The organism is Sphingomonas sp. (genome assembly GCF_965227385.1).
In the GTDB taxonomy this organism is placed as follows: Bacteria; Pseudomonadota; Alphaproteobacteria; order Sphingomonadales; family Sphingomonadaceae; genus Sphingomonas.
On record NZ_OZ245750.1, the window covers coordinates 2,257,097 to 2,310,299 of the forward strand.

At 66.2% G+C, this 53,203-nt stretch carries 61 protein-coding genes and 1 other RNA gene (1 of these 62 only partly in view); 44 read left to right on the forward strand and 18 right to left on the reverse strand.

The window, feature by feature from the left end; all coding sequences use genetic code 11:
• The 13 genes from rplN to ACO05N_RS11020 all read left to right on the forward strand — a co-directional run.
• Positions 1 to 295, forward strand: partial view of a 50S ribosomal protein L14 gene (gene rplN / locus ACO05N_RS10960; RefSeq protein ID WP_066574426.1) — the 3' portion only. 74 nt of this gene lie to the left of the window's left edge; the window shows 295 of its 369 coding nt (coding positions 75–369); its start codon lies beyond the left edge, outside the window; its stop codon occupies positions 293 to 295.
• On the forward strand, positions 295 to 606 hold the full coding sequence (rplX, locus tag ACO05N_RS10965) for a 50S ribosomal protein L24 (protein WP_294019494.1): 312 nt from the start codon (positions 295 to 297) through the stop codon (positions 604 to 606). Before rplN ends, rplX begins: the two co-directional genes overlap by 1 nt.
• Positions 606 to 1,190 carry a 50S ribosomal protein L5 gene (rplE, locus tag ACO05N_RS10970; RefSeq protein ID WP_422057125.1) on the forward strand — a complete coding sequence of 195 codons (585 nt, stop codon included), beginning with the start codon at positions 606 to 608 and terminating at the stop codon, positions 1,188 to 1,190. The genes rplX and rplE overlap by 1 nt, the downstream gene beginning before the upstream one ends.
• Before the next feature lie 19 nt (positions 1,191 to 1,209).
• On the forward strand, positions 1,210 to 1,515 hold the full coding sequence (gene rpsN, locus ACO05N_RS10975) for a 30S ribosomal protein S14 (RefSeq protein ID WP_066664428.1): 306 nt from the start codon (positions 1,210 to 1,212) through the stop codon (positions 1,513 to 1,515).
• An 11-nt stretch (positions 1,516 to 1,526) separates the two neighbouring features.
• Positions 1,527 to 1,922 carry a 30S ribosomal protein S8 gene (rpsH, locus tag ACO05N_RS10980; RefSeq protein WP_422057126.1) on the forward strand — a complete coding sequence of 132 codons (396 nt, stop codon included), beginning with the start codon at positions 1,527 to 1,529 and terminating at the stop codon, positions 1,920 to 1,922.
• Positions 1,922 to 2,455: a 50S ribosomal protein L6 gene (gene rplF, locus ACO05N_RS10985; RefSeq protein WP_422057127.1), complete on the forward strand. Its 534-nt coding sequence runs from the start codon at positions 1,922 to 1,924 to the stop codon at positions 2,453 to 2,455. Before rpsH ends, rplF begins: the two co-directional genes overlap by 1 nt.
• On the forward strand, positions 2,455 to 2,811 hold the full coding sequence (gene rplR / locus ACO05N_RS10990) for a 50S ribosomal protein L18 (protein ID WP_422057128.1): 357 nt from the start codon (positions 2,455 to 2,457) through the stop codon (positions 2,809 to 2,811). Before rplF ends, rplR begins: the two co-directional genes overlap by 1 nt.
• 1 nt (position 2,812) lies before the next feature.
• Positions 2,813 to 3,505, forward strand: a complete 693-nt coding sequence (rpsE, locus tag ACO05N_RS10995) for a 30S ribosomal protein S5 (protein ID WP_066664440.1) — start codon at positions 2,813 to 2,815, stop codon at positions 3,503 to 3,505.
• 5 nt (positions 3,506 to 3,510) lie between these two features.
• Positions 3,511 to 3,690 (forward strand): 50S ribosomal protein L30, encoded by a 180-nt coding sequence (rpmD, locus tag ACO05N_RS11000; protein WP_422057129.1) that lies wholly within the window; start codon positions 3,511 to 3,513, stop codon positions 3,688 to 3,690.
• A gap of 119 nt (positions 3,691 to 3,809) precedes the next feature.
• Entirely contained in the window at positions 3,810 to 4,346 is a 537-nt protein-coding gene (rplO, locus tag ACO05N_RS11005; protein ID WP_422057130.1) for a 50S ribosomal protein L15, read from the forward strand.
• A gap of 117 nt (positions 4,347 to 4,463) precedes the next feature.
• The gene (gene secY / locus ACO05N_RS11010; protein WP_422057131.1) at positions 4,464 to 5,828 is read left to right on the forward strand and encodes a preprotein translocase subunit SecY; all 1,365 of its coding nucleotides are present in this window, start codon (positions 4,464 to 4,466) and stop codon (positions 5,826 to 5,828) included.
• Between the two features lie 25 nt (positions 5,829 to 5,853).
• Positions 5,854 to 6,504 carry an adenylate kinase gene (locus ACO05N_RS11015; RefSeq protein WP_422057132.1) on the forward strand — a complete coding sequence of 217 codons (651 nt, stop codon included), beginning with the start codon at positions 5,854 to 5,856 and terminating at the stop codon, positions 6,502 to 6,504.
• A gap of 156 nt (positions 6,505 to 6,660) precedes the next feature.
• Positions 6,661 to 7,029, forward strand: a complete 369-nt coding sequence (locus ACO05N_RS11020) for a DUF6481 family protein (RefSeq protein ID WP_422057133.1) — start codon at positions 6,661 to 6,663, stop codon at positions 7,027 to 7,029.
• Positions 7,030 to 7,083: 54 nt separating this feature from the next.
• On the opposite strand, the gene ACO05N_RS11025 is transcribed toward ACO05N_RS11020, so the two are convergent.
• Complete coding sequence (locus ACO05N_RS11025; protein ID WP_422057134.1) at positions 7,084 to 8,298, reverse strand: type III PLP-dependent enzyme; 1,215 nt, start codon at positions 8,296 to 8,298, stop codon at positions 7,084 to 7,086.
• 180 nt (positions 8,299 to 8,478) lie between these two features.
• Between ACO05N_RS11025 and ACO05N_RS11030 the strand changes: the two genes are divergently transcribed.
• Complete coding sequence (locus ACO05N_RS11030; protein ID WP_422057135.1) at positions 8,479 to 9,414, forward strand: threonine ammonia-lyase; 936 nt, start codon at positions 8,479 to 8,481, stop codon at positions 9,412 to 9,414.
• Between the two features lie 436 nt (positions 9,415 to 9,850).
• Here ACO05N_RS11030 and ACO05N_RS11035 read toward each other — a convergent pair whose 3' ends face one another.
• The 3 genes from ACO05N_RS11035 to ACO05N_RS11045 all read right to left on the reverse strand — a co-directional run bounded on the left by ACO05N_RS11035 (position 9,851) and on the right by ACO05N_RS11045 (position 13,950).
• Positions 9,851 to 11,536, reverse strand: coding sequence for a putative bifunctional diguanylate cyclase/phosphodiesterase (locus tag ACO05N_RS11035; protein ID WP_422057136.1), 1,686 nt, complete (start codon positions 11,534 to 11,536; stop codon positions 9,851 to 9,853).
• 278 nt (positions 11,537 to 11,814) lie between these two features.
• Positions 11,815 to 13,029, reverse strand: a complete 1,215-nt coding sequence (locus ACO05N_RS11040; RefSeq protein ID WP_422057137.1) for a Gfo/Idh/MocA family protein — start codon at positions 13,027 to 13,029, stop codon at positions 11,815 to 11,817.
• 108 nt (positions 13,030 to 13,137) lie between these two features.
• Positions 13,138 to 13,950: a ferredoxin--NADP reductase gene (locus ACO05N_RS11045; RefSeq protein ID WP_422057138.1), complete on the reverse strand. Its 813-nt coding sequence runs from the start codon at positions 13,948 to 13,950 to the stop codon at positions 13,138 to 13,140.
• A 163-nt stretch (positions 13,951 to 14,113) separates the two neighbouring features.
• Between ACO05N_RS11045 and ACO05N_RS11050 the strand changes: the two genes are divergently transcribed.
• Positions 14,114 to 14,305 (forward strand): hypothetical protein, encoded by a 192-nt coding sequence (locus tag ACO05N_RS11050; RefSeq protein ID WP_422057139.1) that lies wholly within the window; start codon positions 14,114 to 14,116, stop codon positions 14,303 to 14,305.
• A gap of 3 nt (positions 14,306 to 14,308) precedes the next feature.
• Here ACO05N_RS11050 and ACO05N_RS11055 read toward each other — a convergent pair whose 3' ends face one another.
• Both ACO05N_RS11055 and ACO05N_RS11060 read right to left on the reverse strand, forming a co-directional pair.
• The gene (locus ACO05N_RS11055; RefSeq protein WP_422057140.1) at positions 14,309 to 14,869 is read right to left on the reverse strand and encodes a lipocalin family protein; all 561 of its coding nucleotides are present in this window, start codon (positions 14,867 to 14,869) and stop codon (positions 14,309 to 14,311) included.
• A 109-nt stretch (positions 14,870 to 14,978) separates the two neighbouring features.
• A complete protein-coding gene (locus tag ACO05N_RS11060; protein WP_422057141.1) occupies positions 14,979 to 15,635 on the reverse strand; it encodes an alpha/beta hydrolase in 657 nt (218 codons plus the stop codon).
• Positions 15,636 to 15,728: 93 nt separating this feature from the next.
• Here ACO05N_RS11060 and ACO05N_RS11065 point away from each other — a divergent pair, with 93 nt between their 5' ends.
• From ACO05N_RS11065 to ffs, 5 genes are all read left to right on the forward strand, one after another.
• Positions 15,729 to 16,790, forward strand: a complete 1,062-nt coding sequence (locus ACO05N_RS11065) for a cysteine desulfurase family protein (protein ID WP_422058740.1) — start codon at positions 15,729 to 15,731, stop codon at positions 16,788 to 16,790.
• Positions 16,787 to 17,881 carry a cysteine desulfurase family protein gene (locus tag ACO05N_RS11070; protein WP_422057142.1) on the forward strand — a complete coding sequence of 365 codons (1,095 nt, stop codon included), beginning with the start codon at positions 16,787 to 16,789 and terminating at the stop codon, positions 17,879 to 17,881. The genes ACO05N_RS11065 and ACO05N_RS11070 overlap by 4 nt, the downstream gene beginning before the upstream one ends.
• Positions 17,878 to 18,213, forward strand: coding sequence for a 2Fe-2S iron-sulfur cluster-binding protein (locus ACO05N_RS11075; RefSeq protein ID WP_422057143.1), 336 nt, complete (start codon positions 17,878 to 17,880; stop codon positions 18,211 to 18,213). Before ACO05N_RS11070 ends, ACO05N_RS11075 begins: the two co-directional genes overlap by 4 nt.
• Positions 18,213 to 19,067: a class A beta-lactamase gene (bla, locus tag ACO05N_RS11080; RefSeq protein WP_422057144.1), complete on the forward strand. Its 855-nt coding sequence runs from the start codon at positions 18,213 to 18,215 to the stop codon at positions 19,065 to 19,067. The genes ACO05N_RS11075 and bla overlap by 1 nt, the downstream gene beginning before the upstream one ends.
• Before the next feature lie 34 nt (positions 19,068 to 19,101).
• Positions 19,102 to 19,200: signal recognition particle sRNA small type (gene ffs / locus ACO05N_RS11085), an RNA gene on the forward strand.
• On the opposite strand, the gene ACO05N_RS11090 is transcribed toward ffs, so the two are convergent.
• The gene (locus ACO05N_RS11090; RefSeq protein WP_422057145.1) at positions 19,199 to 20,185 is read right to left on the reverse strand and encodes a hypothetical protein; all 987 of its coding nucleotides are present in this window, start codon (positions 20,183 to 20,185) and stop codon (positions 19,199 to 19,201) included. The genes ffs and ACO05N_RS11090 overlap by 2 nt on opposite strands.
• A gap of 73 nt (positions 20,186 to 20,258) precedes the next feature.
• Here ACO05N_RS11090 and ACO05N_RS11095 point away from each other — a divergent pair, with 73 nt between their 5' ends.
• From ACO05N_RS11095 to ACO05N_RS11105, 3 genes are all read left to right on the forward strand, one after another.
• A complete protein-coding gene (locus ACO05N_RS11095) occupies positions 20,259 to 21,881 on the forward strand; it encodes a DNA polymerase III subunit gamma/tau (RefSeq protein WP_422057146.1) in 1,623 nt (540 codons plus the stop codon).
• Positions 21,878 to 22,201 carry a YbaB/EbfC family nucleoid-associated protein gene (locus ACO05N_RS11100; protein WP_224920576.1) on the forward strand — a complete coding sequence of 108 codons (324 nt, stop codon included), beginning with the start codon at positions 21,878 to 21,880 and terminating at the stop codon, positions 22,199 to 22,201. Before ACO05N_RS11095 ends, ACO05N_RS11100 begins: the two co-directional genes overlap by 4 nt.
• Positions 22,202 to 22,281: 80 nt before the next feature.
• The gene (locus ACO05N_RS11105; RefSeq protein ID WP_422057147.1) at positions 22,282 to 22,572 is read left to right on the forward strand and encodes a hypothetical protein; all 291 of its coding nucleotides are present in this window, start codon (positions 22,282 to 22,284) and stop codon (positions 22,570 to 22,572) included.
• 96 nt (positions 22,573 to 22,668) lie between these two features.
• Here ACO05N_RS11105 and mtgA read toward each other — a convergent pair whose 3' ends face one another.
• The 3 genes from mtgA to ACO05N_RS11120 form a co-directional block, all read right to left on the reverse strand.
• Entirely contained in the window at positions 22,669 to 23,337 is a 669-nt protein-coding gene (gene mtgA, locus ACO05N_RS11110) for a monofunctional biosynthetic peptidoglycan transglycosylase (RefSeq protein WP_422058741.1), read from the reverse strand.
• 178 nt (positions 23,338 to 23,515) lie between these two features.
• Complete coding sequence (rpoH, locus tag ACO05N_RS11115) at positions 23,516 to 24,421, reverse strand: RNA polymerase sigma factor RpoH (RefSeq protein WP_066660419.1); 906 nt, start codon at positions 24,419 to 24,421, stop codon at positions 23,516 to 23,518.
• 81 nt (positions 24,422 to 24,502) lie between these two features.
• On the reverse strand, positions 24,503 to 25,450 hold the full coding sequence (locus tag ACO05N_RS11120) for an RluA family pseudouridine synthase (RefSeq protein WP_422057148.1): 948 nt from the start codon (positions 25,448 to 25,450) through the stop codon (positions 24,503 to 24,505).
• Between the two features lie 18 nt (positions 25,451 to 25,468).
• On the opposite strand from ACO05N_RS11120, the gene ACO05N_RS11125 reads away from it, so the two are divergent.
• Positions 25,469 to 25,861 (forward strand): Mov34/MPN/PAD-1 family protein, encoded by a 393-nt coding sequence (locus tag ACO05N_RS11125; protein ID WP_422057149.1) that lies wholly within the window; start codon positions 25,469 to 25,471, stop codon positions 25,859 to 25,861.
• Positions 25,862 to 25,907: 46 nt separating this feature from the next.
• Here the strand turns inward: ACO05N_RS11125 and ACO05N_RS11130 are convergent, their stop codons facing one another.
• Positions 25,908 to 26,669, reverse strand: coding sequence for an SDR family oxidoreductase (locus ACO05N_RS11130; RefSeq protein ID WP_422057150.1), 762 nt, complete (start codon positions 26,667 to 26,669; stop codon positions 25,908 to 25,910).
• Between the two features lie 102 nt (positions 26,670 to 26,771).
• Between ACO05N_RS11130 and ACO05N_RS11135 the strand changes: the two genes are divergently transcribed.
• Entirely contained in the window at positions 26,772 to 27,143 is a 372-nt protein-coding gene (locus tag ACO05N_RS11135) for a winged helix-turn-helix transcriptional regulator (protein ID WP_422057151.1), read from the forward strand.
• A gap of 33 nt (positions 27,144 to 27,176) precedes the next feature.
• On the opposite strand, the gene ACO05N_RS11140 is transcribed toward ACO05N_RS11135, so the two are convergent.
• The gene (locus ACO05N_RS11140) at positions 27,177 to 28,439 is read right to left on the reverse strand and encodes a serine hydrolase domain-containing protein (protein WP_422057152.1); all 1,263 of its coding nucleotides are present in this window, start codon (positions 28,437 to 28,439) and stop codon (positions 27,177 to 27,179) included.
• Between the two features lie 114 nt (positions 28,440 to 28,553).
• On the opposite strand from ACO05N_RS11140, the gene ACO05N_RS11145 reads away from it, so the two are divergent.
• From ACO05N_RS11145 to ACO05N_RS11160, 4 genes are all read left to right on the forward strand, one after another.
• Entirely contained in the window at positions 28,554 to 29,198 is a 645-nt protein-coding gene (locus tag ACO05N_RS11145) for a histidine phosphotransferase family protein (protein WP_066655533.1), read from the forward strand.
• Positions 29,198 to 30,142, forward strand: coding sequence for a rhodanese-related sulfurtransferase (locus ACO05N_RS11150; RefSeq protein ID WP_422057153.1), 945 nt, complete (start codon positions 29,198 to 29,200; stop codon positions 30,140 to 30,142). The genes ACO05N_RS11145 and ACO05N_RS11150 overlap by 1 nt, the downstream gene beginning before the upstream one ends.
• The gene (locus tag ACO05N_RS11155) at positions 30,105 to 30,746 is read left to right on the forward strand and encodes a glutathione S-transferase (protein ID WP_422057154.1); all 642 of its coding nucleotides are present in this window, start codon (positions 30,105 to 30,107) and stop codon (positions 30,744 to 30,746) included. Before ACO05N_RS11150 ends, ACO05N_RS11155 begins: the two co-directional genes overlap by 38 nt.
• A gap of 173 nt (positions 30,747 to 30,919) precedes the next feature.
• Positions 30,920 to 31,258 carry a helix-turn-helix domain-containing protein gene (locus ACO05N_RS11160; RefSeq protein WP_422057155.1) on the forward strand — a complete coding sequence of 113 codons (339 nt, stop codon included), beginning with the start codon at positions 30,920 to 30,922 and terminating at the stop codon, positions 31,256 to 31,258.
• Positions 31,259 to 31,278: 20 nt separating this feature from the next.
• On the opposite strand, the gene ACO05N_RS11165 is transcribed toward ACO05N_RS11160, so the two are convergent.
• Complete coding sequence (locus tag ACO05N_RS11165; protein WP_422057156.1) at positions 31,279 to 32,241, reverse strand: helix-turn-helix transcriptional regulator; 963 nt, start codon at positions 32,239 to 32,241, stop codon at positions 31,279 to 31,281.
• 259 nt (positions 32,242 to 32,500) lie between these two features.
• On the opposite strand from ACO05N_RS11165, the gene ACO05N_RS11170 reads away from it, so the two are divergent.
• The 8 genes from ACO05N_RS11170 to ACO05N_RS11205 all read left to right on the forward strand — a co-directional run bounded on the left by ACO05N_RS11170 (position 32,501) and on the right by ACO05N_RS11205 (position 40,990).
• Entirely contained in the window at positions 32,501 to 34,810 is a 2,310-nt protein-coding gene (locus tag ACO05N_RS11170; protein WP_422057157.1) for a chemotaxis protein CheA, read from the forward strand.
• Positions 34,807 to 35,241: a chemotaxis protein CheW gene (locus ACO05N_RS11175; protein ID WP_422057158.1), complete on the forward strand. Its 435-nt coding sequence runs from the start codon at positions 34,807 to 34,809 to the stop codon at positions 35,239 to 35,241. The genes ACO05N_RS11170 and ACO05N_RS11175 overlap by 4 nt, the downstream gene beginning before the upstream one ends.
• A gap of 74 nt (positions 35,242 to 35,315) precedes the next feature.
• Positions 35,316 to 35,684 (forward strand): response regulator, encoded by a 369-nt coding sequence (locus ACO05N_RS11180; protein ID WP_422057159.1) that lies wholly within the window; start codon positions 35,316 to 35,318, stop codon positions 35,682 to 35,684.
• 11 nt (positions 35,685 to 35,695) lie between these two features.
• Positions 35,696 to 36,754 (forward strand): chemotaxis protein CheB, encoded by a 1,059-nt coding sequence (locus tag ACO05N_RS11185; protein ID WP_422057160.1) that lies wholly within the window; start codon positions 35,696 to 35,698, stop codon positions 36,752 to 36,754.
• On the forward strand, positions 36,754 to 37,614 hold the full coding sequence (locus ACO05N_RS11190) for a CheR family methyltransferase (RefSeq protein WP_422057161.1): 861 nt from the start codon (positions 36,754 to 36,756) through the stop codon (positions 37,612 to 37,614). The genes ACO05N_RS11185 and ACO05N_RS11190 overlap by 1 nt, the downstream gene beginning before the upstream one ends.
• 54 nt (positions 37,615 to 37,668) lie before the next feature.
• Complete coding sequence (locus ACO05N_RS11195; protein WP_422057162.1) at positions 37,669 to 38,376, forward strand: N-acetylmuramoyl-L-alanine amidase; 708 nt, start codon at positions 37,669 to 37,671, stop codon at positions 38,374 to 38,376.
• Positions 38,376 to 39,797, forward strand: a complete 1,422-nt coding sequence (locus ACO05N_RS11200; RefSeq protein ID WP_422057163.1) for an NAD(P)H-hydrate dehydratase — start codon at positions 38,376 to 38,378, stop codon at positions 39,795 to 39,797. The genes ACO05N_RS11195 and ACO05N_RS11200 overlap by 1 nt, the downstream gene beginning before the upstream one ends.
• Positions 39,794 to 40,990 carry a class I SAM-dependent RNA methyltransferase gene (locus ACO05N_RS11205; RefSeq protein WP_422057164.1) on the forward strand — a complete coding sequence of 399 codons (1,197 nt, stop codon included), beginning with the start codon at positions 39,794 to 39,796 and terminating at the stop codon, positions 40,988 to 40,990. Before ACO05N_RS11200 ends, ACO05N_RS11205 begins: the two co-directional genes overlap by 4 nt.
• Here ACO05N_RS11205 and truA read toward each other — a convergent pair.
• Together truA and fmt are read right to left on the reverse strand one after the other, a co-directional pair.
• Positions 40,987 to 41,727 (reverse strand): tRNA pseudouridine(38-40) synthase TruA, encoded by a 741-nt coding sequence (gene truA / locus ACO05N_RS11210; RefSeq protein WP_422057165.1) that lies wholly within the window; start codon positions 41,725 to 41,727, stop codon positions 40,987 to 40,989. The two genes, ACO05N_RS11205 and truA, sit on opposite strands and share 4 nt — an antisense overlap.
• A complete protein-coding gene (gene fmt, locus ACO05N_RS11215) occupies positions 41,724 to 42,635 on the reverse strand; it encodes a methionyl-tRNA formyltransferase (RefSeq protein ID WP_422057166.1) in 912 nt (303 codons plus the stop codon). Before fmt ends, truA begins: the two co-directional genes overlap by 4 nt.
• 115 nt (positions 42,636 to 42,750) lie before the next feature.
• Here fmt and recR point away from each other — a divergent pair, with 115 nt between their 5' ends.
• Both recR and def read left to right on the forward strand, forming a co-directional pair.
• Positions 42,751 to 43,347, forward strand: coding sequence for a recombination mediator RecR (gene recR / locus ACO05N_RS11220; RefSeq protein ID WP_422057167.1), 597 nt, complete (start codon positions 42,751 to 42,753; stop codon positions 43,345 to 43,347).
• A gap of 69 nt (positions 43,348 to 43,416) precedes the next feature.
• Entirely contained in the window at positions 43,417 to 43,944 is a 528-nt protein-coding gene (def, locus tag ACO05N_RS11225) for a peptide deformylase (RefSeq protein WP_422057168.1), read from the forward strand.
• A 146-nt stretch (positions 43,945 to 44,090) separates the two neighbouring features.
• On the opposite strand, the gene ACO05N_RS11230 is transcribed toward def, so the two are convergent.
• On the reverse strand, positions 44,091 to 45,074 hold the full coding sequence (locus ACO05N_RS11230) for an NAD(P)H-dependent flavin oxidoreductase (protein ID WP_422057169.1): 984 nt from the start codon (positions 45,072 to 45,074) through the stop codon (positions 44,091 to 44,093).
• 90 nt (positions 45,075 to 45,164) lie between these two features.
• Positions 45,165 to 45,689, reverse strand: a complete 525-nt coding sequence (locus ACO05N_RS11235; RefSeq protein WP_422057170.1) for a gamma carbonic anhydrase family protein — start codon at positions 45,687 to 45,689, stop codon at positions 45,165 to 45,167.
• 107 nt (positions 45,690 to 45,796) lie between these two features.
• Here ACO05N_RS11235 and ACO05N_RS11240 point away from each other — a divergent pair, with 107 nt between their 5' ends.
• Positions 45,797 to 46,069 (forward strand): GlsB/YeaQ/YmgE family stress response membrane protein, encoded by a 273-nt coding sequence (locus tag ACO05N_RS11240; RefSeq protein WP_422057171.1) that lies wholly within the window; start codon positions 45,797 to 45,799, stop codon positions 46,067 to 46,069.
• 62 nt (positions 46,070 to 46,131) lie between these two features.
• Here ACO05N_RS11240 and ACO05N_RS11245 read toward each other — a convergent pair whose 3' ends face one another.
• Positions 46,132 to 46,353 (reverse strand): hypothetical protein, encoded by a 222-nt coding sequence (locus ACO05N_RS11245; RefSeq protein ID WP_422057172.1) that lies wholly within the window; start codon positions 46,351 to 46,353, stop codon positions 46,132 to 46,134.
• A 361-nt stretch (positions 46,354 to 46,714) separates the two neighbouring features.
• Here ACO05N_RS11245 and ACO05N_RS11250 point away from each other — a divergent pair, with 361 nt between their 5' ends.
• Genes ACO05N_RS11250 through ACO05N_RS11265 form a run of 4 tightly spaced genes read left to right on the forward strand, consistent with a single transcriptional unit; the run spans position 46,715 to position 53,200 of the window.
• A complete protein-coding gene (locus ACO05N_RS11250) occupies positions 46,715 to 50,140 on the forward strand; it encodes a response regulator (RefSeq protein ID WP_422057173.1) in 3,426 nt (1,141 codons plus the stop codon).
• Complete coding sequence (locus tag ACO05N_RS11255) at positions 50,125 to 50,973, forward strand: CheR family methyltransferase (protein WP_422057174.1); 849 nt, start codon at positions 50,125 to 50,127, stop codon at positions 50,971 to 50,973. The genes ACO05N_RS11250 and ACO05N_RS11255 overlap by 16 nt, the downstream gene beginning before the upstream one ends.
• Complete coding sequence (locus ACO05N_RS11260; RefSeq protein WP_422057175.1) at positions 50,970 to 51,542, forward strand: chemotaxis protein CheB; 573 nt, start codon at positions 50,970 to 50,972, stop codon at positions 51,540 to 51,542. Before ACO05N_RS11255 ends, ACO05N_RS11260 begins: the two co-directional genes overlap by 4 nt.
• On the forward strand, positions 51,539 to 53,200 hold the full coding sequence (locus ACO05N_RS11265) for a response regulator (protein ID WP_422057176.1): 1,662 nt from the start codon (positions 51,539 to 51,541) through the stop codon (positions 53,198 to 53,200). The genes ACO05N_RS11260 and ACO05N_RS11265 overlap by 4 nt, the downstream gene beginning before the upstream one ends.
• The last annotated feature ends 3 nt before the right edge of the window (positions 53,201 to 53,203 follow it).

Here is a 53,203-nt window from a genome sequence, read left to right on the forward strand (position 1 = left end):
GGGCGGGTCGAAGCGTCGCTTCGCCGGCGTCGGCGACGTCATCGTCGTCAGCATCAAGGAAGCACAGCCCCGCGGCAAGGTGAAGAAGGGTGACGTGCACCGTGCCGTCATCGTCCGCACCGCCAAGGACGTTCGCCGCGCCGATGGCTCGGTCATTCGCTTCGACGGCAATGCCGCCGTCCTGGTCAACAAGAACGAGGAGCCGATCGGCACCCGTATTTTTGGCCCGGTGGTCCGCGAGCTTCGCTCGAAGGGCTTCATGAAGATCATTTCGCTCGCCCCCGAGGTGCTGTGATGGCTGCTGCCAAGATCAAGAAGGGCGACCAGGTCATCGTCCTGTCCGGCAAGGACAAGGGCAAGACCGGTGAAGTCGTCAAGTCGATGCCGAAGGCCGACAAGGTCGTCGTGTCGGGCGTGAACATCGCCGTGCGTCACACCAAGCCGAGCCAGGGCGACCCGCAGGGTGGCCTGAAGCGCGCCGAGGCGCCGCTGCACGTGTCGAAGGTCGCGCATGTGACCAAGGACGGCAAAGCGACCCGCGTCCGTTTCGAAGAGCGTGACGGCAAGAAGGTCCGCGTTGCGGTCAAGACCGGGGATGTCATCTGATGGCTGATACTTATACCCCCCGCATGAAGTCGAAGTACGACGCGGAAATCGCCAAGGCGATGACCGACAAGTTCGGCTACAAGAATGCGATGGAAGTGCCGAAGATCTCGAAGATCGTGCTCAACATGGGCGTCGGCGAAGCGACCCAGGACAAGAAGAAGGTCGAGCAGGCAGCTTCCGAAATGGAGCTGATCGCTGGCCAGAAGCCTGTTGTGACCAAGGCCAAGAAGTCGATTGCGCAGTTCAAGCTGCGTGAAGGCATGGCGATCGGTTGCAAGGTAACGCTGCGTCGCGAGCGCATGTACGAGTTCCTGGACCGCTTCATCACCATCGCGCTGCCGCGCGTGCGTGACTTCCGCGGCCTTTCGGACAAGTCGTTCGACGGCCGTGGCAACTATGCCTGCGGCATCAAGGAACAGATCGTGTTCCCCGAGATCAACTATGACCGCATCGACAAGGTGCGCGGCATGGACGTGATCGTGACCACCACCGCCAAGACCGACGAAGAAGCCCGTGAGCTTCTCCGTCTCTTCGGTTTCCCGTTCCCCATCGAGGCGGACGGCGAAGCGAAGCAGGCAGCGTAAGGGAAAGAGAACTTAAGTCATGGCGAAACTGAGTTCCGTGCTCAAGAACGAGCGTCGCAAGAAGCTAGTGAAGAAATATGCCGGCCGCTATGCGAAGCTGAAGGCGATTGCGAACGATAAGTCGCTCGATGAGACCGAGCGTCTGATCGCGCGTCTGAAGATGGCCGAGGTGCCCCGCAACGGGAACCCGACCCGCATCCGCAACCGGTGCGAGCTGACCGGTCGTCCGCGCGGTTACTACCGCAAGTTCCGTCTCGCACGTGTCATGCTGCGCGATCTGGCCAACAAGGGCCTGATCCCGGGTGTCACGAAGTCGAGCTGGTAAGGATCACGAAGATGGCATTGACCGATCCTCTGGGTGATATGCTCACCCGCATCCGCAACGGCCAGCGCGCCCGCAAGGACTCTGTCCTGACGCCGGCAAGCAAGCTGCGTACGCGTGTCCTCGACGTGCTCCAGCGCGAGGGTTATATCCGTGGCTACAGCGAAGAGCAGATGGGCCCCGCGGCCGGCATCCGCATCGAGCTGAAGTATTTCGAGGGCCAGCCCGCGATCAAGTCGATCGCGCGCGTCTCGAAGCCTGGCCGCCGCGTCTATTCGGGTTCGAAGGAACTGCCGAAGGTGCGCAACGGCCTGGGCATCACCATCGTTTCGACGCCGCGTGGCGTTCTGTCGGACGCCGAAGCGCGCGAGCAGAATGTCGGTGGCGAAGTGCTTGCGGAGGTGTTCTGATGAGCCGCACCGGTAAGAAGCCGATCTCCGTCCCCGCCGGCGTCACCGCCAGCGTCGAAGGCGGCAAGATCAGCGTCAAGGGTCCGAAGGGCACCCTGACGATGCCGACCGCCGACGACATCTCGTACGAGGTGGGCGATGGCACGATCACGGTAAAGCCTGCGAACGACACCAAGCGCGCCAAGGCGTTCTGGGGCATGCAGCGTACGCTCGTCCAGAACCTGGTGACCGGCGTGACCGAGGGCTTCACCAAGAAGCTGCTCATCACCGGCGTCGGTTATCGTGCGAACGCACAGGGTCGCAAGCTGAAGCTGCAGCTGGGCTATTCGCATGACGTCGATCTTGACGTGCCGGAAGGTGTGGAGGTGAAGACCCCCGACCAGACGACCGTCGAAATCTCGGGCAACGACAAGCAGGCTGTTGGCCAGTTTGCCGCGGAAATCCGTCGCTGGCGTAAGCCTGAACCCTATAAGGGCAAGGGCATCAAGTACGACGGCGAGTTCATCTTCCGCAAGGAAGGGAAGAAGAAGTAATGAGCAAGGGTCTCTCTCTCTTCGAGAAGCGGCGTCGCCGCAACCGCACCGCGCTCCGCGCGCGTTCGGGCGGCCGTCCGCGGCTGTCGGTGCATCGCTCGGGCAAGCACATCTATGTGCAGGTAATCGACGACGCCCAGGGCAAGACCCTGGCCGCCGCCTCGACGCTGGACAAGGATGTCCGCGGCACGAACGGCGGCAACGTCGAAGCGGCCAAGGCAGTCGGTGCGCGCATCGCGGAAGTCGCGAAGCAGGCCGGCGTGACGCAGGTCGTGTTCGACCGTGGCGGTTTCCTGTTCCACGGACGCGTCAAGGCGCTGGCGGATGCCGCGCGTGAAGGCGGATTGGAGTTCTAAGATGGCTGACGAACAGAACCAGACGCCCGTCGAGGGCGCAGCAGCCGAAGCCGGCACCGAGAACCGCCGTGGCCGTGGCGGCCGTGGTGGCGACAATCGTGGTGGTGGGCGTGGCCGTGACGGCCGTGGCCGTCGCGACGATCGCACCCCGCGCGACGAGCAGGGCGAAGAGCTGATCGAAAAGCTGGTCCATATCAACCGCGTCAGCAAGACCGTGAAGGGCGGCAAGCGCTTCGGCTTTGCAGCTCTGGTCGTTGTCGGCGACGGCAAGGGCCGGGTCGGTTTCGGTCATGGCAAGGCGCGCGAAGTGCCGGAAGCCATCAGCAAGGCGACCGCCGCTGCCAAGAAGAAGATGGTCCGCGTGCCGCTGCGCGAAGGCCGGACGCTGCATCACGACGGCAAGGGCCATTTTGGCGCTGGCCAGGTGACCGTCCGCTCGGCGCCTGCCGGTACCGGCATCATCGCCGGCGGTCCGATGCGCGCCGTGTTCGAGAGCCTGGGCGTTGCCGACGTGGTGACCAAGTCGGTCGGCACTTCGAATCCCTACAACATGATCCGCGCGACCTTCGAGGCGCTGGGCGACCAGTATTCCCCGAAGGCAGTGGCCCAGCGTCGTGGCAAGAAGATTGCCGACCTGCTCGGCCGTGGCGGTTCGCAGACCGCCGAGGCTGATGCCGCGGCGATCGTGGAGTAAGCGACATGGCAACGATCAAGGTAAAGCAGGTCGGTTCGCCGATCCGTCGGACCAAGGACCAGCGCGCGACGCTGATCGGCCTGGGCCTCAACAAGATGCACCGGGTCAGCGAACTGGAGGACACTCCCGAAGTTCGCGGCATGATCCGCAAGCTGCCCCATCTGGTGGAGATCGTCGAGGCGTAAGCCCCGGCATCTTTTCCAGGTGACAAGATGAGGGGAGGGGGCTATCGGCCCCCTTTCCGATTTTCCCGACCCGTGCGGGAATTTTACCAGCGCGACTAAAGCGAAAGCGAGTGCACGATATGAATCTCAACGATATCCGCGATAATGATGGTGCCCGTAAGGGTCGGATGCGCGTCGGACGCGGCATCGGTTCGGGCAAGGGCAAGACCGCCGGCCGCGGCCAGAAGGGTGCGAAGGCACGTTCGGGCGTCGCGATCAACGGTTTCGAGGGCGGTCAGATGCCGCTCCACATGCGCATCCCTAAGCGCGGCTTCAACGTTCCCAATCCGAAGGATTACGCCGAGGTCAATCTGGGCATGATCCAGAAGTTGATCGATGCCGGCAAGCTGACCGCAACCGAGATCGACCACGACGCGCTCAAGGCCGTTGGCCTCGCCCGTGGTGGCAAGAACGGCGTGCGCCTGCTCGGCAAGGGCGAACTGACGGCGAAGCTGTCGTTCACCGTTTCCGGCGCGTCGAAGGGCGCGATCGAGGCGGTCGAGAAGGCGGGTGGCAGCGTCACCATCCCGACGATCGTCCCCGCTGCTGACAAGCATGCTGCCAAGCATCGCGTGAAGCAGAAGGAAATCGCCGCGAAGAAGGCCGGCAAGGCCTGACTTTAGCTGTGGACGGGGCGATGGATGTGCATTGCCCTGATCCGACAGTAACCTATATGGGCGGCGGGGGAGCGGCAAACGCTTCTCCGCCGCTTTGGTTTCCGGGATAGAATTTCAATGGCATCCGCAGCCGATTCAATGGCATCCGGCCTCAACCTGTCCAAGTTCGGACAGGCCACCGAACTCAAGAAGCGCCTGTGGTTCACGCTCGGTGCGTTGATCATCTTCCGGATGCTCAGCTTCGTGCCGCTGCCCGGCGTCGATCCGACGCAATTGGGCCTGCTGGCCGACCGCACCCAGGGCGGCGTGCTCGATTTCTTCAACACCTTCTCGGGCGGCGCGCTGGAGCGCATGTCGGTCATCGCGCTCGGCGTGATGCCCTATATCACCGCGTCGATCGTGGTTCAGCTCGCGACTTCGCTGTCGCCGCAGCTGGCGGCGATCAAGAAGGAAGGTGAGAGCGGGCGCAAGAAGCTCAACCAATATACCCGCTACGGCACGGTCGCGCTGACTGCGATCCAGGGCTATTTCATCGCCGTTGGCCTCGAGACGCTGGGCGCGAGCCAGGGGCTGGCCCCGGTCGTGGAGCCGGGCATGCTGTTCCGGATCGCGGCGGTCATTTCGCTCATCGGCGGCACCATGTTCCTGATGTGGCTGGGCGAGCAGATCACCAGCCGCGGTGTCGGCAACGGCATCTCGCTGATCATCATGGCGGGCATCGTCGCGCATCTGCCCACGACGCTGGTGCAGCTGTTCGAGGGCGGCCGTTCGGGGACGATGAACCCGGTCACGCTGTTCGCGATCCTGGGCGCGGTTGCCGGCCTTATCCTGTTCATCTGCTTCATGGAGCGCGCGCAGCGCCGGATCCTGATCCAGTACCCGAAGCGTCAGACGCAGCGTGGCGTGCAGAGCGAGCGCAGCCACCTTCCGCTCAAGATCAACACGGCGGGCGTGATCCCGCCGATCTTCGCCAGCTCGCTGTTGCTGATGCCGCTGACGATCAGCCAGTTTGCCGGCCAGGCGCAGAGCGGCGAGAGCTGGGGCGGTGACCTGATCATCACGCTCAACCAGTATCTGCAGCATGGCAGCCTGGTGTACATGCTGCTCTACGGCGCCGGCATCATCTTCTTCTCGTTCTTCTACACCGCGGTTGTGTTCAACCCGGAGGAGACGGCGGAGAATCTCAAGAAGTATGGCGGCTTCATCCCCGGCATCCGCCCGGGCAAGAACACCGAAGCCTATTTCGATTACGTCCTCACGCGCATCACCGTGATCGGTGCGGCGTACCTGACCGTCATCTGCCTGTTGCCGGAATATCTTGTGTCGGCGCTCGCGATCCCCTTCTATCTGGGCGGGACCAGCCTGCTCATCGTCGTTAACGTGACGATGGACACCGTCACGCAGATCCAGTCGCACCTGCTGGCGCACCAGTATGGCGATCTGATCAAGAAGGCGAAGCTGAAAGGCGGCCGCCTGCGTTAAGCAGGGGCATGGAAGGGGAAGCCAGTTGAACATCATCCTGTTGGGGCCTCCGGGCGCAGGCAAGGGGACCCAGGCGTCGCGTCTGGAAAGCGAACGCGGCATGGTGCAGCTGTCGACCGGCGACATGCTGCGCGCGGCGGTCAAGGCGGGCACGCCGGTCGGGCTGCAGGCGAAGGCGGTGATGGAGGCAGGTGAGCTCGTTTCAGACGCGATCGTCAGCGGCATCATCGGCGAGAGCCTGGACGCGCTGGGTAACAAGGGCGCGATCTTCGACGGCTATCCACGCACCGCAGCGCAGGCCGAGTCGCTGGACGGCCTGCTCGCCGAGCGCGGTCGCAGCCTCGACCATGTGATCGAGCTGGTCGTCGATGAAGACGCGCTGGTCGCGCGCATCACGGGCCGCTTCACCTGTGCCAATTGTGGCGCAGGCTATCACGACAGCTTCAAGCAGCCGGCGGTTGCGGGCGTGTGCGATGTATGCGGCGGGACCGAGTTCAAGCGGCGCCCGGACGATAATGAAGAGACCGTGCGTACGCGCATGGCCGAATACCGCGCCAAGACTGCACCGATCCTGCCGATCTATGAGGCCCGCGGGCTGGTGCAGCGGGTCGACGGCATGGCCGATATCGCCGAAGTGACCGCAGCGATCGAGGCGATCCTCGACAAGCGGAACTGAGCGGTCAGGCGCGACGGAACGTCGCCCGCGCTGATCCATTGATTGCGGAGCGCGCCGGGCGCGTTTCCGCGGCCTGGCGTCAACATTGAGGGTTCAGTGCACGACGCGACCGATCGGTCGCGTCCGGCGCGCTTGCCGAACGGATTGGAATTGAACATGCCATCATATCGCGAACCATCATTTCAGGATCGCACCGCGGCCGCCGCGCAGGCGAAGCAGAAGGCGCTTGAGCGGCTGCGCGCCAAGCCGGCGGCGGACCCGGCGGAGCTGGAGGCGCGGCGTGCGGCGCGGGAAGCGCGCGAGCAGGTGCTCGCAGCGGAGCGCGCGGCAAAGGCCGAAGCGCTGGCCGCTGCCAAGGCCGAGAAGCTGGCCCGAAAGCAGGCTGAGGCCGAGCAGAGGGCTGCGGAGCGGGCGGAGGCTGAGGCTGCTGCGGCACTCAAGGAAGCGCGGCTGCGGCCGCCGAGTGCGGCCGAGATGAAGGCGGCGCGGGATGCGCGCTATGCGGCGCGGAAAGCGCGGAAATAGCCCCAAAGAAAATGGGCCGCCATCCTTCCGGACGGCGGCCCTTTTTGCGTCGGTTCAGCGGCGCGCGCGGCGCTTGAACTGTTCGAGGCTGACGACGTTGGTCGGGCGCTCGATCGCGATACCCGAATAGAGAGTCGCCATCGGTTCGTCGGTGACGACATGCACGCTCTCTTCGCCGAACCCGTTGAACGCGGTGCGCATCGCCGAGCCATAGGCGCCGAGCATGCCCACTTCGATATAGTCCCCGGCCAGAATGTCCGCCGGCAGCTCGAACGGACCGGCCATGTGATCGAGATCGTCACAGGTCGGGCCATAGAAGCTGTATTCGGTCATCTCGGACGCTTCATCGGCATCGTCGCGCAGGACGCGGACCGGGAAACGCCATCCGACATGCGCCGCATCGAACAGCGCGCCATAGGCACCGTCGTTGATGTACAACTCGTCCCCGCGGCGCTTTTCGACACGGACGATCAGCGAGCTGTATTCGGCGCACAGCGCGCGGCCCGGCTCGCACCACAATTCAGCGCTGTACGAGATCGGCAGATTCTCGAACGCGTTGTGGATCACACCGAAATAGGTCTCGAGCGGAGGCGGTTCCATGCCGGGATAGCTGGACGGGAAGCCGCCGCCGACATCGACGATGTCGACCGTGACCGACGAGGCGACGATCGCCGCGCGGACGCGCTCCATCGCTTCGGCATAGGCGGTGGGGGTCATCGCCTGCGATCCGACATGGAAGCAGATGCCCAGAGCATCGGCCGCCTGACGGGTCGCGACCAGCAGGTCGGCGACATCCTCCGGCTCCGCACCGAACTTCGCCGCGAGGCTCAGCTTCGAATGATCGGACGACACGCGGATGCGAACGCACAGGTTCAAATCCTGCGCACCACGGGTGGCACGCACGATCTTTTCCAGTTCATCCATCGTGTCGAGGCTGAACGTGCGAACGCCGTGAACGAAATAGGCTTCCTCGATCGCTTCCTCGGCCTTGACCGGGTGCATGAAGCATAGGGTCGCCTTGGGCAGGGCGCGGCGCGCCATGCGCACCTCGCCGATCGACGCGACGTCGTAATGCGTCACACCGCTGTCCCAGAGGATCTGGAGCAATTCGGGGGAGGGGTTCGCCTTGACGGCATAGAGCACCGTTCCCGGAAACTTCTCGACAAAGAAGCGGGCGGCGCGCTTTGCGGCGTGCGGACGAACGAGCGTTACCGGCTCGACGGGACGAAGGGCTTTCGCTAGCCCGAGCGCGCTATGATGCTTGTGCAACTCAAGGGACCTCCAAGTGGCTTGCGCCGTACGGTTAAAGCTGCCTTGCGGTTGGAAGTCCCATGGGGCAGCGGAAGGGGGCATTTAGGGTCGGGGGTCCCCCCTGTAAAGTAGTTTTGGACCCATTTGAGCGTGGTGGGGTGAGATGTGACGATATTGCGACAGCCTACCCGGGCCGGCGTGCGGGACGCAGCGGCAAAGATTGCGGCGATCCTGCCGCCAACTCCCTTGTTCGTGGCGGAAATCCGCGGCGTGCCGGTGATGTTCAAGGCCGAATCGCTGCAGCCGATCGGCGCCTTCAAAATTCGCGGCGCGTGGCATAGGCTGACCGCGATCGACGCGGACGTCCGTGCCAAGGGTGTGGTCGGGTTTTCGTCGGGCAATCATGCGCAGGGCGTTGCCTGGGCGGCGAAGCGACTCGGCGTGCCGGCGGTGATCGTGATGCCGAGCGACGCCCCGGCGCTGAAGCGCGAGGCGACGCTGGCGCTGGGGGCGGAGGTGGTCAGCTATGACCGGATGACCGAGAATCGCGACAAGATCGCCGCCCACCTCGCCCATGCCCGTGGCGCCACGCTGGTCCCGCCGTTCGACGATCCGTGGGTGATCGAGGGGCAGGGGAGCCTGGGGATCGAGGTGCTGACGCAGACGGCGGAGATGAAGCTGCCCGATCCGGCGCAGGTCGTCCTGCCATGCGGCGGCGGTGGGCTGGCCGCCGGGGTTGCGCTGGCGCTGCCCGATGCACAGGTCACGGTGGTCGAGCCCGAGGGCTGGGACGATATGTGCCGCAGCCTGGAGGCGGGGTGGATCGAGCCGGTCGGCGACAACCCGCCGCCGACGGCCTGCGATTCGCTCCAGACTCTGCGCGTCTCCCCGCTGACGTTCGACGTGCTGTCGCGGCGCGGAGCTACGGGGGTGCGGGTGAGCGAGGCCGAGGTGCGGGCGGCACAGCGCTGGGCGGCGCGGCGGCTGCGTCTGGTGATCGAACCGGGCGGATCGGTGGCGCTGGCGGCGCTGCTGGCCGGCAAGGTTGAGGCGCGGCCCGACCTGCTGGTGGTGCTGAGCGGCGGCAATGCCGACCCGGCGGCCTATGCCCGGGTGCTGAGCGGGGACGATTGACGGCGGAGCGGGGGTGTCCGTACGAAGCTGACGAAAAATGCGGGGTTTCGGGCTGAGTGGCCGGGTTTGCGACCGGCTGACACCTGCGACGCGACTGTGACGCGACAGGTGGGCGACTTTGGGGCGACTGGTGCGCGACGGCGACGCGTCACCTGCGCGACGGGTGTCAGGCGCGGGGGTTTTGGGAAGGGATTGAGGCGGGTTGGGGTTCACCGATCAGTTTAGATCAGGGAATTTCCAACATTGGAAGGGGGCTGGTTGGCGGTTCAGTATTGTGTCCCCGGAAATCCCGTCCCGAAATTCTATTGGGAATACCGTCGCCGTAATTTCCCAGAACCGATCGATCGCGGCAATAGGATGCTCCCGGAATGCATCAGATACGACGCGTCCGCGGAATTCATCAGGTCATCTGTCCTGGGACTTGCTGATCGGCAGATCAGGCCGCCCATAGCGCCCTTGGATTGAGCGACGGGACCACGAATCGCGTTGCCTCCGTATCTCGCATCGGCTTCGCAATGAGGTAGCCCTGAATTTGGTCGCATCCATAGCTGCTGAGCGCTTCGAGTTGATCATTCCGCTCGACACCCTCTGCGATGACCCGAATTCCCAACCCATGCGCCAAGTCAATCAGGCTGCGGACAATCACTTGATCAGGGCCAAGGTTTCCCATCCTCGCCACGAATGAGCGGTCAATTTTCACGATGTCGAGGGGCAGGTCGCGAAGGTGCGAGAGCGACGCAAAGCCGGTGCCGAAGTCGTCAAAGGCAAGCTTAACGCCCAACTCGCGCAGTCTGGTGGCTGCTCTCCTGATCATCTTGGCACTACGATCTATGACCATGCTCTCGGTAATCTCGATGCATAGCTGTTGCGGCCGGATCCGCCCGGTGCCGACGGCGTCGGCAATCGCGTTGACAAAGGCCGGATCGCGAAAGTCGCCGAGCGTCGCGTTGACCGAGACGAAATCGATCTCATGTTCCGCAGCGTTCCAGCGTTCGATCTGCTCGATCACGCGGGAGAGCACGAACAAACCAATTTCCGCCGCAGTTCGTTCGTCCTCGAACACCGATGCGAACGCGCTCGGGCGTTCGACCACGCCATCGGTGCCTTGCCAGCGCAGCAATGCCTCAAAAGCCGGGATGCCCGGGGCGTCGAATGACAGGATGGGTTGGTAAACGACGAAGAGCCTGTCGTCGCTCAACGCCTGCTGGACTGCGATGTGCAGGCTCGCCCGCCGTTCCGCGGCTTCGCGATCTGCCTTGCGAAAGACGTGCGCGCGCCCGCGTCCGCCGTCTTTTGCCACGTACAGCGCAATATCCGCGTTCTTGAGCAAGTCGCTTTCGCTGGTTCCGTGTGCTGGGTAACGCGCCGCCCCCATGCTGGCGTTAATGCGCCAACCGAAGGTTTCCGACAGCGGGTGTGCGCGAACGGTTTGGACAAGGCGGGCCAATTTCCGGCTTAGCGCGCGCTCGTCCCGATGGTCCGAAAGGATGAGCGCAAATTCATCGCCACCGAGCCGGCCGATGACCTCGTCCGCGTCGATCGCGGCACGCAGATCCGCCGCAACTTCGGTCAGCAATCGGTCCCCAATGTCATGTCCCGCCGTATCATTGATGTCCTTGAAATGATCAAGATCGAGGATTGCGACGGCAAACGGCTCCGCTCGCGCCACCTTGGCCGCAAGCAGTTCGATGAGACGGCGTCGGTTCGGAAGGTTTGTCAGCGGATCGAGGTTGGCCTGGTTCCACAATTGCTGTTCCGCTTCCTTTAGCGGCGTAACGTCGAACCGGATCGCGGTGAATCCAGATCCGTCACCATTTGGGACAATGGTGGTATCGACCCAATATAGGCGACCGCACTTCGCACGATTGCAAATTACCCCGCGCCAAATGTTGTCGCTTAGAATTGTCCGGTATAGTTCGCTGAAGAAGGCGCGATCATGGAGACCGGAGTTGACGATGGCATGAGTCGACCCGATTAGCTCATCTTCTGAATAACCACTCAGATCGCAGAATTTTTGATTGACGGACGTAATCCGCCCATTTCGATCGGTGACTGCGACAATCGCGGCGGCGTCAAGTGCAGTTCGGCGGAATTCTGCAATCTGCTCGACAACTTGCAACATGTGTCGCCGCCCCGCAGAGGAGGGGGAAGCGACCGCACCGGGATAAAGCTTAGCGCACAGCTTGATCGGATCGGAGTATGGCATGACGAATGCTCGAAGTTGATGACATGCTTTAGCGCTGCGCCTGGTTACCGAAGGCTAAACTACTGTATTCATACAGGGGGGCGCTTGAAAACGGCGCATGCCGAGCGCGCAAGTCGGTGTTCAATGCGCTCGATCCCGCCCAGATGTGATTGCGCAGATGGTTGCTCCGGGGGTGGCCGGGCCTCCCGCGACTCTTACCCCCGCATCCGCCCATCCGGCGCCAGCTTCACCGTCCGCCCCTCCCGCGCCGAGGCATAGATCGCCTCGATCAGGCGGATGTCGCGCAGGCCCATCTCGCCGCCGGTCAGGATCGGCGTGTCGTCGCGAATGGCGTTTGCGAAGTGGTTGAGCTGGGCGGCGAACTGCGTGGTGGGGTCGCCGGGGGTGAAGTCACGGGCGTCGCGGCCTTCGATCCGCATCCGGTGCCCGGCATAGCCGGTGGCGGGGTCTATGATGAGGGTGCCGTCGGTACCGCGCACCTGCGCGAGATTGGCTCCGGCCGCGTCGTAGGACGTGGCGAGCTGGGCGACCGCGCCCGAGGGGAAGGTCAGCTGCGTCGCGACATGCGCGAAGATTTCGGCGAAGCGCGGGTCGCCCTTTGGCTGGAAGGTCGCGGCGCTGATGCTCTCGGGCATCTCGCCGCTGAGATAGAGGGCGGATTGCAGGCCGTAGATGCCGTAATCCTCGAGCGGGCCGCCGCCGGCGAGGGCGCGGTTGAAGCGCCAGTTTTGCGCCGGGGTGGTGGGGCCGGCGCGGTAGGACTGGTCGGTGCGGATCAGGCGGATGGTGCCGACTGCCTTCTCGCGCATCAGGCGCATCGCTTCGACATTGTACGGCTCGAAATGGCAGCGATAGGCGATCATCAGCTTGCGGTTGGCACGGCGGCCGGCGGCGATCATCGCTTCGCATTCGGTGCTGGATAGCGCCATCGGCTTTTCGCACAGCACATGCTTGCCCGCGGCAAACGCGCGGATCGTGAAGTCGGCGTGAAAGGCGGTGGGGAGGATGACGTAGACCGCCTGGATGCGGTCATCGGCGACGATCCTGTCGAAGTCTGCGTAGGAATAGCGCGCGTCGGTGGGCACGCCATAGGCGTCGCCGACCTGAGCCAGCTTGGCCGGGTTGCCGGAGACGAGCGCGGCGATGTGCATGCGCTCGGCATGATCGATGCGCGGCATGATCTGGTTGAGGGCATAGCCGCCCAGGCCGATGATCGCGATGCCGACGCTGTCGTCGCGCTTGCGGCGCGGTGGGGTTGCGGGAAGGCGGACGCCGCCCGGGAGGGGCTGACCCTTGAGCTGGGCGGCGGTGGATTGGACGGGCGACGTCGCGCTCGCGGTGGTGGTCAGCGTGGCGGCCAGGGCGCCGGTGGCTTCGATGAAGCTGCGTCGCGAGATGGTGTGGGGCATCGCCGTCCTCTCCGATGGTGTGTCGGCGGGGATGATAGCGTTACCACGGTGCAGTGGGCAATCGGGCAAGCCAATAATCCTCCCCCTGACGGGGGAGGATTGTGACGGTCAGCCGACGAAGGCGCGTTCGATGACGTAATGGCCGGGCTTGCTGTTGGAGCCTTCCTCGAAGCCCATGCCGTCGAGCATCGCCGAGAGATCCTTGATCATCTCCATGCTGCCGCACAGCATGATGCGGTCGGTTTCGGGGTCGAGGCGCTTTTCGCCCGCCATGTTGGGGCCCGTGAACAGCGCGCCGTTTTCGATCAGTGTGCCGATGCGCTGGTTTGTCGGGAACGGCTCACGCGTGACGGTGGGCAGGTAGCTGAACTGGACCAGCGCCTGATCCTGTACCAGCGGGTCGCCGGCGAGCTGTGCCTCCAGCTCCTCACGGAAGGCGAGGTCGCTGACGCGGCGGACCGAGTGGACCAGCTGGACCTGGTCGAACATCTCATAGACGTCGGGATCGCGCGCCAGGCTGAGGAACGGCGCGAGGCCGGTGCCGGTCGAGAGGAAGAACAGGCGCTTGCCGGGCAGCAGCGCGTCGGTGACGAGCGTGCCGGTCGGCTTGCGGCCGAGGAACAGCTGGTCGCCCGGCTGGATCAGCTGAAGCTTCGACGTCAGCGGGCCGTCGGGCACCTTGATCGAGAGGAATTCCAGTTCCTCGGCCCAGGCGGGGCTGGCGATCGAATAGGCGCGCAGCAGCGGGCGCGCTTCGCCGGGCAGGCCCAGCATCACGAATTCGCCCGAGCGGAACCGGAAGCTTTGCGGACGCGTGATGGTGAAGCTGAACAGATGCTCGTTCCAGTGACGGACGCTGAGCACGGTCTCCACGGTCAGCGCGGCGGACGGGGCGAGGGGGATGGCGTTACGGTCAGACATTGCGGGCTCGGCTAGATGCCAGCGGTGCGCGGCGCAACCTTTTCTGGCTAGGGCGGTGGAAGGCTAAACTTTCAGCAGCCCTTGGCAGGCGGCGTGTTGCGAGTCAATCGCATTAACCACGCGGCGACTCGACGGCTGCGGGAAAGCGCGGCAGGAGGGCAGCATGCGCCCCGAACTGTCGACCGCCGCCAACATGACCCTCTCGCTGCTGCTGATCGCGGCGGTGGTGCTGGTGTGGGGCGGGGTGACGATGATCCGCAAGGGTGACGGCGCGGGCGGCAACCGGACCAAGGGGTTGCTGATGATCGTGTGCGCGGTGGTGCTGGTCGGGAATGTGCTGATCTGGACGGTGTGACGATCACCCCTGCTGCGTGATGCGCAGCGCCCAGCGGTCATAGCCCAGTTCTTCGACGCGCGTGAGGAGCCGCTGGAGCAAAGCGGGATCGGGGTGGGGATCGCGGGCGAGGAGCCAGAGATAGCGACCCGACGGCTCGCCGACGATCGACCAGTCGTAATCGTCGCCATGGTCGAGCACCCAGTAATCGCCGGTGTAGAGCGGGCCGAAGAAGGAGACCTTGAGCTTGGCGTTGGTGCCCTCGTCGACGACGATCGCGGTGCCTTCGCTGACATCGCGTTCGGTTTCGCCGGCGCGGATGCCGCTGTTGACGATGCTGACCTTGCCGTTCGGTTCTAGGCCATAGTCGGCGGTGACCGAGTCCATGCCCTTCTGGAAGCGATTCTCGTGCCGGGCGAGTTCGTACCAGGTGCCGACGTAGCGGGTCAGGTCGACCGGCTTGGCGGGCTCCGGCGCCTTCGGGTTGATCACCGGCGGGCGCGTCGCGCGGGAGTAGAGAAACAGGCCGCCAATGGTGGCAGCGGCGACGCCGGCGGCGATCTTGATCGCGGTGGATTGCTTCATGGGGCGATCATGCTTCGGGCTATGGCCTGTAAGCAAGCAGGAAGAAGCAGAAGAAGACCCTCCCCAACCCCTCCCGCAAGCGGGAGGGGCCTGAGAAGGAGTTGGTGCCTCACCGGATCGGCGAATTGGGGTCGAGGCGCATGTCGAGATAACTGTCCACGCTGCGCATCAGCTGGTCCATTTCATGTTCGAAGAAATGGTTGGCGTGGGGAATCGTGTCGTGGTGGATGGTGATGTGCTTTTGCGTGCGCAGCTTGTCGACCAGCTTTTGCACCGCGTTGGGCGTCACCACTTCGTCGCCCTCACCCTGGATGATGATGCCCGAGCTGGGGCAGGGGGCGAGGAAGGTGAAGTCGTACATGTTGGCGGGCGGCGCGACCGAGATGAAGCCGCGGATTTCCGGGCGGCGCATCAGCAGCTGCATGCCGATCCAAGCCCCGAAGCTGACGCCGGCGATCCAGGTGGTCGAGGCTTCGGGGTGGAAGCTCTGCACCCAGTCGAGCGCGGACGCGGCGTCGCTCAGCTCGCCGATGCCGTTGTCGAACGTCCCCTGGCTCTTGCCGACGCCGCGAAAGTTGAAGCGCAGTGTCGCGAAGCCGCGGCGCTGGAACGTCTTGTACAGCTCCTGCACGATGCGGTTGTTCATCGTGCCGCCCGCATTGGGATGCGGATGCAGGATCATCGCGACCGGTGCGCGGGGGCGGGGGGCGGGGGCGAAACGCCCTTCGAGGCGGCCTTCGGGACCGGGGATGATGACTTCGGGCAAAGTGGACCTGCTCTATGATGGGCGCGCGGTAGCGCGGAAACGGGTGCAGGCTATATAGACTTCACGCCCCGACAAGCAATTGGAACGATTCTCCTGACCGACCGCATCTATCTGGACCATGCCGCGACCACGCCGATGCTGCCCGAGGCGCAGGCTGCGGTGACTGAAGGCATGGCGTATTGGGCCAATCCGTCCTCACCCCATGCCGAGGGGCGCGCGGCGCGCGCGGCGCTGGAAGGTGCGCGGCGCGCGGTGGCGGGCGCCTATGGCTGGCCGCATGAGCTGATCTTTACCAGTGGGGCGAGCGAGGCGCTGCACATCGCGCTGCGGCGGAGCATGGCGCGCACGACGCTGATCACGGCGGTCGAGCATGATGCGGTACTGCGGCTGGCGGAGGGCGCGCGGACGCTGCCGGTGGATACGAACGGCATCATCGACCGCGACGCGCTGAAGGCGGCGGTGGGGCCGGATACGGCGTTGTGCGTGCAATGGGCGAACAGTGAGACCGGGGTGCGCCAGCCGATTGCTGAGATCGCGGAGATCGTCCATGCGGCGGGCGGCACGTTGATCGTCGATGCGGCGCAGATGCCGGCCGGGGCCGATCCTGCGATCAAGCAGGCCGATCTGGTGGTCGTATCGGCGCACAAGCGTGGCGGGCCGCCGGGCGTGGGTGCGCTGCTGGTGCGGGACTTCGGCAAGCTGATCCCGACCGGGGGGCAGGAAAAGGGCTATCGCGCGGGGACGGAGAACCTGCCGGGCGCTTTGGGCTATGCCGCCGCGCTGGCGGTGCCGGAGGATTTGGGCGCGATGACGCGGCTGCGCGCGCGGCTGGAGGCGGCGTTGCCGGGTGTCGAGGTGGTCGGGGCGGCCAGTCCGCGCAGCCCGCTGATCGGTGCGTATCGCATGCCGGGCGTGTCGTCGGCGGCGCAGCTGATCCGGTTCGATCTGGCCGGGATTTCGGTGTCGGCGGGGAGCGCGTGCGCTTCGGGCAGCCTGCGGCCGAGCCATGTGCTGACCGCGATGGGATGGGACGAGCCGGCGCTGCGTGAGGTGGTGCGGGTGAGTTTGGGGCGGACGACGACCGAAGCAGAGGTCGATGCGTTCGCGGCACTGTGGCGCACGATCGCCGAAGAAGCGCGGGTGCGGGCGGCATGATCTATCTCGACTATCAGGCGACGACGCCGCTCGCGCCCGAGGCGCGCGATGCGATGCTGCCGTGGCTGGGCGACGACTTTGCCAATCCGCATTCGGCGCATGCGCCCGGGCGCAAGGCCAAGGCAGCGGTCGAGGTGGCGCGGGAACAGGTCGCGGGCCTGATGCCCGCTGGCGGGACGGTGAGTTTTACGAGCGGCGCGACCGAGGCGCTCAACTGGGCGATCAAGGGCACGACCGGCGGGATCGTGACGATCGCGACCGAACATGCCGCCGTGCTGGACACGGTGGCGGCGGAGGCGCGGCGCGGGCGCGCGGTGACGGTGCTGCCGGTCGGGCCGGAGGGGCTGGTCGACCTCAACGCCGCGCGCGACGCGATCGGGCCGGGGACCGGGCTGGTCGCGGCGATGCTGGTCAATAACGAGGTCGGGGTGATCCAGCCGGTCGATGCGCTGGCGGAGCTGGCCAGGGCGGCGGGCGCGCTGATGCTGACCGATGCCGTGCAGGGATTCGGTCGCGTCGCGATCCCGGATGGGGTCGATCTGGTCGCGGTGTCGGCGCACAAGATTCACGGGCCGAAGGGCGTCGGCGCGCTGTGGGTGCGCGACGGTGTAACGTTGGAGCCTTTGCTGCACGGTGGCGGGCAGGAGCCGGGCGGGCGGTCCGGGACGCTATCGCCGGCGTTGTGCGCGGGGTTTGGTGCGGCGGCGGCGCTGGCCAAGCAGCGGTTCGGCGCGGATCGCGCGCATGCGGCGCAGCTGTTCCGCGCGGGGTTTCAGGCGCTGGGCAGCGCAGGCTGGACGCTCAACGGGTCCAAGGATGAGCGCTATCCCGGCAATCTCAACCTGCACTATCCGGGGCTGGACGTCGCGCGGCTGATGTCCGAGCTGCGCGACATCGCGTTTTCGGCCGGGTCGGCCTGTGCCAGCGGATCGGGTCGACCGAGCCATGTGTTGCAGGCATTGGGCCTGAGCGAGGCCGAGGCGCGGTCGAGCATCCGGCTGGGCTTTGGTCGCTATACCACTGAGGAGGATCTGTTGGACGCCATCCAGCGCATCGACGCCGCCGCCCGCGCGCAGAGGATTGCGGCATGATCAAGGTGCGGTTCCTGACCCCCGATGGGGCGCTTGCCGTCGAAGCCGAGGCGGCAGCGGGCGACCGGCTGCTCGAGGTCGGCCAGGCGCGCGGCATGCCGCTGGAGGGGACGTGCGAGGGGCAGATGGCCTGCTCCACCTGTCACGTGATCGTCGCGGCGGAGGATTTCGCCCGGCTGCCGCAGGCGAGCGAGGAGGAAGAGGATATGCTCGACCTTGCCGTCGGGGCGACGCGGACCAGCCGCCTGTCGTGCCAGATCGTGCTGACGCCGGAGCTGGACGGGCTGACGGTCAGCCTGCCTTCAGAACATCGTGATATGCAGGGACGATGATGATGACGACTCGCCGCACCGTGATTGCGGGCGCCGCCGCGCTCGCCGCCGTTCCCGCGTTTGCGCAGAGGGTGGGGCCGTTCGACCGCATCCGCGCCGAGACTGGTGGGCGGCTGGGGGTTGCCGTCTATGACAGCGGCACCGGGCGGCGCTTTTCGGACGGGGCAGAGGCGCGTTTTGCGATGTGCTCGACCTTCAAGGTGCCGCTGGTCGCCGCTGTGCTGGCGCGCGTGGATCGCGGCGAGCTCGATCTGGCGCGCGAGATTCGGTTCGGTGAGGCGGACCTTCTCGACTATGCGCCGGTCGTGAAGGCGAACCTCGCCAAGGGGGCGCTGTCGATCGACGCGCTGTGCGAAGCGGCGGTGGTGATGAGCGACAACAGCGCCGCCAACCTGTTGTTCGGGCAGATTTCGGGACCGCGCGGTCTGACCAAGTTCATCCGCGACGCGGGCGACCGGCTGACCCGATCGGACCGCGACGAACCGTCGCTCAACAATGTCCGCAATGGCGAGGTGCGCGATACGACCACGCCCGAGGCGATGCTGTGGCTGATGAATCGGTTGCTGCTGGGCGATGTGTTGTCGCCAGCGTCGCGCGCGAAGCTCATCGGCTGGATGGAAGCGTCGCCGACCGGCAAGGACCGGTTGCGCGCCGGGCTGCCCAAGAGCTGGCGCGTCGGCGACAAGACCGGGACCAGCGGCGAAGGCTATTTCAACACGATCGCAATCGCGACCCCGCCGGGGCGCAAGCCGATCCTGATCGCCTGCTACCTCGATGCGCCGGGTCTGGATGCGGCCAAGGCGAATGCGGCGCATGCGAAGGTGGGGGAGCTGGTCGGGGCGTTGTTCGCCTGATCTTGCGTCCGGCAATCGTTTCCCCCATATGCGCCGCGGGAGTCGGGCGGACGATGCCGTCGCCAACCCGGTCAGGTCCGGAAGGAAGCAGCCGTAACGATTTTCGTGTCGGGTCGTCCCGGCTCCCACCTTCACTCCAGCGTTACACCGAGCCGCGCCGCCTCCAGCGCGTAGGCTTCGTGTACAATTTTCCACTGGACTTCGACGGTCTTCACGATTGCAACCATTTGCGCGACGACCTGAACCGCAGTGCGGCATTGGCCGGTTGCGTCGCCACGCTGTTGCGCGTCGCCCATCTTGGTCAGCGTTTCCAGCATCGCGGTCAGACCGTCCATACTTTTGCCGACGGACGCGGCGAATTTCGGGTCTTCGAGGAATTTGAGCCAGAATTCCGTCCGGCGCTGTTCGGTCCACACGCCCCGCTTGACCAGCTGTTGGCCTTTCCACTCCGACAGCAGCTCGGCATGTTTCAGCAGCGGATCCGCGAAATTCATGACCGCTTCCAGCTGTAGCGTCGGATCGGCCAGGATCGCATCGCGCTTGGCGGCAATGGCGCAGTCGGCTTCGACGGGGAGCACGGGGAAGATCGGAAGCCGCGGGCGTTCGGGGCGCTGGGTCAGTGCAGGCGCTGGGCCGAATGCTTCCTTATAGGCCAGTGCCTCGCCGGCGCGATCGGTGCAGTCGAGCCACACCCCTGCCCCAAACAGCGAGATCGAAAACTTGACCCCCGACTTGCCCGAAGGGTCGGACACGAACTCCACTGTTTCGCCGTCTGTCGTGCGCGCCCATCCCAGCGCGGCGACCGCATCGACGACCGCGGTATAGGCGGCACGTGCGGTGGCCTTGTCCGCATATTCGGCCACTGCGCCGACCCGGAAGATCGCCCGGCCCCACCGCGTGACGCCCGCATCATAGGTGGTATAAGGTGCGACCGGAGAGATGGGGTCGAAGGTAATCCGGTTACCCGCCGTGCTGCGCACGCGCCCGGCGAATTCGGTGCTGCCGAAACTCTCGCCGAACCCGCCGGCGGGGGTGCACTGGGCAGCTATGGTCGGTTCCTGTGCTGCGGCGATGTCGACCTGCAGCATCATCGCGGCGAACAACAGCAGCCAGCGCATTTTCAAATCCCCCGTCGTGTCCAGCCCCTTCTAGCTTCGACATCGCGCGCGTGCATGTCTAGATAGCTCCGCAATGTCCGACTCATTCCTTGGCCTCGACGAACCACCGCAGCCGCGCGACAGCGTGTATCGCGTGCTTGCGCGCAAATACCGGCCGCAGACTTTTGCCGAGCTGATCGGGCAGGATGCGATGGTGCAGACGCTGGGGAACGCGATCCGGCGCGACCGGCTGGCGCATGCGTTTTTGCTGACCGGGGTGCGCGGGGTCGGCAAGACGTCGACCGCGCGGCTGATCGCCAAGGCGCTCAACTGCATCGGCCCGGACGGGCAGGGCGGGCCGACGATCGATCCGTGCGGGGTGTGCGAGCCGTGCCGCGCGATTGCCGAAGGGCGGCATATCGACGTGATCGAGATGGATGCCGCCAGCCATACCGGCGTCGACGATGTGCGCGAGATCATCGATGCATCGCGCTATTCGGCGGTTTCGGCGCGGTACAAGATCTACATCATCGACGAAGTGCACATGCTGTCGAAGAACGCGTTCAACGCGCTTCTGAAGACGCTGGAAGAGCCGCCGGGGCATGTGAAATTCCTGTTCGCGACGACCGAGGTGCAGAAGGTGCCGGTGACGGTGCTGTCGCGGTGCCAGCGGTTCGACCTTCGGCGGATTCCGGCGGAAAAGCTCGCGGCGCATTTCGGCGAGGTGGTCGAGAAGGAAGGCGCGCAGGCAGAGCCCGAGGCGCTGGCGATGATCGCGCGCGCGGCGGAAGGATCGGCGCGCGACGGCCTCTCGATCCTCGACCAGGCGATTGCCCATGCCGGGATGGAGGGCGGGGCAGTCACGGCCGACGCAGTGCGCGACATGCTGGGCCTGTCCGACCGCAATGCGATCCGCGACTTGTTCGCTCTGGTGATCGCGGGCGATGCCGCGGGCGCGCTGGCGGCGCTGCGCGGGCAATATGATCTGGGCGTCGATCCGCAGGCGGTGCTGAAATCGCTGCTCGAGATGGTGCATCGCGTGACGCTGGCGAAGCTCGGCAATGCGGTGATCCCGGGACAGGCGACGGAGGAAAGCGCGGCGCTGGCCGAATGGGCGGGGAAGCTCGGCTTCCCGGCGCTCCACCGGCTGTGGCAGCTGCTGCTCAAGGGGCATGACGAGGTGATCCGCGCGGCGCTGCCGATCGAGGCGTGCGAAATGGCGCTGTTGCGCGTGATCCACGCATCGACCCTGCCCGATCCGGGCGAGCTGGCGCGCAAGATTGCCGAGGGGGCGCCGATGGGCGGCCCGGCTCCTGCCGCGACGCCATCGGCCCCCGCTGAAGCGCCCGCGCCGCGCAACATGGCCGAACTGGTCGAGCGACTGGCGGCGGCGCATGAGGAGCATCTTGCTGCGCGCGTGCGGAACCTTGTCCGCCCGATCCGGTTGGAAGAACCGGTGGTCGAGGTCAGCAGCCACGGGCTGCCCGCCGACCTGGTCCATGATTTCGAAAGCGTGCTGCGGCGCGTGCTGGGCAAGCGCTGGTCGCTGCGGGTCACCGATGCGCCGGGCCAGAAGACGTTGAACGAAGAGCGCGCGGAGCGCGAGGCGGCGGAGCGCGATGCCGTGCTGGCTTCGCCCGTGGTTGCCGCGGCGCTTGAAGCCTTTCCCGATGCCGAGCTGATCGGCTGGACCCGCGAAAACAGGAGGTTTGGGTGAAGAGTATCGAAGACATCATGGCGATGGCGCAGAACGTCCAGAACGAGCTGACCAAGGCGCAGGCCAACCTCGACGGGATCGAGGTCGAGGGCGCGTCGGGCGGCGGGCTGGTCAAGGTCAAGGCGAGCGCCAAGGGCCGGATCATCGGCGTCGATATCGACGAATCGCTGCTCGCGCCGTCGGAAAAGCAGATGCTGGAGGACCTGGTCGCGGCCGCGCTCAACGATGCACGGGCCAAGGCGGATGCGGCGGCGTCGGCGGAAATGTCGAAGCTTTCCAGCGGGATCCCTCTGCCCCCCGGATTCAAGCTGCCGTTCTGAAACACCTGAACATTTCACAACGGGAACAATGGCTTGGTCCGCCGCGTTGGCCCGCCAATGTTCCTGTTGGGAGATGAGACATGGCTGAAGAACGGATTGTCGAGCGGACCGACGGCGTGACCGCCGAACGCGTGACCGAGCGCAACGCAGGTGGCGGCACCACGGTGATTGAGCGGCGCGGTGGTGGGGGCGGGCTGATCCTTGGGATCATCGCACTGGTGATCGTCGTGGTTGGCGCCTTCTACTTCCTCGGCAATAATTCCGAGAGCCGCAAGGATGCGGCAATCACCGAGGCCGCGCAGGCCGTCGGCGATACGGCGGAAAAGGCCGGCGACGCGATCGACAAGGCGGTTCCTGCGGAGAAAAAATAAGACCTGCTCACCCTCCTATCGTGTAGGAGGGGCGTAGGGAGGGCATGTCGGGTCGACTGACGTTTTGCCACTTCGGCGATCCGTCATGCCCTCTCCCTAGCGTAAGCAGGCGTCGAGGCCCTCGCGCTGGACGACGCCGATCCGCGCCGCGATCGAGTTACCATAGCGGCGGGTGAAGCCCTTAGGGGCGGTGGCCGCCCGCTTCTTGGGCAGCGGTAAGACCGCGGCGATGCGCGCCGCTTCGGCGCGGGTCAGGTTCCCGGCGCCCTTCTTGAAATACCGACGCGCGCCCGCTTCGGCGCCATAGGTGCCGATGCCGGTTTCGGCGACGTTCAGGTAAACTTCCATGATGCGGCGCTTGCCCCAAATATTCTCGATCAGGACAGCGAACCACGCTTCCAGCGCCTTGCGGAAATAGCCGCCGCCCTGCCACAGGAAGACATTCTTTGCCGTCTGCTGGCTGATCGTCGACCCGCCGCGCAGCACTTTCCCGCCCTGGGCATTGCGCAGCATCGCGGCGGCGATCGAGTCATAATCGAAGCCAGAGTGGGAGCAGAAGCTGCTGTCCTCTGCCGCGATCGCGGCGCGCGCCATGTCCGCGTCGATGCGCGACAGCGGCACCCATTTCTTGGTCATGCCATGGCCGGTGAAAATGTCGCCCATCATCGTCAGCGTGAAGGGCGGGGGTACGAAGCGGTACAGCGTAACCATCGCCACCGAAACCAGCACGAACGCCAGTGCGCCCTTGAACAGCCAGCCGATCATGCGGCGGGCGATCGGCTTGCGCGGCTTTTTGGGTTTCACGGGCTGGATACCGATTCCGTCGAGATGGCCGAGATCGGGCAGGGGACGCGGACCGAGCGGCGGACCCGGGCGTGGTACACCCGGCGTCGAGCCGCCCGTATCACGATCGTCCTGCTGCACCCGTCCCGCGGCCGAACGCTCAGCCGACCGTCAGCAACCGGCGGTCGCCCGCCAGGCGCATCATCGCCTTTTGCAGCTTTTCGAACGCCCGAACCTCGATCTGGCGGACGCGTTCGCGGCTGACGCCATAGACCTGGCTCAGCTCTTCGAGCGTCTTGGGATCGTCGGTCAGGCGGCGTTCGGTGAGGATGTGCTTCTCACGCTCGTTGAGCTCGTCCATCGCCTCGATCAGCATGCCGTGGCGGACATCGGCCTCCTGCGCCTCGGCAACAACCTCGTCCTGCAGGGCGCTGTCGTCCTGCAGCCAGTCCTGCCACTGGCTTTCGCCATCCTCGCGCATCGGCACGTTGAGCGACGTGTCGCCGCCCATCGCCATGCGGCGGTTCATCGACGTGACCTCTTCCTCGGTCACGCCCAGATCCTTGGCGATCTTGGCCAGATCCTCGGGCTTAAGGTCGCCATCCTCGAACGCATCGAGCTTGGCCTTCATCCGGCGGAGGTTGAAGAACAGCTTCTTCTGCGCGGCGGTGGTGCCCATCTTGACGAGCGACCAGCTGCGCAGGATGAATTCCTGGATCGATGCGCGGATCCACCACATCGCGTAGGTGGCGAGGCGGAAGCCGCGATCGGGCTCGAACTTCTTCACGCCCTGCATCAGGCCGATATTGCCTTCGGAAATCAGCTCACTGACCGGGAGGCCGTAGCCGCGATAGCCCATCGCGATCTTCGCCACGAGGCGCAGATGCGAGGTGACCAGCTGCGCGGCCGCTTCGGGGTCGCCATGCTCCTGAAAGCGCTTCGCGAGCATATATTCCTGCTCGGGCGCGAGGATCGGAAACTTCTTGATCTCCGCCAGATAGCGGTTGAGGCTCGCCTCTCCGCCAAGTGCCGGGATCGTCGCCGGGACGTTGCTTCCGCTGGCCATGGTAACTCTACTCCCTTTGTCTGGGCTTCCCCCCTTCATAGGCGGGGACGCCGGTGGACCCTCATTGCGACGGGCCAAAATCTATACGTCGAGCTTATCCTTCAGTTCCTGCATGTCCGCAGGCATTTCGCTATCGAACGCCAAAGCGTTACTATGGATCGGATGGATGAACCCCAACCGGGCGGCGTGCAAGGCCTGGCGGTGGAAACCCAAGGTTTCCAGCACCTCCCGGTGTTCCTTCTTCGTTCTACCATAAACCGGGTCGCCGATCAACGGATGACCCAGCGACGCCATGTGCACGCGCACCTGATGCGTGCGCCCGGTTTCGAGCCGGCATTCGACCAGCGCCGCCTCGTACAGCGGCTTCACCAGCGTCCAGTGGGTGACCGCGCGCTTGCCACCCGGCTGGATGGCGATCTTCTTGCGGTTTTGCGGCGAGCGCGCAAGCGGCGCATCCACGGATCCGCCTGACAGTTTCGGTCGGCCCGAAACGATCGCCTGATAGCGGCGGTCGATCGAATGATCCTTGAACTGGCGGGCGAGGCCGACATGTGCGCGATCGGTCTTCGCCGCGACCATCAGGCCCGAGGTGTCCTTGTCGATGCGGTGGACGATGCCGGGTCGCGCGACCCCGCCGATGCCCGACAGGCTGCCCTGGCAATGGTGGAGCAGCGCGTTGACCAGCGTCCCGTCGAAATTGCCCGCTGCGGGGTGGACGACCAGCCCCGCCTGTTTGTCGATGACGATCAGATGCTCGTCCTCGAACACCACGTTGAGCGCGATGTCCTGCGCCTCGTTATGCGCGGGTTCGGGGTCGGGGACGTTGAGCGTGAACAGCGCGCCGCCGGGCGCCTTCTTCTTCGGGTCGCGGATCAGACCATCGGGGCCGGTGACGTTCCCGGTGGAGATCAGCGCCTTGATCCGCTCACGCGACAGCGTGGGGAGCGCATCCGCCAAAGCCCGGTCGAGCCGCCAGCCATCCGCTGCATCCGCGATCCGCGCTTCGAGTGTGGAAACCCCCCGGTTCATTGCGCTACGCAGATGGGCATGGGTTTGCGGATTTCAAGCTGTGTTATCGATGTAATTCAGCAGGCGGCAGCGGAAGCCGCGCCGCTGGAGGCGTGCGGGTTGCTGTTCGGTGCCGACAGGGTCGAGCGGGCGAGCGTGACGGACAATGTTGCGGACGATCCGGCGCGGCGGTTTGAGATCGATCCGGGCGCGCTGATCGCGGCGTTGAAGGCGGAGCGTGCGGGCGCGGAGCGGATGATCGGATACTGGCACTCACACCCCTCGGGCGACGCGACCCCGTCCGCGACCGATGCTGCGATGGCAGCGGCGGATGGGAAGATTTGGGTCATCGTCGCGGGGGACGCCGTGACAGCATGGCGCGCAGGGGCGAGCGGGCTGCATGGGCGGTTCGAGCGGGTGGACTTGGTCTGACCGGTCGAAGAAGCCCGGCCCCGGCGCAAGGCCGGGGCGACGGGGATCAATGTTGCGCGCCCTTCACCATCGCAGTCAGCTGCGCGAGTGTCGCGTCGAAGCGGCCGTCGGCCTCGGCATAGCGCAGCGGCTTTACGCGCTCGACCAGGATTTCCTGTGGCGTCGGCTCCTGCCCGAACAGGGCCATCACTTCGTCTGCGAAGTCGTCGAGCGGCTGATAGGCGGGACGCTCGCGCTGGCCCGGGGTGAGGTCAGTCTGCACCGCGGGCGGGGCAAGTTCGATCACTTCCACCGATCCCGCCAGCGCGTCGCGCAGCGAGAGCGTGTAGCTGTGGATCGCCGCCTTGGTCGCGCTGTAGGTTGCGGCGATGACCAACGGCACGAAGGCGAGGCCGGAGGTGACGTTGACGATTGCCGCGTCGTCCTGCGCCTTCAGATGATCGACCAGCGCGTTGGTCAGGCGGATCGGGCCGAGCAGGTTGGTGGTGATCGTCGCCTCGGCATCGCTCAGGTCGCGGCGCGCGGAAAGGCCCTCGTAGCGCATGATCCCGGCATTGTTGATCAGCACGTTGAGGTTCGGGTGCGCGGCAATGACCTCGGCGGCGAACGCCTCGATCGCTTCGGCGCTGTCGATGTCGAGCGTCATGGCGTGCATGTTTGCGCGACCGGCGATCGCGGCGTCGAGCGCGTCGCGGCGGCGGCCGGCGACGATCACGGTGTTGCCCGCATCGTGCAGGCGATGGGCGAGCGCTTCGCCGATCCCCGACCCGCCGCCGGTGATGAGGATGGTGTTGCCGGACTGTTTCATCTGCGTCTCCATGGAAGGTGGTGACGGGGATTTAGGGCAGCGCTATCGATACGAAAGAAGGCACCCGAAAGAATTATACTTACCAAAAAGAGAGTGTGGACGATGAGCGATGGCGATTGGCATGCGAGCGACCCGCGCGTCGATGCGCTAGTCTATGAACTGATCGGCGCGGTCGCCGACAAATGGACGATGCTGCTGCTCGAAACGCTCGATGAAGGCGGCGAGATGCGCTTCACCCAGATTTCGCGCGCGATCCCCGGGATCAGCCAGAAGATGCTGACGCAAACGCTGCGGCGGATGGAGCGCGACGGGCTGGTGACGCGCACGGTCCACGCGGTAGTGCCGCCGCGCGTGGACTATCGCCTGACACCGCTGGGCGAGAGCCTGGGCGAGGCGTTTTGCGGGGTGTGGCTGTGGGCGGAGGCGAATCTCGACGCCGTGTCGAAGGCGCGCGCGGGGTTTGACGGGCGATAATCCTCCCCCGCCCGGGGGAGGATCTGCCGGTGCTCAATCCCCCTTCGGTCCCAGATAGTCCGCGCCGTACACCGCCTTGCGGATGTCGGTGTGGAGCGTGCCGTCGAAGGGGAAGGTCTGGACGAAGAACACCACCGCCATGTTATTCGCTGGATCGACCCAGAACAGCGTGCTCGCCGCGCCGTCCCAGAAGAATTCGCCGACTGCGCCACGGTTGCGGTCGGGCGTGGCGGGGCGGGCGGTGCGGACGGCGAAGTTGACGCCGAAGCCGCCGTCGATCTTGCCCGGCAGCCATTCGCGTTCCTTGATCGCGGGATCGAGCATGTCGGTCGCCATCAGCCGGATCGTCGCGGGCTTGAGCAGGCGGGCGCCGTCCAGCTCGCCGCCGTTCAGCAACATCCGCGCAAAGCGCATGTAATCGTCGATCGGCGCGACGATGCCCGCGCCGCCCATCGTCAGTGGCACGCCGGGAAAGTTGCGCTCGCGCATCGCCGCCTCGGGCTGGCGGGTCATGCCGGTTGGCCCCTTCACATAGGTTGCGGCGAAGCGGGGGAGGCGGTCCATCGGCTGGTGCCAGCCGGCCTCGCGCATCTTGAGCGGGTCGAAAATGTGCTTCTGGACATAGTCGGTGAACTTCATGCCGCTGAGGCGCTCGACCAGCAGCGCCTGGACGTCGACCGACACGCTGTAATGCCATTCGGTGCCGGGTTCGGAGAGCAGGGGCACCTTGGCCAAGCGGCGGCCGAATTCGGCCAGCGTGTTCTGCGGGTTAAGCGGATCGGCGGCGGCGAACGCCTTGTGCGCCGCTGTCGGTCCGTCGCCATAGGCAAAGCCGGCGGTGTGGCGCAGCACGTCGCGGATGGTGATCGGGCGGCTGGCGGCGCGCCACAGCGGCTTGCCATCGGGGCCGGTGCCGTCCTGAACCTGCATATTCGCGAAATCGGGAAGGTAACGGGCGAGCGGATCGTCGAGGCGGAACTTGCCCTGTTCCCACAGCTGCATCAGCGCAACGCCGGTCACGGGCTTGGTCATCGAGTAGATTTGTACCAGCGTGTCGCGGACGAATGGGCGGTTCGCCTCACGATCGGCGACACCACGCGCGGCGAAATGCACCTCGCGCCCGTCCTTCCACACCAGGACCGAGCCGCCGACCGCGCGACCGTCCGCGATCATCTTCGCCAGCATCGCGTCGATCCGCTTGGTATCGAGCTTCACCGCGTCGGTGGCTGTCGCACGCGTCTGGGCGAGTGCCGGTGCCGCCGGGGCCGCAAGTGCAAGGGCGGTCAACGCTGTCATCATATGCCGCATTCATAATCTCCCGATCGAATTGCGGCGGACGCTAGCGGCGAATGGTCCGCTTGCGAAGAGGGTGCGCTTGCAGCGGCGGCGCGGCTGGGCCAAAGGAGGCGCATGAACATTTCGCCGACCGATTTTGCCAGCCTGCTCTGCTCGCGCCTGTGCCACGACCTGTTGAGCCCGGTGGGCGCGCTCAACAACGGCCTTGAGCTGCTCGCCGACGAGCATGATCCAGAGATGCGCGCGCGCTGCCTGGAACTGCTGGCGGAGAGCGCAAAGGCGAGCGCGAACAAGCTGAAATTCTTTCGCCTGGCGTTTGGCGCGGCGGGGGGCTTTGGCGATACCGTCGACACGCGTGAGGCGCAGGCGGCGATCGACGGGCTGTTCGGCGACAATCACCGCGTGTCGATCGGCTGGATGGTCGAGGATCCGGTGCTGCCCAAACAGGTGATCAAGGTGCTGCTCAACCTCGCGCTGATCGGCGGCGACGCGCTGGTGCGCGGCGGACAGCTGGATATCGGTGCCGAGGCGCGCGACGATATGGTCGAGATCGTGGTGCGCGCGCAGGGGCCGCGCATCGTGCTGGACGGCGAGCTGCGCGGCGCGCTGAGCGGCGACACTGGCGATTCGCCGGTGACCCCGCGCGCGGCGGCGGCGTATCTGGTGCACCAGTTGGTGACGCAGGGCGGCGGCGAGCTGCAGGTGTCGCCGCCCGACGCCGACGTGCTGCTGTTCGGGGCAGCGTTCAAGGTAGCCTGATGAGCGAAGTCCGCGTCGCGGCGCTGTACCAGTTTACCCGGTTCGACGATCCGGCGGCCATCAAGGGCCCGCTGCTCGACCTGTGCGTCGCGCAGGGGGTGAAAGGCACGCTGCTGCTGGCGCGTGAGGGGATCAACGGGACGATCGCGGGGAGCGATGCTGCGATCGACGCGGTGCTGGCGCATGTCCGTGCGCTGCCCGGCTGCGCCGCGATCGACGTCAAATTCTCGCACGCCGCCGCAATGCCGTTCCACCGGATGAAGGTGCGCCTCAAGCGCGAAATCGTGACGATGGGGCAGCCGGACATCGATCCGCTTGCCGGGGTGGGCCATTACGTCGCACCGGCCGAATGGAACGACCTGATCGCCGATCCCGACACGGTGCTGATCGACACCCGCAACGATTATGAGGTGGCCATCGGCACCTTTCGCGGGGCGATCGATCCGCGGACGCGCAGCTTCAGCGAGTTTCCCGACTGGTTCCGCGCCAAGCGCGCGGAGATCGAGGCGGAGGGGCGCACGCCCAAGATCGCGATGTTCTGCACCGGGGGCATCCGCTGCGAGAAATCCACCGCGTTCGCCAAAGCGGAAGGGGTGGAGCAGGTCTATCACCTCAAGGGCGGCATCCTCGCCTATCTGGAGCAGGTGCCGCAGGATCGCAGCCTGTGGGACGGCGAATGCTTTGTGTTCGACGAGCGGGTGGCGGTGAAGCACGGGCTTGAGGTCGGCGAGCATGTGTTGTGCCGCGCGTGCCGCATGCCAGTGAGCCCGGAGGCGCGGCAGTCGGCGGACTATGTCGAGGGGGTGAACTGCCCTGCCTGTATCGGCACCCGCACCGAGGAACAGCGCGCCAGTTATGCCGAGCGACACCGCCAGGCGCTGTTGGCGGCGCAGCGCGGCGAGGCGCATGTCGGGGCGGTGTTTCCGGAGCCTGACGCTGACTGACCCGATCCTCTACAGCTTTCGCCGCTGCCCCTATGCGATCCGGGCGCGGCTGGCACTGGCGGTGAGCGAAACGGCGGTCGAACATCGCGAGGTCAAGCTGCGCGACAAGCCGGCCGAAATGCTGGCCGCCTCGCCCAAGGGGACGGTGCCGGTGCTGGTGCTGCCCGATGGCAAGGTGATCGACGAGAGCCTCGACATCATGCGCTGGGCCCTGGCGCGCGACGATCCCGAAGACTGGCTGGCCGGCGAAGACCCGGCGCTGATCGCGGGGAATGACGGGGCATTCAAGCATCACCTCGACCGGTATAAATATACTGACCGCTATTCGGCGGACGGGGTCGATCACCGCGCGGCGGCGCTGGCGATCCTACACGGGCTTGAGGCGCGACTGGGTGAGCATGCGTATCTGCGCGGCGCGCGCTTTGGCCTGGCCGACGCGGCGATCCTGCCCTTCGTGCGCCAGTTCGCCGCGGTCGACCGCGACTGGTTCGCCGCGCAGGATCTGGCGCGGGTGCAACAGTGGCTGGAGGCGTTTCTCGGTTCCGCGCTGTTCGCGCGGGTGATGGTGGTGCGGAAGCCGTGGCCGCGTGGGGCTGCCGCCTGAGACTGTCGGCGTTTCGGGCGTGCGCCCGGGCAGCACTTTTCTCTGTCGATCCGAACAGGAAGCTTGGACAGGGCCCAGGGTCGCCGTGACTCCGGGAGTAAATTCATTACGGTATCAGAATGAGTGCATCGGACATTGTTTGCGGTAACCGTTTTTATTAACCGCCCGCGCCCATGCCGACGACCGAACCTGCACGCGCCGCCCTCCCCATGGACCTTGGCGACATCGGGGTCGCGCCCGGGGTGGCGTGCGGTGCGCTGCTTGCCGCTACGCGGCGTCAGTGCGAGATGGAGCTTGGCGACATCGCTCGCATCACGCGGTTTTCCGGACAGTTCATTGCCGCGATCGAAGAGGGCGATTACACCGAGTTCGCGGCACCGATCTATCTGCGCGGGGCAGTGCGCGGCTATGCCCGCGCCGTGGGCCTCGAGCCTGATGCGCTGATCAAGCTGCTGGATCGCGAGATCGCTGCACGACGGATCAGCTGGCGGCGGAGCGGCTGGCTGGCCTGAGCGCGGCCCGTTATCTCAATTCAGGCGCTGGGGGCGTGCTGCACGCGCGCCGCGCGTTGCCGCCAGGGGCGGGGGCGGCGCAGCACCTGGTCCAGCGCGGTGCAGCCAATGCCGCAGCGGTGCCGCTCGACCCGAGAGAACAACGTTGCCGTGCGCCCGGCGACCAGTTCCAGCGCCTCGACATATTCGGCGCTGGCGAGAAAACGGTCGGATGCCCGCACGCCATGGCCGCAGCGCTCGATCAGGTCCGCTTGCGCGGCATCCGACACGAGCCGGTAGACCGTCGAGCGCGAAATGCCGAGCAGCCGCGCCACATCCGCCATCGGCACGAACGCGCGTTCGGTAGCGTCCGGTACGGTATCGACCCGCGCGAACGGAGTTGTGCCCTGGGGCTGTTCATTGAGATGCGCGACGCTGGCCGAACAGACGAAATGGACCAGCAGCAATTCGGTGTAACGCAACCCGAAATGGTTCGACGTGCCCGCCATGATCAGGAACAGGTCGAGCGCAGCAAGGGCAAAACTGTTGTCGCAGGTCGCGATTTTCAGCGATGCCGTGTCGACGGCACCCAGCGCTTCCATCGTCGCAGCGGCACGGCGCAGCCTGCGGCCGAGGTCGACGCACCAGTCGGCCAGCGCGGGGGGCATCGATGCCGGCAGCGTCACACCGCTGGTGTCGCCGATCGCCAGCCAGCCCAGATCGGACATGCGCTGCACGTTGCGCCGCGCCGTTTCGAAGGGGAGGTCGAGTGACGCGGCGATGGCATTGATCGACGGGCCGCGCGCAACCGCGGGGGCTCGCATCCGGCGATCGATCAGGTCGCGCGTGACCGAAATCAGGATCGGAATGCAGACCATGCGCGCGCGGGCAAGCTGGGGCGGGAGTCGGTTGGCAAGATCGAGAGTGGCGGCAAACACCTCCTCGCTGAGGACACGCGTGACCAGCCGGCAATTGAGACGCATCCGGTCAAGTCGCGGCGCCATCGTCACCCCCTGTCCGTCAAGAGGCAGGCCCCCTGCCGACCCCTTGAAACGTGGATTCCAATTTTGAGTATAGGCAATTTGGCGGAGTGGGGATTCCGTGCAAATACGGGAGTACCGGGACGGTGCCGCATCACTACCGGTCATGGCGCGCCAGATACTTGGCGCGTCCGTCGCAGCGACATTCGGTCCGCGCGGCATGCGTCCTAACTGCCTGTTAACCGTGCCGGTGCCATGACCGCCGGGACGTGTGGGGGCGCCCGTGGACGATCTGTTACAGGAATTCATTGCCGAGACGCGGGAAACGCTGGAGGCGCTGTCGGGCGAGATCGTCGCCTGGGAGGCGTCGCCGCACGACCGTGAGCGGCTCGACGCCATTTTCCGCTTCGTTCACACGGTCAAGGGCAGCTGCGGCTTTCTCGATCTGCCCCGCCTTGCGCGCCTCAGCCATGCGGCCGAGGATGTGCTGGCGGACGTCCGCGCAGGTGAGCGGGTGCCGGATCGCGCACTGGTCAATGCCGTGCTAGGTGTGGTCGATCGGATCGGCGAGATTGTCGAAGCGATCGATGCGGGCGCGGCGCTGGACGATACCGGTGAGGATTTGCTGATTGCCGCGCTTGCGGGCGGCACCGCTGAAGTGGCGCAGCCGACCGCGCCCGTGGCGCAGCGCGCGCAGAGCCGCAGCGTGCGACTGAACGTCGACCTGCTCGACCGGATGATGAGCGGCATGTCCGACATGGTGCTCGCGCGGAACGAGCTGTCGCGCCGGTTGCGCAGCGCGGAAGTGGACCCGCAGGTCGAGGCAGCGCTGGAGCGGATGTCCGCCACCGTTGCCGATTTGCGCGACACGGTCACGCGCACGCGGATGCAGAAGATCGACGCGCTGTTCTCGGCATTGCCGCGCATGGTGCGCGATACCGCGGCGGGGCTGGGCAAATCGGTGCTGCTGCATGTCGAGGGTGCCGAAGTCGAGCTCGACCGCGAGATGATCGAGGTGCTGCGCGATCCGCTGGTCCATATCATCCGCAACTCGATCGATCACGGCATCGAGCACCCGACCGAGCGCCGCGCGGCGGGCAAGCGCGAAAACGGCCGCCTGACCGTGTCGGCGCGCCAGTCGGGCAACCAGATTGTCGTCGAAGTTTCCGACGACGGGCGCGGCATCGATGTCGAGCGGGTGATCCGCAAGCTGGCGGACAATGGCCGCGACGAGCGCGAACTGCGGTCGCTGGGCGAGCGCGCCAGGCTGGCGCTGATCTTCGAACCCGGCCTGTCGACCAAGGACGAAGTGACCGAGATTTCGGGGCGCGGCGTCGGCATGGACGTGGTGCGCGCCGCGATCGAACAGATTGGCGGGCGCGTCGAGCTGCACAACGATCCGGGCCGTGGCCTGCGCATCCTGATCCACGTTCCGCTGACGCTGTCGATCATCCCGACGATCGTCGTCGGCGCGGGCGGCCAGTCCTTTGCCATCCCGCGCCAGGCGATCGAGGAGATCGTCAGCGAGCGCAGCGACGCGATGCGGGTCGATCGCATCGGCAGCGCCTGGGTGGTGACGCTGCGCGACCGGCGGCTGCCGATGATCGTGCTGGCCGACCAGCTCGGCCTCACGCCCGTCGCGACCGGCAGCTATCCGATGGTCGCGATCGTCAGCATGGGCGAGGGCAGCTACGCGCTGCGCGTCGACGATGTGCTCGACAATGAGGAACTGGTGATCAAGCCTGCGGCGCCCGCGATCATGGCGACGGGCATCTATGCCGGGCAGACCCTGCCCGACAGCGGCAGTCCGATGCTGCTGCTCGATTGCGCAGGCCTGGCGCGCGATGCCGGGCTGCACTTCGAACGGGTGCGCGAGATCGAGGTCGAGGAGGAGGACGAGGCGGTCGACGACGGCGCGCTGGCCCTGGTGTTTGCCGATCTGGACGGTGCGCGACGCGCGGTGCCGCTGGAGGTCGTCGACCGGATCGAGAAGGTCGGCGCGGGCGCGATCCATCGCAGTGCGGGCCGCCTCCGGCTGACCATCGATGGCCGCATCGTGCCTGTCGCCGCGGTCGAAGGGGCCGATCCTGCCCGGACCGGGTCCATCCTGCGTCTGCGCGATGGGATCAGCGAGATCGCATATGCCATCGCCGAACCGGCAGATATCGTCGCGATGCCCGCGGAAATCGCGCCGGCAATGGCGCCCGGCCCCGTTGCCGGCGTCGCATTGATCGATGGCGAGCCGGTCGAACTGCTCGATCCGATGTGGCTGTTCGGCGAACATGGTGAGGCGGATGCGGACGGCGCGATCGCGCCGCTCTGCCTGTTGGGCGGCGGGGATACGGGGTGGCTCGGCACATTCATTCAACCGTTGCTGGAGGGCGCGGGCTACCGCGTCGTCAGCACATTGCCGCCGGGTGAGACGGCCCAGGTCGTGCTTACGCTGGACGCCGAGCCCGAAATTGGCGCAGCGGCACCGGTCGTGCGACTGCGCAGCCGCAAACGCGGCGGCAATGACGGAACCATCTATCGCTATGATCGCGCCGCGCTGCTCGGCGCGATTGCCGCAGCGGCGCAGGGAGGCATGCGATGAGCGAAGATCTGTTTCTGATCGCGCAGATCGCCGGGCAGTCGGTCGCGATCGATGCCAATCAGGTCGAATCGGTGGTCGACATCGGCAATATCGTCGCCGTGCCGCGGGCGCAGGGCCATGTCCGCGGGCTGGCGGCGCTGCGCAGCCGGGTGGTGACGGTCATCGACACGCGCGCGGCGCTGGGGCTGGAGCCGGGCGAGGGTACGGGCGGACGCGCGGTGATCACGCCGGTCGATGGCCATCATTATGCGATGCTGGTCGATGCGCTGGACGATGTCGCGCCATTCGTGCCGCAGCCGCTGTCCGCCGGGGTTCCCCTGTCAGGCATGTGGCAACAGGCCGGGCGCGGGCTGATCGAGCGCGACGGCGAGCCGATCCTGACCATCGACTTGGCGGCGCTGGTCCCGGGGCTGGTTGCGCCGACCACCTGACCCAGCATTAACGACCTACTTACGTATTTCTTCCATAAACGACCCTAGTGCCGCAGAACCGGGAAGCGTCTCGTATGAAAACCTGCCTCGTCGTCGATGACTCCAAGGTGATCCGAAAGGTCGCGCGACATATTCTCGAGACACTCAATTTCGAGGTGCGCGAGGCAGGCGACGGGCGCGAGGCGCTGGAGGCGTGCCTGGCGGCATCGCCCGACGTCGTGCTGCTCGACTGGAACATGCCGGTGATGAGCGGGATGGATTTCCTGCGCGCGCTGAAGGACAGCGGCATCGCCAACAAGCCGAAGGTCGTGTTCTGCACCACCGAGAATGGCATGGCCTATATCCGCGCCGCGATCGAGGCGGGTGCCGACGAATATGTGATGAAGCCGTTCGATCGCGAGACGCTGGAGAGCAAGCTCCAGATCGTCGGCGTCGTCGCCTGAGGTAAATTTCCATGTCGGGCAGCTCTTTGGCGGCCGGCATCCAGCCGGATCCGCGCGACGATGTCGTTCGCATCCTGATCGTCGATGATTCGGCCGTCGCCCGCGCGGTGCTGGCCCGGATGATCGAGGGGATGCGCGGCTTTGCCGTGGTCGGGGCGGTCAGCAACGTGCCGGGTGCGCTCGCCTTTCTGGCGTCGCACCGCGCCGATGTGATCCTGCTCGATCTTGAGATGCCCGGCGTCCACGGCCTGACCGGCCTGCCCGACCTGCAGGCGGCGGGGCAGGGGGCGAAGATCCTCGTCGTATCCTCCGCCGCCGAACGCGGTGCCGCGGCTGCGGTACAGGCGCTGGCGCTGGGTGCCGCCGACACGCTGGTCAAACCGGGCGTGGGCAGCTTTGCCGGCAAGTTCGCCGAGACGCTGGAAGAGCGGCTGACGCGCCTCACCGATCGCGCGGGTGACCTGGTCGGGCCGAGCCAGCAGCCGCGCGTCGTGCCGCAGGAGTTCGACATCGTCGCGGTGGGCGCATCGACCGGCGGCATCCACGCGCTGAGCCAGATGCTGCGTGCAATTCCGCCGAGTTTCGAAGTCCCGATGCTGGTGACCCAGCATCTGCCCGCGTCGTTCATGAGCTATTTCGCCGCCCAGCTTGCGGTGCTGGCCGGGCGTCCGTGCGAAGTGGCCGAGGATCATATGCGCGTGCGCCCCGGCCGGATGCTGGTCGCGCCGGGCCATGCCCATATCCGTTGCGTCCGCACCAGCGACGGGGTCGCAATCCGGCTGACCGACGAGCGCGTCGCCAGCGGATGCATGCCGTCGGTTGATCCGATGCTGCAGTCGGTGGCGGATGTCTACGGCAAGCGCGGGCTGGGCGTGATGCTGTCGGGGATGGGGCGGGACGGATCGATCGGTGCGCGCGACCTGATCCAGACGGGCGGTGCGATCCTGGCGCAGGATCGTGCCAGCTCGGTCGTATGGGGCATGCCCGGTGCGGTTGCGGCGAGCGCCAGCGCGGTTCTGCCCCCCGACGAGATCGGACGCATGGTCGCCAGCCAGCGGCGGCCGCGTTGATGAGTGCGGTCCAGCCCTTTGCTTCGTCCGGCGCGATCAACATCATCGGCGCACTGCTGGAACAGCGGACCGGCCAGCAGATCGCGGCCAACCGCGCATGGCGGATCGAGACCGCGCTCAAGACGGTGCTGCGCGACCATGGGCTGGACAGCGTCGATCAGCTGATTGCGCGGCTGACCGGTATGCCTTCCGGCCCGCTCGCCGATGCGGTGGTCGACGCGCTGCTCAATAACGAAACGTCCTTTTTTCGTGACACCGGTGTGCTCGAGCTGGTGGTCGAGGCGGCCGCCGCGCTGGCGACCGAGCAGCCGGGACGCCGGCTGCGCATCTGGTCCGCGGGCTGTTCGACCGGGCAGGAACCCTATTCGCTCGCGATGCTGTTCGAGGAAGCCTATGTCGCGCGCGGCTTGCCGTTCCCTGAGATCGTTGCGACCGACGTATCGGCGGCGACGGTCGACCGCGCCCGCGCGGGACGATTCTCGCAATTCGAAATCCAGCGCGGTTTGCCGATCCGGCGGATGATGACCTGGTTCAATCAGGACGGGACGGAATGGGTCGTGCGTCCCGAGCTCGCCCGCCGCATTCAGTTTCGCCGCCACAATCTGGCGCAGGACGCGGCCCCGCCGGGCAAGTTCGACCTGATCCTGTGTCGCAACGTACTGTTCTACTTCCCGCCGGCGATGCGCAGCCGCGCCTATCAGACGCTGCGCAGCGCGATCCGGGACGGCGGGGCGCTGTTGCTGGGCGCGGGAGAAACGGTGATCGGCCAGACCGAAGCATTTGCGCCCTGCAGCCGGATTCGCGGCCTGTATCGCGCCGATCGCGCGCAAGGCGTCCCGCGGGCGACCGCGTTCGGCTGACACCGGGTTCAACCGGCTTGCGTTTCGGCGCGTGTCGCCGCATCCCTGCCAGTCATGCAGGACCGGGCCGAGCTCAACATCATCGACACGCCGTCGCCCAATTTCGGCGAGCGGCTGTTACCGATCAGCATGATCGTGCTGCACTATACCGGCATGCGCAGCGCGGAGGAGGCGATTGAGCGGCTGCGCGATCCCGATTTCGGCGTCTCCAGCCATTATCTGGTGGCGGAGGACGGACAGGTCGTGCGCATGGTGCCGGAGGACAAGCGTGCCTGGCACGCGGGCGGATCGCATTGGCGCGGGGTAACCGACGTCAATTCGGCGTCGGTGGGGATCGAGATCGTTAATCCTGGCCATGAATATGGCTATCGCCCTTTCCCCGACGAACAGATCGATGCGGTGATCCGCCTCGTTGCCGATATCAAGGATCGCTATTCGATCACGCGCGGCAATGTCGTGGGACATTCGGACATCGCGCCGACCCGCAAGCAGGATCCGGGTGAGCTGTTCCCCTGGGGCAAGCTGGCGCGGTTGCGGCTGGCGCTCCCGCGTCCGACCAAGAATCTGATGGACCCTGGCTGGACCGACGCTGGCTTCCTGCTCGCGCTGGAACGCTTCGGCTACGATGTGCGCGATCCGCTGGCGGCGACGGTGGCGTTTCAGCGGCGTTTCCGGCCCGAACTGATCGACGGCACAATCGATGCCGAATGCCGCATGCTGCTGCTCGCGCTGCTGCTGCCCAAACCGCAAGGCGACGACTGATGTTTTCGCGCGTGCCCGAAGGGGCGCCGGTGCTGACCGCCGCCGCGACGCGCGCGGCGGAGGACCGCGCGATCGCCGCCGGGTCGAGCGTCGCCGAGTTGATGGAGCGCGCCGGGACGGGCGTCGCCGGGTGGGTCCACCGGCTTGCGGCGGGCAGCGAGGTGCTCATCCTGTGCGGGCCGGGAAACAATGGCGGCGATGGCTATGTCGCAGCGCGGGTGCTGGCGAGCCAGGGCGTGCCGGTGCGGGTGGCGGCGCTGGGCGAGCCGAAGACTGAGGCTGCGGCTGCGGCGCGGGCGGCGTGGAGCGGGGCGGTCGAGGCGTTTCCAAGGGCAGAGGGGCCGGATCACCCGGCGCCGGTCGTTGTCGATGCAGTGTTCGGCACAGGATTATCGCGCGCGATCGACCTGCCCGTGGCCCGCGCGATCGAAGCCGCAATTTATGCCGCGCGGCTGTCGATCGCGGTCGATCTGCCGAGCGGGGCTGAGGCTGACACCGGGGGTGACTTTGGCGGCCACTGGATCGCACCATTCAATGCGACGCTCGCTTTGGGCGCGCTCAAGCCGGCACATGTCCTCGATCCGGTCGCAGAACTGTGCGGGGCCGTTCGTCTGATCGACCTGGGGCTGGATGACCTGTCGGAGGCGGGCAATTCCGCGTGGACCTTTGAACAGCCATTTTTCGCCACGCCGCGTAGCTGGTGGCACAAATATGACCGCGGCATGGTGGCGGTGATATCCGGTCCGATGCATGGCGCCGCCGAACTTGCCGCACGCGCTGCCTATCGTGCGGGCGCGGGCTATGTGCTGCTGCTGACCGGCGGACTGCCGCACCCACCGCACGCAATCGTGCGTCAGCGGTGGAACGCGGCGACGCTCGGCGACAAGCGAATCGGCGCCGTGGTGATCGGACCGGGACTGGGCCGCGATGACCGAGCCCGCGAAAAGCTGGACGCGGCGTTGTCGAGCGACCGGCGGCTGGTCATCGATGGCGACGCGCTGCACTTGATCGACCCCGACCGGTTGCGCGCGCGCACCGCGCCAAGCGTGCTGACCCCGCATGGCGGCGAGTTCATCGCGCTGTTCGGTAAGGGCGCTGGCAGCAAGATCGAGCAAACGCGTGACGCAGCAGCGCGGTGCGGCGCAATTGTGGTACACAAGGGCGCGGACACGGTGATCGCCGATCCGGACGGCTCGGTGTGGATCGCGCCGCGTGGAAGCGGTTGGCTTTCGGTGGCAGGGACGGGCGACGTGCTGGCGGGCGCGATCGCCGCGATGCTCGCGCAATGGCCGGGCGAGCCGCTGCGCGCGGCTTGCGCGGGCGTCTGGCTGCACGGGCGGGCAGCGCGCATCCTCGACCGGTGTTTCCTCGCCGACGAACTGGCGGATGCGCTTCCGCACGCCTATGAGCGCGCACGATGAGTGATGACGAAATGATCGTGCGGGTCGCCGCGCGCGGGGATGGGGTGACGGCGGACGGGCGCCATGCCGCGCTGGCAGCGCCCGGAGACCGGCTGCGCGCCGATGGCAGCGTTGCGCGCGGACCGCGCCATGTCGAACCGCCGTGCCGGCATTTCCCCGAATGCGGCGGGTGCCAGCTCCAGCATCTCGATGACGATGCCTATGCTGAGTTCCTGACGATGCGCATCGCCGGGGCGCTGGCGCAGCACGGCCTGACCGCCGAGATCCGCGCGCCGATCCTTTCGCCGCCGCGCACCCGCCGCCGCGCGACGCTGCACGCCGAGCGGCGCGGGCGGCAGGTGCATCTGGGCTTTACCGAACAATCGAGCCACCGGCTGATCGACGTGCAGCAATGCGAAGTGCTCGATCCGTGGCTGTTTTCACTGCTTCAGCCGCTGCGTGGGCTGCTCGCGGCGCATCTGCCAGCGAGCCGCCGCGTCAATGTCCACCTCGCGCTGACCGATCAGGGGCCGGACGTGCTGGTCGAGGGGCTGGTGACCGACAGCCTCAAGGCGGTCGAGGCCGTCACCGCCTTCGCGATGCGCCACGCGCTGGGGCGGCTCAGCGTCGATGACGGGATGGGGCCGGAAGCGCGCTGGGAGCCCGATCCGGTGACGGTGACGTTTGGCGGCGTTGCGGTGCCGTTTCCGGCCGCGAGCTTCCTGCAGGCAACGCCAGAGGGTGAGGCCGCCTTGGTCGCGGCGGTGCGTGAGGCGGTAGGCGGCGCGAAGACGATCGCCGACCTGTTCGCAGGGCTCGGCACCTTCACCTTCGCGATGGACGCTAAGGCCAAGGTCTATGCTGGCGAGGGCGCGCGCGACGCGATCCTGTCGCTCAAGGCGGCGGCCGGGCGCGGGCTGCGGCAGGTGTTCGCCGAGCATCGCGACCTGTTCCGCCGCCCGCTGACCGCGAAGGAACTCGACCTGTTCGACGCCGTGATCCTCGATCCGCCGCGTGCTGGCGCAAAGGAACAGGCGGTCGAACTGGCGGCGAGCAAGGCGCCGGTGATCGCCTATGTCTCGTGCAATCCCGCGACCTTCGCGCGCGATGCCGAGGCGCTGGTCAAGGGCGGCTATCGCCTCGACTGGGTGCAGCCGGTGGGACAGTTCCGCTGGTCGACGCATGCGGAGCTTGCGGCGAAGTTCAGCCGCTAGGGATAATCCGCCTTTACGAAATACAGCCCGTCCGAAGGCGCGTTGAGGCCGAGGCGGGCGCGGTCCTTCGCCTCCAGCGCGGCGCGCAAATCGTCGGCGGTCCATTGGCCGCGCCCGACCATCGACAGGCATCCGACCATCGACCGCACCTGATGATGCAGGAACGAGCGGGCAGAGGCATGGATCGCGATCTCGTCGCCCATCCGCACCACATCCAGCCGGTCGAGCGACTTCAATGGGCTGGCCGATTGGCAATGGACCGAGCGGAAGGTGGTGAAGTCGTGCGTGCCGACCAGGATCTGCGCGGCCTCATGCATCGCATCGGCGTCCAGCGCGTGGGGAACACGCCACTTCAGCCCCTTGTCGAAGGTCAGCGGGGCGCGGCGGGTGACGATGCGATAGACATAATGGCGCGCGATGCAGGAAAAGCGCGCGTGCCAGTCGTCGGGCACAACCTCGCACGCCAGGATCGCGACCTGCACCTTGCGGAGGTGCGCATTGAGCGCCTCCATCAGCCGGAACGGGACAATGTCCTTATCGATCTCGGTGTGCGCGCGCATGCCCAGCGCATGGACCCCGGCATCGGTGCGTCCGGCGGCGTGGACCAGCGCATCCTCCCCGGTGATACCGTGCAGCGCATCCTCGATCGCGCCCTGCACGCTGGGGCCGTGATCCTGATATTGCCAGCCCATGAAGGGGCGGCCGTCATATTCGATGGTCAGCGCAAAGCGGGTCACAGCTGGGTGCCCGGCGGGATCGGGAAGCCGTTGAGCAGCTCGCGCGTGGTGACGATGCCGCGCCCGGCGCGCTGGACGCGGGTCGGGCAGATGGCGCCGCTCGCGCAGGCGATCGTCAGTTCTCCATCCAAGACGACGCCGCGAGCAGTGCTTTCGTCGGGATGGCGGACAGTAGCAGCCAGCACGCGGATGCGTTCGCCAGCATGTTCGAACCACGCGCCGGGCGGGTTGAAAGCTCGGATCTGACGTTCGACCGCTTCGGCAGGCTGGTCGAAGTTCAGGCGGGTTTCGGCCTTGTCGATCTTTGCGGCATAGGTGACGCCGTCCTCCGGCTGAGCGACCGCCGGATGCCCGTCGAAATCGCCCAGCACCTCCACCATCAGCCGCGCGCCCAGTTCCGCCAGCTCCGCGGTCAGCTCGCCCGCAGCCTTTCCGTCGATCGGCGTCCGCCCCTCCAGCCGCACCGGGCCGGTGTCGAGCCCCGCCTCCATCTGCATGATTCCGACGCCGGTCTCCGCATCGCCCGCCAGGATCGCGCGCTGAATCGGCGCCGCACCCCGCCAGCGGGGCAGCAGCGAGCCATGCACGTTGAGGCAGCCGAGGCGCGGGGCATCGAGCACGCTGAGCGGAAGGATCAGGCCATAGGCCGCAACCACCGCGACATCGGCGTTGAGCGCGGCAAAGGCTGCGACGGCATCGGGGTCCTTCTTGAACGACAGCGGCGTCCGCACTTCAATCCCGAGTTCCTCCGCGCGGGCATGGACGGGGGAGGGGGTCAGCGCCTTGCCGCGCCGTCCGCCGGGGCGCGGCGGCTGGCTGTACGCCGCGACGACGTCATGGCCTGCTTCGACCAGCGCATTGAGGGTCGGCACCGCGAAGTCGGGGGTGCCCATGAAGATGATCCGCATGGCTGCGCCTGTAGCCCCATTCGTCATCCCGGCGAAAGCCGGGATCTCAGGCGGCAAGCGCAACCGCGTGAGATCCCGGCTTTCGCCGGGATGACGGATTGCCTACATCGCATCCATGGCATCGCCCGAGATCGACACCCTCACCCAAGCCCTGTCGCGGCTCCCCGGCCTTGGCCCGCGATCGGCGCGGCGGGCGGTGTTGCATCTGCTCAAGAAGCGCGAGACTGCACTCGACCCGCTGCTGCGTGCGCTGGAGGCGGTGAGCGAACGGCTCGCGACCTGTTCGATCTGCGGCAATGTCGATACGTCGGACCCGTGCGCGGTGTGCGCCGACCCGCGCCGCGACACGCGGCAACTCTGCGTGGTCGAGGAAGTCGCCGACCTGTGGGCGCTGGAGCGCTCGCGCCTGTTTCCCGGCAAATTCCACGTGCTCGGCGGCAAATTGTCGGCGCTCGACGGGGTGCGGCCAGAGGATCTGGCGATCGACAGCCTCGTCACCCGCATCGCTGCGGGCGGAGTGGACGAGGTCGTGCTTGCGATGAACGCGACGCTCGAGGGCCAGACCACCGCGCATTACATCGCCGAGCGGCTGGAGGGCTATCCGGTGCGGCTGACCCAGCTCGCGCACGGCCTGCCGGTGGGCGGCGAGCTCGACTATCTCGATGAAGGCACGCTGGCCCAGGCGCTGCGCGCGCGCCGGCCGGTCGCCTGATCACACTGATCGGAAAACTGCGGCGCGCGCGTAATTGACCCCGCACCGGCCAACACCTAAATTGGCACGATGGCTATTCTCCCTATCGTCGAAGTTCCCGATCCGCGTCTCAAGACCGTCTCCACCCCCGTCGAGAAGGTCGACGACGAACTGCGCGCGCTGATCGCCGACATGTTCGACACCATGTACGATGCGCCCGGCATCGGTCTCGCCGCGATTCAGGTCGGCGTGCCGAAGCGCGTGATCGTGATGGACTTGCAGGAGGAGGAAGACGAGGAAGGCAAGCCGATCAAGGCTCCGCGCGTCTTCATCAACCCCGAAATCCTCGATCCTGCAGAGGATATGAACACATATACCGAGGGCTGCCTGTCGGTCCCCGACCAGTTCGCCGATGTCGACCGCCCCGCCACTTGCCGCGTGAAGTGGCTGGATGAGCACGGCAACGCGCATGACGAGCAGTTCACCGGCCTGCTCGCGACCTGCATCCAGCATGAGATGGACCATCTGGAGGGGATCGTGTTCCTCGACCACCTCTCGCGGTTGAAGCGCCAGATGCTGATGAAGAAGCTGGAGAAGGCGCGCCGCCTGGCGGCTTGATGAGTCTGGTTATCCGCTAAAACATCCGTCACCCCGGCCTTGTGCCGGGGTCCACTCATCCACCAGCGCGGCGCTTGAGCCTCTTGCTTCGCGCTTGCCGCCCAGTGGCCCCCGGACCAAGTTCGGGGTGACCAGCTTTGGTTAGGTCAGGCGCTCCACCCGCCGTTCGACAGCCCGGCAATCCGCGTCTTGGCCGCGCGATACTCCGCGTCCAATCGGTCGACGAAGGTCGCCACCGGCTGCACGGCCTTCACCGCGCCGATGCCCTGGCCCGAACCCCAGATGTCGCGCCACGCCTTGGCCTTGGAATTCCCGCCGGAACCGAAATTCATCTTGCTCGGATCGCTCTCGGGCAGATTGTCGGGGTCCAGCCCCGCGGCCTCGATCGACTGGCGCAGGTAGTTGCCGTGAACGCCGGTGAACAGATTTGTGTAGACAATATCGGACGCGCCGCCCGCGACGATGCCCTGCTTATAGTCCGCCTCGGCATTCGCCTCAGCCGTCGCGATGAAGGGCGATCCGATATAGGCCATGTCCGCGCCCATCGCCTGCGCGGCGAGGATGGCGCCGCCATTGGCGATCGACCCCGACAGTGCGATCGGGCCGTCGAACCACGCGCGCGTTTCCTGCACGAACGCGAACGGGCTCAGCTGCCCGGCATGGCCGCCCGCGCCGGTGCAGACGAGGATCAGGCCGTCCGCGCCCTTCTCGATCGCCTTGTGCGCGAAGCGATCGTTGATGACGTCGTGCAGCGCGATGCCGCCCCAGCTGTGCACCGCCTGATTGAGCTGCTCCTGAGCGCCCAGCGAGGTGATGACGATCGGTACCTGCCACTTGGCGCAGGTGGTCAGGTCGGCCTCAAGCCGGTCGTTGGAGCGGTGGACGATCTGGTTGACCGCATAGGGCGCGGCCGGGCGATCCGGGTTGTCGCGGTTCCACGCGGCCAGTTCCTCGGTAATCTGGTGCAGCCATTCGTCGAGCTGGCTCTGCGGCCGCGCGTTAAGCGCGGGGAACGAGCCGACGATACCGGCCTTGCACTGGGCAATGACCAGTTCGGGGCCGGAGACGATGAAGAGCGGCGACCCGATGACGGGCAGGCGCAGGCGATCGAAGAGAGCGGGCAGGGCCATACCCGTTTCATAGACGAACCGAATTGCGTGTCCAGATGCTTTACGTAAACGGCAAGGGGCGGCGTACCGGAAATTCTAAAGACAATGCGATCAGTCGATCCGCCGCAGCCCGCTGCGAAACCGCCGCTGTCGCTCGGCATAATTCTGCGCGGAGTAGAGCAATCCTGTACGCGTCGTCGCATCGATCTCGCGAATCGCGCGGGCGGGGCTGCCGACGATCAGGCTGCCGGGCGGGAACTCCTTGCCCTCGGTCACCAGCGCGCCGGCGCCGATCAGGCAATCGTCGCCGATCACCGCGCGGTTGAGGATGATCGCGCCCATGCCCACCAGCACTCGGTTGCCGATGGTGCAGCCGTGAAGGATGGCGTGATGGCCGATCGTGCAATCCTCTCCGACAGTCAGCGGGGCGCCTGGGTCGGAATGGAGCATCGCCCCTTCCTGCACATTGCTGCGCGCGCCCAGAATGATCGGCGTGTTGTCCGCCCGGATGACGGCCCCGAACCAGATACTCGCCCCCGCCGCCAGCCGCGCATCGCCGATCACGTCCGCGCTCGGTGCGATCCAGGCATCGGGGTCGATCGCGGGCCGGAGGTCTTCGAAAGCATAGATCGGCATGCAACTCTCCCGGTCGTCAGTAAAATCGGACGGAGGCGGAACGTCCGGCGTTTTCAACCGTATTGCATGTAACTCGGCCGTGCCGGGACGGATATGGGAGACATCGGATGATCAACCTAATTGTACTGCTGATCGTGGGCGGTGTGCTTGGCTGGCTGGCCAGCATCGTGATGCGTACCGACGCCCAACAGGGCATTTTCCTCAACATCGTGGTCGGCATCGTGGGCGCTCTGCTCGCCGGTCTGCTGATCACCCCGATGATCGGCGGCGCGTCGATCACGGACGGGTCGTTCAGCCCGATTTCGCTGCTGATCTCGTTCCTGGGCGCAGTCGTGCTGCTCGGGATCGTCAACCTGGTTCGTCGCGGCTCGGTCCGCTAACGGACGCTTCATTCTACCCTTCCCAAGCCCTTACGGGGTGACCGTCCGGTCGCCCCGTATTTTTATGCGGGGAAGGTAGGAAGACCCGGTACGGGGACACCGAACAGCAGCGCGATTCCCACTGCACCGCACAATGCCGCAAGGGTCGATGACATCGAAAACAGGCCCCAGCCGACAGCGGTCACCATCGCAGGGTTGGGCCGCGCCGCGCGGCGGTTCTGCTCGGCAGAAATGAGAACAAAGCCCGTCAACAGGCCGTAAATGAACACGGAAAACTCTAGCATACGAATCTGATCCCGCCCCCGGAAACAGATTCCATGCTATCGCGCATTGGTTAACGCTTCAACGCCGGCGGCTACGCATTTTGCACCGCATGATGCACGGGAGAGCGCATTTCTTGAAGGCTCCAGCTGCCAAACGATGGTGTCCGAGCGCCCCCCTGCACGCTCCGAAGGGGCAGGGCGGGCATCCATTGCATTGCTGCAACGCGCAACGGCGTTCCGGACGGCCCGCTCGAACGCCTCGAGCCGCGGAACCGTCCGTCAGGCAAACGACATGGCGGCCGCGACATGACAGTTCAGGCTTGCTCTTGGCGGCAAGCCATGGAAGCGAAGAACTGACCACTGCCCCGGGATTTCCAGCCAGATGACCAAGACTTTAGCGCGCGCACTACCCTTTTCGCGGACCCGGATCGGGCTCGGGACTGCATTGGGCGTAAGCGGCGCGCTGCTCTTCTTCCTGATCACCGGCGCACTCACCTATTCGAACATGCTCACGCTGCGGGCGGATACCGCCAAGGTCGTGCACACGCATGACGTGATCACCGAACTGGGCAGCTTGCTGTCCGCGACGCAGGATGCTGAGACCGGACAGCGCGGCTTCCTCCTCACCGGCAACACCCGCTATCTCGAGCCGTATCAGGACGCAATCGCGCGCGCCGACGCCAGCGTGAGCACGATCCAGTCGCTGACCAGCGACAATCCCGCGCAACAACTGGCGCTGCGTCGGCTCAAGCCGCGGCTCGCGGCGCGCTTTGCCGAACTGCGCGAGACGATCGAGATCCGCCGTGCACGCGGCGTTTCGGCCGCGCTCGATGTCGTCAATACCGACCGCGGCAAGGTACAGATGGATGCGGTGCGCGCGCAGATCGAAGCGATGCGGGCCGAAGAGCGGCGGCTGCGCGGTGCCCGGCTGCAGCAGATGGACAGCGCCTATGCGACCGCGACGCTCAGCGGCGTTCTTGCCGCAATCCTCGGCATCGGGCTCACGCTCGCGGTCGGCTTCCTGGTCCATCGCAGCACCGTCGCGCGGCAGCGTCAGGCGTGGCTGCAGGCCGGCGAAGTCGGACTTGGCCAGGCGATGCTGGGCGACAAGACCGTGCACCAGCTCAGCGAGAGCATTCTCGATTTCCTGACGCCCTATCTGGGCGCGCAGGCGAGTGTGCTGTTCAAGGGTGAATATGGCGCGTTCGAGCGGATGGCGACGCTTGGGGTGCCCGGCGATGCTACCGTGACCGACCGGTTCCGTCTGCGCGAAGGTATGCTCGGGCGAGTCGCGTCCGATGGCGCGGCGGTGGTACTGGACGATGTGCCGGAGGGGTATCTGACGCTCGGCTCGGGGCTTGGGCGCGACACGCCGCGCCACCTTGTCATCGCCCCGCTCAGCGCCGACGGCGCGACCAACGCGGTGCTCGAATTCGGCTTCCTGCACCCGGTGAGCGAAGGCGCGCTGGAACTGCTGGAGCGCATCGCCCAGCCCGCCGGCGTCGCGTTGCGCTCCGCCAAATATCGCAGCGAGCTGCAGGCGCTGCTCGACGAGACTCAGCGCCAATCCGAAGAGCTGCAGGTGCAGAGCGAGGAGCTGCGCGTCTCGAACGAGGAGCTGGAAGAGCAGGGGCGTGCGCTCAAGGAATCGGCCGTGCGGCTGGAGCAGCAGCAGGTCGAGCTGGAGCAGACGAACACCCAGCTGGAGGAACAGGCGCAGCTGCTCGAAGCGCAGCGCGACGATCTGGCGCGGACCAGCGCCGCGGTCGAGCTGAAGGCGCGCGAGCTCGAACAGGCAAGCCAGTACAAGTCCGACTTCCTGGCGAATATGAGCCATGAGCTGCGCACGCCGCTCAATTCGCTGCTGATCCTGTCGAAACTGCTCGGCGACAACCCCAATGGCAATCTGACGGACGAGCAGACGCAATATGCCCGCACGATTCAGGCGTCTGGCAATGACCTGCTGAACCTGATCAACGATATTCTCGACCTGTCGAAGATCGAGGCTGGGCATGTCGAGATCGATGCGCAGGCGCTGACGTTGGCACGCCTGACGGCCGATCTGCGGCAGATGTTCGATCCGATCGCGCGCGACCGCGGGCTGTCCTTCAACATCGATGTCGCGGGCGATGCGCCCGCCGCGATCGATACCGACCGCCAGCGGCTCGAACAGGTTCTGAAGAACCTGCTGTCCAACGCCTTCAAATTTACGGAAGCCGGCGGTGTTTCGCTCGCGATCGCGCCGGTGGGGGAGGATCGGCTGGCGCTGACCGTCACCGACACCGGCATCGGCATTTCGCCCGATCAGCATCAGGCGATCTTCGACGCGTTTCGACAGGCCGACGGCGCGATCAACCGCAGGTTCGGCGGTACCGGTCTTGGGCTGTCGATCTCGCGGGAACTGACGCGCCTGCTGGGCGGAACGATCTCGCTGAAGAGCGAACCGGGTGTCGGCAGCAGCTTCACCGTCACGATTCCGCTCGAATACGACCCCGCTCTGGTGGAAGGACGCGCGGAGCCGAGTGCGCCCGCCGCGCCCGCGTCCGCGCCCGCCATGGCTCCGCCGCGCCGGATGCCGCGGCTCGCACCGATCGAAGACGATCGCGACCGCCTTGAGGGCGCGCGTCGCGTGCTGCTGGTGGTGGAGGATGATCAGGTCTTTGCCGGGATCGTCCGAGACCTGTCGCGGGAAGCCGGGTTCCAGACGTTGGTCGCCGGCACCGCCGAAGAAGCACTCGACCTTGCGCGCCAGCACCGCCCGAGCGCGATCGTGCTGGATCTCGGCCTGCCCGACCAGTCGGGCCTGGCCGTGCTCGACCGGCTCAAGCGCGAGGACGCGACACGCCACATTCCGATCCATGTCGTATCGGCCAGCGATCAGACCCAGACCGCCTTCTCGCTCGGCGCGATGGGCTATCTGCTCAAGCCGGTAAAGCGTGAGGATCTGGCCCACGCGCTGGAGACGCTGGAGGCACAGCTGAGCCGCACCGTCCGTCGCGTGCTGATTGTGGAGGACGATCCCGTCCAGCGCGACGCGGTGGGCAAGCTGTTGGCCGGGCCCGAGGTGGACACCGTCGGGGCGGGCACCGCTGCCGAATGTCTCCAGCTCCTGCGCGAGCAGACGTTCGACTGCATGGTACTCGACCTCACGCTGCCCGACGCCTCGGGCTTCTCATTGCTCGAAACCCTGAGCGAGGACGAGGCGCACAGCTTCCCGCCGGTCATCGTCTATACCGGCCACGACCTGTCGCGCGAGGATGAGCAGAAGCTGCGCCGCTATTCGAGCTCGATCATCATCAAGGGCGCGAAATCGCCCGAACGTCTGCTCGACGAGGTGACCTTGTTCCTGCACCAGGTGGTGTCCGAACTGCCGCCCGAACAGCAGAAGATGATCCAGCAGGCGCGCCATCGCGATGCGTTGCTCGAGGGACGGCGAATCCTGATCGTCGAGGACGACGTCCGCAACGTCTATTCGCTGACCAACATCCTCGAACCGCGCGGGGCGAAGGTGACGATCGCGCGCAACGGTCAGGAAGCGCTCGACGCACTCGACAGCGCCGCCGGTACGCCCGATGCGATCGATCTGGTGCTGATGGACGTGATGATGCCGGTCATGGACGGGCTGGAGGCCACGCGGCGGATGCGGCTCGACCGGCGCTGGACGCGGCTGCCGGTGATCATGCTGACAGCCAAGGCGATGCCGGACGATCAGGCTAATTGCATTGCCGCCGGTGCCAATGACTATATGGCCAAGCCGCTCGACGTCGATAAACTGCTGTCCCTGGTGCGTGTATGGATGCCGCGTTGACCCGGGGATCGACCGAAGCGGTCGAGGACATCGAGATTCAATTGCTGCTGGAGGCGCTGTTCCGGCGCTATCATTACGACTTTCGGCACTATGCGCGGGCGTCGATCAAGCGTCGCTTGCGCCAGGCACGCGAGCAGCTTGGCTTTTCCGACTTCACGGCGATGCAACAGGCACTGCTGCACGGCGACGCGCTGGTCACGCGCCTGCTCGACTATCTGACCGTGCAGGTGAGCGAGATGTTTCGCGACCCGGGTTATTTCCGTGCGATCCGCGAACAGGTACTGCCGCATCTGCGTACCTATCCCTCGCTCAAGCTGTGGATCGCCGGATGCAGCCACGGCGAGGAACTCTATTCTTTCGCGATCCTGTTGCATGAGGAAGGCCTGCTCGACCGCACCTTGATCTATGCGACGGACATCAATCCGGCAGCGCTCGAAGCCGCGCAAAGCGGCGTCTATGCGCTGGATCGGCTGGCTGCGTTCACGCAGAACCATCAGCGCGCGGGCGGCAAGACCTCGCTGTCCGACTATTACACCACCGCCTATGGCCGCGCGGTGTTCGACAAGAAGCTCCGCGCGCAGGTGGTGTTTTCCGATCACAGCCTGGTGACCGACGCGGTGTTCGCCGAATGCCAGTTCGTGTCGTGCCGCAACGTCATGATCTATTTCGACCGCCCCTTGCAGGACCGCGCGGTCGGACTGTTCAAGGATTCGCTCTCCCGGCGCGGGTTTCTCGGGCTCGGTTCCAAGGAAACGCTGCGCTTCTCGGCCCATGCCGACGCGTTCAGCGACTTTGTGCGCGAAGAAAAAATCTACCAGCGGCGCGACGGATGAGCGGCGCGACCCCGCAGGCAGTGGTGATTGGCGCATCCGCGGGCGCGGTGCAGGCGTTGTCCACGATCCTGCCGCGTCTGCCGATCGATTATCCCGTTCCGGTGCTGATCGTCGTTCATGTCCCGGAGGGGCCCTCGGGTCTGCACACCCTGTTCGCGAGCAAGGGCGCGATTGCGTTTCGCGAGCCGGAGGACAAGGAGCCGATCGTGCCGGCGACCGTCTATCTGGCCCCGCCGGGCTATCACATGCTGGTCGAGCTAAACCGCAACATCGCGCTCTCCACCGACGAGCCGGTGCTGTTTTCGCGCCCGTCCATCGACGTGCTGTTCGAAAGCGCTGCCGATAGCTACGGTCCCGGGCTGACCGGCATCATCCTGACCGGCGCGAATGAAGACGGCGCGCGCGGGGCCGCCGCGATTCATCGCGCAGGCGGAACGGTGCTGGTAGAAGACCCCGCGACTGCTTATGCCCCGGCGATGCCGACGGCAGCACGCGCATACTGTCCGGCCGCGAAGTCCATGTCGCTCGACGCGATTGCCGATCATCTGCTTAACCTTGGAACATCATGAGCAACGCGTCCGAACCGATCCATTTTCTGCTCGTCGACGATCTCGAGGAGAATTTGCTCGCGCTCGAGGCGCTGCTGCGTCGCGATGGGCTTTCCTTCCTGCGCGCGCGCTCTGGGGAACAGGCGCTGGAGCTGTTGCTGCAGCATGAAGTCGCGCTCGCGCTGCTCGACGTGCAGATGCCGGGCATGGACGGGTTCGAACTGGCCGAATTCATGCGCGGCAATGTGCGGACCCGGCACGTGCCGATCATCTTCGTGACGGCCGGCAGTGCCGATGTTCAACGGCGTTTCCGTGGTTATGAGGCGGGGGCAGTCGACTTCATCCAGAAGCCCATCGAACCCGACATCCTGCGCGGGAAGGCCAATGTGTTTTTCGAACTCCATCAGCAACGCCGGGCGCTCTCCGACGCGGCCGAGCAGCTCGAGAGCGAGGTGCGGAAGCGGACTTCGGAGCTCGAGCATACGCTTGCACGCCTTCAGTCGGAGATCGTCGAGCGCGAGCGCGCCGAAGCCTCGCTTCGCCAAAGCCAGAAGATGGAGGCGGTAGGTCAGCTGACCGGCGGCATCGCGCATGATTTCAATAACATGCTGACGGGCATCATCGGGTCGCTCGATCTGGTGCGGCGCAAGATCGCGGCCGGGCGGGTCGACGAGATCGATCGCTATATCGACGCGGCCAGCACCTCGGCGAGCCGCGCCGCGTCGTTGACCCACCGTCTGCTGGCCTTTTCGCGTCGCCAGTCGCTCGACCCGCGCCCGCTCGACCTCAACGACCTGGTCCGGTCGATGTCGCCGCTGGTCGAACATGCGCTGCCCGAACAGATCGAGCTGGTGCTGGCCTATGGGACCGACCTGCCGCACGCGCTGGCCGACGCCAATCAGCTGGAAAACGCGGTCCTCAACCTCGCGCTCAACGCACGCGATGCCATGCCCGGTGGCGGGCGGCTGACGATCGAGACCAGCGTCGTCGATATCGATGCCGCACAGGGCGCTACGCGCGGGGGACTCCCGGTGGGCCGGTTCGTCATGGTGGCGGTGTCGGACACGGGCACCGGCATCCCCGCCGATGTGCTCGAAAAAGTGTTCGATCCGTTCTTCACCACCAAGCCGCAGGGACAGGGCACCGGCCTAGGCCTGTCGATGGTCTATGGCTTTGCCCAGCAGAGCGGGGGCGCGGTGCGGATCCACAGCCAACCGGACCTGGGGACGTCGGTGAAGCTGTACCTGCCCACGACCAGCGCACGCCCCGTGGTCTCGCCCGCCGCACCTGCCGTGTCCCCCCGTGGCGGTGGCCAGCGCGTGTTGATCGTGGAAGATGATCAGGCGGTGCGGATGCTGGTCTGCGAGGTGCTTCGGGAACTCGCCTATGAAGCGATCGAGATATCGGACCCGACGACCGCGCTGCCGCTGCTCGCGTCGGACGAGCGCATCGACCTGATGGTATCGGATATCGGGATGCCCGGAATCAACGGCCGTGACTTGGCCAACGCCGCGCGCCTCCATCGACCTGACCTGCCGATCCTGTTCATCACCGGCTATGCCGAACAGGCGACCCAGCGTGGGGAGTTTCTGGGTGAGAACATGTCGATGATCACCAAACCCTTCTCGCTCGAAACCCTGGCGGTGACCATCGGCGAGATGATCGGGGAAGCCCGCTGACCT

Excerpts from the sequence above, each read along its gene's own strand:
- rplX (WP_294019494.1), top strand. The coding sequence starts at position 295 with ATGGCTGCTGCCAAGATCAAGAAGGGCGACCAGGTCATCGTCCTGTCC.
- rplE (WP_422057125.1), top strand. The coding sequence starts at position 606 with ATGGCTGATACTTATACCCCCCGCATGAAGTCGAAGTACGACGCGGAA.
- rpsN (WP_066664428.1), top strand. The coding sequence starts at position 1,210 with ATGGCGAAACTGAGTTCCGTGCTCAAGAACGAGCGTCGCAAGAAGCTA.
- rpsH (WP_422057126.1), top strand. The coding sequence starts at position 1,527 with ATGGCATTGACCGATCCTCTGGGTGATATGCTCACCCGCATCCGCAAC.
- rplF (WP_422057127.1), top strand. The coding sequence starts at position 1,922 with ATGAGCCGCACCGGTAAGAAGCCGATCTCCGTCCCCGCCGGCGTCACC.
- rplR (WP_422057128.1), top strand. The coding sequence starts at position 2,455 with ATGAGCAAGGGTCTCTCTCTCTTCGAGAAGCGGCGTCGCCGCAACCGC.
- rpsE (WP_066664440.1), top strand. The coding sequence starts at position 2,813 with ATGGCTGACGAACAGAACCAGACGCCCGTCGAGGGCGCAGCAGCCGAA.
- rpmD (WP_422057129.1), top strand. The coding sequence starts at position 3,511 with ATGGCAACGATCAAGGTAAAGCAGGTCGGTTCGCCGATCCGTCGGACC.
- rplO (WP_422057130.1), top strand. The coding sequence starts at position 3,810 with ATGAATCTCAACGATATCCGCGATAATGATGGTGCCCGTAAGGGTCGG.
- secY (WP_422057131.1), top strand. The coding sequence starts at position 4,464 with ATGGCATCCGCAGCCGATTCAATGGCATCCGGCCTCAACCTGTCCAAG.
- ACO05N_RS11020 (WP_422057133.1), top strand. The coding sequence starts at position 6,661 with ATGCCATCATATCGCGAACCATCATTTCAGGATCGCACCGCGGCCGCC.
- ACO05N_RS11035 (WP_422057136.1), bottom strand. The coding sequence starts at position 11,536 with ATGTTGCAAGTTGTCGAGCAGATTGCAGAATTCCGCCGAACTGCACTT.
- ACO05N_RS11040 (WP_422057137.1), bottom strand. The coding sequence starts at position 13,029 with ATGCCCCACACCATCTCGCGACGCAGCTTCATCGAAGCCACCGGCGCC.
- ACO05N_RS11045 (WP_422057138.1), bottom strand. The coding sequence starts at position 13,950 with ATGTCTGACCGTAACGCCATCCCCCTCGCCCCGTCCGCCGCGCTGACC.
- ACO05N_RS11050 (WP_422057139.1), top strand. The coding sequence starts at position 14,114 with ATGCGCCCCGAACTGTCGACCGCCGCCAACATGACCCTCTCGCTGCTG.
- ACO05N_RS11055 (WP_422057140.1), bottom strand. The coding sequence starts at position 14,869 with ATGAAGCAATCCACCGCGATCAAGATCGCCGCCGGCGTCGCCGCTGCC.
- ACO05N_RS11070 (WP_422057142.1), top strand. The coding sequence starts at position 16,787 with ATGATCTATCTCGACTATCAGGCGACGACGCCGCTCGCGCCCGAGGCG.
- ACO05N_RS11075 (WP_422057143.1), top strand. The coding sequence starts at position 17,878 with ATGATCAAGGTGCGGTTCCTGACCCCCGATGGGGCGCTTGCCGTCGAA.
- bla (WP_422057144.1), top strand. The coding sequence starts at position 18,213 with ATGATGACGACTCGCCGCACCGTGATTGCGGGCGCCGCCGCGCTCGCC.
- ACO05N_RS11090 (WP_422057145.1), bottom strand. The coding sequence starts at position 20,185 with ATGCGCTGGCTGCTGTTGTTCGCCGCGATGATGCTGCAGGTCGACATC.
- ACO05N_RS11095 (WP_422057146.1), top strand. The coding sequence starts at position 20,259 with ATGTCCGACTCATTCCTTGGCCTCGACGAACCACCGCAGCCGCGCGAC.
- ACO05N_RS11105 (WP_422057147.1), top strand. The coding sequence starts at position 22,282 with ATGGCTGAAGAACGGATTGTCGAGCGGACCGACGGCGTGACCGCCGAA.
- mtgA (WP_422058741.1), bottom strand. The coding sequence starts at position 23,337 with ATGATCGGCTGGCTGTTCAAGGGCGCACTGGCGTTCGTGCTGGTTTCG.
- rpoH (WP_066660419.1), bottom strand. The coding sequence starts at position 24,421 with ATGGCCAGCGGAAGCAACGTCCCGGCGACGATCCCGGCACTTGGCGGA.
- ACO05N_RS11120 (WP_422057148.1), bottom strand. The coding sequence starts at position 25,450 with ATGAACCGGGGGGTTTCCACACTCGAAGCGCGGATCGCGGATGCAGCG.
- ACO05N_RS11125 (WP_422057149.1), top strand. The coding sequence starts at position 25,469 with ATGGGTTTGCGGATTTCAAGCTGTGTTATCGATGTAATTCAGCAGGCG.
- ACO05N_RS11130 (WP_422057150.1), bottom strand. The coding sequence starts at position 26,669 with ATGAAACAGTCCGGCAACACCATCCTCATCACCGGCGGCGGGTCGGGG.
- ACO05N_RS11135 (WP_422057151.1), top strand. The coding sequence starts at position 26,772 with ATGAGCGATGGCGATTGGCATGCGAGCGACCCGCGCGTCGATGCGCTA.
- ACO05N_RS11140 (WP_422057152.1), bottom strand. The coding sequence starts at position 28,439 with ATGACAGCGTTGACCGCCCTTGCACTTGCGGCCCCGGCGGCACCGGCA.
- ACO05N_RS11145 (WP_066655533.1), top strand. The coding sequence starts at position 28,554 with ATGAACATTTCGCCGACCGATTTTGCCAGCCTGCTCTGCTCGCGCCTG.
- ACO05N_RS11150 (WP_422057153.1), top strand. The coding sequence starts at position 29,198 with ATGAGCGAAGTCCGCGTCGCGGCGCTGTACCAGTTTACCCGGTTCGAC.
- ACO05N_RS11155 (WP_422057154.1), top strand. The coding sequence starts at position 30,105 with ATGTCGGGGCGGTGTTTCCGGAGCCTGACGCTGACTGACCCGATCCTC.
- ACO05N_RS11160 (WP_422057155.1), top strand. The coding sequence starts at position 30,920 with ATGCCGACGACCGAACCTGCACGCGCCGCCCTCCCCATGGACCTTGGC.
- ACO05N_RS11165 (WP_422057156.1), bottom strand. The coding sequence starts at position 32,241 with ATGGCGCCGCGACTTGACCGGATGCGTCTCAATTGCCGGCTGGTCACG.
- ACO05N_RS11175 (WP_422057158.1), top strand. The coding sequence starts at position 34,807 with ATGAGCGAAGATCTGTTTCTGATCGCGCAGATCGCCGGGCAGTCGGTC.
- ACO05N_RS11180 (WP_422057159.1), top strand. The coding sequence starts at position 35,316 with ATGAAAACCTGCCTCGTCGTCGATGACTCCAAGGTGATCCGAAAGGTC.
- ACO05N_RS11185 (WP_422057160.1), top strand. The coding sequence starts at position 35,696 with ATGTCGGGCAGCTCTTTGGCGGCCGGCATCCAGCCGGATCCGCGCGAC.
- ACO05N_RS11190 (WP_422057161.1), top strand. The coding sequence starts at position 36,754 with ATGAGTGCGGTCCAGCCCTTTGCTTCGTCCGGCGCGATCAACATCATC.
- ACO05N_RS11195 (WP_422057162.1), top strand. The coding sequence starts at position 37,669 with ATGCAGGACCGGGCCGAGCTCAACATCATCGACACGCCGTCGCCCAAT.
- ACO05N_RS11200 (WP_422057163.1), top strand. The coding sequence starts at position 38,376 with ATGTTTTCGCGCGTGCCCGAAGGGGCGCCGGTGCTGACCGCCGCCGCG.
- ACO05N_RS11205 (WP_422057164.1), top strand. The coding sequence starts at position 39,794 with ATGAGTGATGACGAAATGATCGTGCGGGTCGCCGCGCGCGGGGATGGG.
- fmt (WP_422057166.1), bottom strand. The coding sequence starts at position 42,635 with ATGCGGATCATCTTCATGGGCACCCCCGACTTCGCGGTGCCGACCCTC.
- recR (WP_422057167.1), top strand. The coding sequence starts at position 42,751 with ATGGCATCGCCCGAGATCGACACCCTCACCCAAGCCCTGTCGCGGCTC.
- def (WP_422057168.1), top strand. The coding sequence starts at position 43,417 with ATGGCTATTCTCCCTATCGTCGAAGTTCCCGATCCGCGTCTCAAGACC.
- ACO05N_RS11230 (WP_422057169.1), bottom strand. The coding sequence starts at position 45,074 with ATGGCCCTGCCCGCTCTCTTCGATCGCCTGCGCCTGCCCGTCATCGGG.
- ACO05N_RS11235 (WP_422057170.1), bottom strand. The coding sequence starts at position 45,689 with ATGCCGATCTATGCTTTCGAAGACCTCCGGCCCGCGATCGACCCCGAT.
- ACO05N_RS11240 (WP_422057171.1), top strand. The coding sequence starts at position 45,797 with ATGATCAACCTAATTGTACTGCTGATCGTGGGCGGTGTGCTTGGCTGG.
- ACO05N_RS11245 (WP_422057172.1), bottom strand. The coding sequence starts at position 46,353 with ATGCTAGAGTTTTCCGTGTTCATTTACGGCCTGTTGACGGGCTTTGTT.
- ACO05N_RS11250 (WP_422057173.1), top strand. The coding sequence starts at position 46,715 with ATGACCAAGACTTTAGCGCGCGCACTACCCTTTTCGCGGACCCGGATC.
- ACO05N_RS11255 (WP_422057174.1), top strand. The coding sequence starts at position 50,125 with ATGGATGCCGCGTTGACCCGGGGATCGACCGAAGCGGTCGAGGACATC.
- ACO05N_RS11260 (WP_422057175.1), top strand. The coding sequence starts at position 50,970 with ATGAGCGGCGCGACCCCGCAGGCAGTGGTGATTGGCGCATCCGCGGGC.
- ACO05N_RS11265 (WP_422057176.1), top strand. The coding sequence starts at position 51,539 with ATGAGCAACGCGTCCGAACCGATCCATTTTCTGCTCGTCGACGATCTC.